The sequence below is a fragment of the Pseudoalteromonas agarivorans genome, assembly GCF_024518735.1.
Classification (GTDB): Bacteria; Pseudomonadota; Gammaproteobacteria; order Enterobacterales; family Alteromonadaceae; genus Pseudoalteromonas; species Pseudoalteromonas atlantica.
In genome coordinates, this window is sequence record NZ_JANIGJ010000005.1 from 115344 (window position 1) to 173014 (window position 57671).

General features: G+C 41.5%; 57 protein-coding genes and 1 tRNA gene (2 of these 58 cut by a window edge). 31 read left to right on the forward strand and 27 right to left on the reverse strand.

Annotated features, from left to right (window positions below; translation table 11 throughout):
• On the forward strand, positions 1-202 hold the 3' end of the coding sequence (phoR, locus tag NQT65_RS10655; RefSeq protein ID WP_004586084.1) for a phosphate regulon sensor histidine kinase PhoR. The gene continues 1106 nt to the left of window position 1, outside the view; 202 of the gene's 1308 nt are visible here — the last part of the coding sequence; its start codon lies beyond the left edge, outside the window; it ends in the stop codon at positions 200-202.
• A 115-nt stretch (positions 203-317) separates the two neighbouring features.
• A complete protein-coding gene (locus NQT65_RS10660) occupies positions 318-1283 on the forward strand; it encodes a PstS family phosphate ABC transporter substrate-binding protein (RefSeq protein WP_256845423.1) in 966 nt (321 codons plus the stop codon).
• A gap of 93 nt (positions 1284-1376) precedes the next feature.
• On the opposite strand, the gene NQT65_RS10665 is transcribed toward NQT65_RS10660, so the two are convergent.
• The 8 genes from NQT65_RS10665 to sfsA form a co-directional block, all read right to left on the reverse strand.
• Positions 1377-1613 carry a hypothetical protein gene (locus NQT65_RS10665; RefSeq protein WP_024033192.1) on the reverse strand — a complete coding sequence of 79 codons (237 nt, stop codon included), beginning with the start codon at positions 1611-1613 and terminating at the stop codon, positions 1377-1379.
• A 30-nt stretch (positions 1614-1643) separates the two neighbouring features.
• On the reverse strand, positions 1644-2492 hold the full coding sequence (gene panC, locus NQT65_RS10670; RefSeq protein WP_004586087.1) for a pantoate--beta-alanine ligase: 849 nt from the start codon (positions 2490-2492) through the stop codon (positions 1644-1646).
• Positions 2492-3286: a 3-methyl-2-oxobutanoate hydroxymethyltransferase gene (panB, locus tag NQT65_RS10675; RefSeq protein WP_055252800.1), complete on the reverse strand. Its 795-nt coding sequence runs from the start codon at positions 3284-3286 to the stop codon at positions 2492-2494. Before panB ends, panC begins: the two co-directional genes overlap by 1 nt.
• Before the next feature lie 30 nt (positions 3287-3316).
• The gene (gene folK, locus NQT65_RS10680) at positions 3317-3802 is read right to left on the reverse strand and encodes a 2-amino-4-hydroxy-6-hydroxymethyldihydropteridine diphosphokinase (protein WP_029773910.1); all 486 of its coding nucleotides are present in this window, start codon (positions 3800-3802) and stop codon (positions 3317-3319) included.
• Between the two features lie 4 nt (positions 3803-3806).
• On the reverse strand, positions 3807-5138 hold the full coding sequence (gene pcnB, locus NQT65_RS10685; RefSeq protein WP_004586090.1) for a polynucleotide adenylyltransferase PcnB: 1332 nt from the start codon (positions 5136-5138) through the stop codon (positions 3807-3809).
• Positions 5139-5372: 234 nt separating this feature from the next.
• A complete protein-coding gene (gene gluQRS, locus NQT65_RS10690; RefSeq protein WP_256851165.1) occupies positions 5373-6317 on the reverse strand; it encodes a tRNA glutamyl-Q(34) synthetase GluQRS in 945 nt (314 codons plus the stop codon).
• A 16-nt stretch (positions 6318-6333) separates the two neighbouring features.
• Positions 6334-6777, reverse strand: a complete 444-nt coding sequence (gene dksA, locus NQT65_RS10695; RefSeq protein WP_004586092.1) for an RNA polymerase-binding protein DksA — start codon at positions 6775-6777, stop codon at positions 6334-6336.
• Positions 6778-7003: 226 nt separating this feature from the next.
• Complete coding sequence (sfsA, locus tag NQT65_RS10700) at positions 7004-7720, reverse strand: DNA/RNA nuclease SfsA (protein ID WP_256851166.1); 717 nt, start codon at positions 7718-7720, stop codon at positions 7004-7006.
• 120 nt (positions 7721-7840) lie between these two features.
• On the opposite strand from sfsA, the gene pepB reads away from it, so the two are divergent.
• Entirely contained in the window at positions 7841-9136 is a 1296-nt protein-coding gene (pepB, locus tag NQT65_RS10705) for an aminopeptidase PepB (protein ID WP_054982768.1), read from the forward strand.
• A gap of 182 nt (positions 9137-9318) precedes the next feature.
• A complete protein-coding gene (locus NQT65_RS10710) occupies positions 9319-9885 on the forward strand; it encodes a phosphoribosyltransferase (protein WP_004586095.1) in 567 nt (188 codons plus the stop codon).
• Positions 9886-10032: 147 nt separating this feature from the next.
• Here the strand turns inward: NQT65_RS10710 and NQT65_RS10715 are convergent, their stop codons facing one another.
• Positions 10033-10689: a Crp/Fnr family transcriptional regulator gene (locus NQT65_RS10715; RefSeq protein ID WP_004586096.1), complete on the reverse strand. Its 657-nt coding sequence runs from the start codon at positions 10687-10689 to the stop codon at positions 10033-10035.
• 485 nt (positions 10690-11174) lie between these two features.
• Here NQT65_RS10715 and NQT65_RS10720 point away from each other — a divergent pair, with 485 nt between their 5' ends.
• A complete protein-coding gene (locus NQT65_RS10720) occupies positions 11175-11417 on the forward strand; it encodes a YgjV family protein (RefSeq protein WP_024033185.1) in 243 nt (80 codons plus the stop codon).
• Between the two features lie 18 nt (positions 11418-11435).
• Here the strand turns inward: NQT65_RS10720 and NQT65_RS10725 are convergent, their stop codons facing one another.
• The 5 genes from NQT65_RS10725 to NQT65_RS10745 form a co-directional block, all read right to left on the reverse strand.
• Positions 11436-13112 carry an amidohydrolase gene (locus tag NQT65_RS10725; RefSeq protein WP_256851167.1) on the reverse strand — a complete coding sequence of 559 codons (1677 nt, stop codon included), beginning with the start codon at positions 13110-13112 and terminating at the stop codon, positions 11436-11438.
• Between the two features lie 131 nt (positions 13113-13243).
• On the reverse strand, positions 13244-13480 hold the full coding sequence (locus tag NQT65_RS10730; RefSeq protein ID WP_004586100.1) for an EF-hand domain-containing protein: 237 nt from the start codon (positions 13478-13480) through the stop codon (positions 13244-13246).
• An 8-nt stretch (positions 13481-13488) separates the two neighbouring features.
• Positions 13489-13725 carry an EF-hand domain-containing protein gene (locus tag NQT65_RS10735; protein ID WP_024033183.1) on the reverse strand — a complete coding sequence of 79 codons (237 nt, stop codon included), beginning with the start codon at positions 13723-13725 and terminating at the stop codon, positions 13489-13491.
• A gap of 289 nt (positions 13726-14014) precedes the next feature.
• The gene (locus NQT65_RS10740) at positions 14015-14242 is read right to left on the reverse strand and encodes a hypothetical protein (RefSeq protein WP_256851168.1); all 228 of its coding nucleotides are present in this window, start codon (positions 14240-14242) and stop codon (positions 14015-14017) included.
• A gap of 25 nt (positions 14243-14267) precedes the next feature.
• Positions 14268-14501, reverse strand: a complete 234-nt coding sequence (locus NQT65_RS10745) for an EF-hand domain-containing protein (RefSeq protein ID WP_004586103.1) — start codon at positions 14499-14501, stop codon at positions 14268-14270.
• A gap of 301 nt (positions 14502-14802) precedes the next feature.
• On the opposite strand from NQT65_RS10745, the gene NQT65_RS10750 reads away from it, so the two are divergent.
• From NQT65_RS10750 to NQT65_RS10765, 4 genes are read left to right on the forward strand one after another with little or no spacing between them, the layout of a single operon-like run.
• On the forward strand, positions 14803-16254 hold the full coding sequence (locus tag NQT65_RS10750; RefSeq protein WP_256851169.1) for a sensor histidine kinase: 1452 nt from the start codon (positions 14803-14805) through the stop codon (positions 16252-16254).
• A gap of 4 nt (positions 16255-16258) precedes the next feature.
• On the forward strand, positions 16259-16780 hold the full coding sequence (locus NQT65_RS10755; RefSeq protein ID WP_256851170.1) for a hypothetical protein: 522 nt from the start codon (positions 16259-16261) through the stop codon (positions 16778-16780).
• 2 nt (positions 16781-16782) lie between these two features.
• Positions 16783-18132, forward strand: coding sequence for a sigma 54-interacting transcriptional regulator (locus NQT65_RS10760; protein WP_055252807.1), 1350 nt, complete (start codon positions 16783-16785; stop codon positions 18130-18132).
• A gap of 20 nt (positions 18133-18152) precedes the next feature.
• Entirely contained in the window at positions 18153-18653 is a 501-nt protein-coding gene (locus tag NQT65_RS10765; RefSeq protein WP_024033177.1) for a DUF1543 domain-containing protein, read from the forward strand.
• A gap of 8 nt (positions 18654-18661) precedes the next feature.
• Here NQT65_RS10765 and NQT65_RS10770 read toward each other — a convergent pair whose 3' ends face one another.
• Positions 18662-18889, reverse strand: a complete 228-nt coding sequence (locus NQT65_RS10770) for a hypothetical protein (protein WP_004586108.1) — start codon at positions 18887-18889, stop codon at positions 18662-18664.
• 125 nt (positions 18890-19014) lie between these two features.
• Here NQT65_RS10770 and NQT65_RS10775 point away from each other — a divergent pair, with 125 nt between their 5' ends.
• Positions 19015-20265 carry a multifunctional CCA addition/repair protein gene (locus NQT65_RS10775; protein WP_256851171.1) on the forward strand — a complete coding sequence of 417 codons (1251 nt, stop codon included), beginning with the start codon at positions 19015-19017 and terminating at the stop codon, positions 20263-20265.
• Between the two features lie 8 nt (positions 20266-20273).
• Here the strand turns inward: NQT65_RS10775 and NQT65_RS10780 are convergent, their stop codons facing one another.
• The 3 genes from NQT65_RS10780 to pdsR all read right to left on the reverse strand — a co-directional run bounded on the left by NQT65_RS10780 (position 20274) and on the right by pdsR (position 23404).
• Positions 20274-20438, reverse strand: coding sequence for a hypothetical protein (locus tag NQT65_RS10780; protein WP_024033174.1), 165 nt, complete (start codon positions 20436-20438; stop codon positions 20274-20276).
• A 141-nt stretch (positions 20439-20579) separates the two neighbouring features.
• On the reverse strand, positions 20580-22715 hold the full coding sequence (gene pdsS, locus NQT65_RS10785) for a proteobacterial dedicated sortase system histidine kinase (RefSeq protein ID WP_256851172.1): 2136 nt from the start codon (positions 22713-22715) through the stop codon (positions 20580-20582).
• Positions 22715-23404, reverse strand: coding sequence for a proteobacterial dedicated sortase system response regulator (gene pdsR, locus NQT65_RS10790; protein ID WP_004586111.1), 690 nt, complete (start codon positions 23402-23404; stop codon positions 22715-22717). Before pdsR ends, pdsS begins: the two co-directional genes overlap by 1 nt.
• A gap of 200 nt (positions 23405-23604) precedes the next feature.
• On the opposite strand from pdsR, the gene pdsO reads away from it, so the two are divergent.
• From pdsO to NQT65_RS10805, 3 genes are read left to right on the forward strand one after another with little or no spacing between them, the layout of a single operon-like run.
• Positions 23605-24336: a sortase-associated OmpA-like protein PdsO gene (gene pdsO / locus NQT65_RS10795; protein ID WP_256851173.1), complete on the forward strand. Its 732-nt coding sequence runs from the start codon at positions 23605-23607 to the stop codon at positions 24334-24336.
• A gap of 46 nt (positions 24337-24382) precedes the next feature.
• A complete protein-coding gene (locus NQT65_RS10800) occupies positions 24383-26365 on the forward strand; it encodes a marine proteobacterial sortase target protein (protein ID WP_256851174.1) in 1983 nt (660 codons plus the stop codon).
• Positions 26362-26961: a class GN sortase gene (locus NQT65_RS10805; RefSeq protein WP_138684480.1), complete on the forward strand. Its 600-nt coding sequence runs from the start codon at positions 26362-26364 to the stop codon at positions 26959-26961. Before NQT65_RS10800 ends, NQT65_RS10805 begins: the two co-directional genes overlap by 4 nt.
• Here NQT65_RS10805 and NQT65_RS10810 read toward each other — a convergent pair.
• Positions 26850-27815, reverse strand: a complete 966-nt coding sequence (locus NQT65_RS10810) for a DMT family transporter (RefSeq protein ID WP_256851175.1) — start codon at positions 27813-27815, stop codon at positions 26850-26852. The two genes, NQT65_RS10805 and NQT65_RS10810, sit on opposite strands and share 112 nt — an antisense overlap.
• Positions 27816-27931: 116 nt before the next feature.
• Between NQT65_RS10810 and proB the strand changes: the two genes are divergently transcribed.
• The 5 genes from proB (at position 27932) to NQT65_RS10835 (ending at position 32776) form a co-directional block, all read left to right on the forward strand.
• Positions 27932-29035 carry a glutamate 5-kinase gene (proB, locus tag NQT65_RS10815; RefSeq protein ID WP_024033166.1) on the forward strand — a complete coding sequence of 368 codons (1104 nt, stop codon included), beginning with the start codon at positions 27932-27934 and terminating at the stop codon, positions 29033-29035.
• A 360-nt stretch (positions 29036-29395) separates the two neighbouring features.
• Positions 29396-30370, forward strand: coding sequence for a GGDEF domain-containing protein (locus NQT65_RS10820; protein ID WP_024033165.1), 975 nt, complete (start codon positions 29396-29398; stop codon positions 30368-30370).
• Positions 30371-30425: 55 nt separating this feature from the next.
• On the forward strand, positions 30426-30785 hold the full coding sequence (locus tag NQT65_RS10825; protein ID WP_004586118.1) for a glutathione S-transferase N-terminal domain-containing protein: 360 nt from the start codon (positions 30426-30428) through the stop codon (positions 30783-30785).
• Between the two features lie 45 nt (positions 30786-30830).
• Positions 30831-32315 (forward strand): glutamate--tRNA ligase, encoded by a 1485-nt coding sequence (gene gltX / locus NQT65_RS10830; RefSeq protein ID WP_024033164.1) that lies wholly within the window; start codon positions 30831-30833, stop codon positions 32313-32315.
• Positions 32316-32476: 161 nt separating this feature from the next.
• Positions 32477-32776 (forward strand): hypothetical protein, encoded by a 300-nt coding sequence (locus NQT65_RS10835; protein WP_024033163.1) that lies wholly within the window; start codon positions 32477-32479, stop codon positions 32774-32776.
• 4 nt (positions 32777-32780) lie between these two features.
• Here the strand turns inward: NQT65_RS10835 and NQT65_RS10840 are convergent, their stop codons facing one another.
• Complete coding sequence (locus NQT65_RS10840; protein ID WP_256845413.1) at positions 32781-33173, reverse strand: hypothetical protein; 393 nt, start codon at positions 33171-33173, stop codon at positions 32781-32783.
• Positions 33174-33340: 167 nt separating this feature from the next.
• Here NQT65_RS10840 and NQT65_RS10845 point away from each other — a divergent pair, with 167 nt between their 5' ends.
• The 3 genes from NQT65_RS10845 to NQT65_RS10855 all read left to right on the forward strand — a co-directional run bounded on the left by NQT65_RS10845 (position 33341) and on the right by NQT65_RS10855 (position 36653).
• Entirely contained in the window at positions 33341-34042 is a 702-nt protein-coding gene (locus NQT65_RS10845; protein ID WP_126008014.1) for a DUF3581 domain-containing protein, read from the forward strand.
• A 327-nt stretch (positions 34043-34369) separates the two neighbouring features.
• Positions 34370-35620 carry a DEAD/DEAH box helicase gene (locus NQT65_RS10850; RefSeq protein ID WP_004586123.1) on the forward strand — a complete coding sequence of 417 codons (1251 nt, stop codon included), beginning with the start codon at positions 34370-34372 and terminating at the stop codon, positions 35618-35620.
• Between the two features lie 55 nt (positions 35621-35675).
• The gene (locus tag NQT65_RS10855; protein WP_138684477.1) at positions 35676-36653 is read left to right on the forward strand and encodes a sensor domain-containing diguanylate cyclase; all 978 of its coding nucleotides are present in this window, start codon (positions 35676-35678) and stop codon (positions 36651-36653) included.
• Positions 36654-36727: 74 nt separating this feature from the next.
• Here the strand turns inward: NQT65_RS10855 and NQT65_RS10860 are convergent, their stop codons facing one another.
• Positions 36728-37684, reverse strand: a complete 957-nt coding sequence (locus NQT65_RS10860; RefSeq protein ID WP_024033159.1) for a methylenetetrahydrofolate reductase — start codon at positions 37682-37684, stop codon at positions 36728-36730.
• A 259-nt stretch (positions 37685-37943) separates the two neighbouring features.
• On the opposite strand from NQT65_RS10860, the gene NQT65_RS10865 reads away from it, so the two are divergent.
• Positions 37944-40823: a M16 family metallopeptidase gene (locus NQT65_RS10865; RefSeq protein ID WP_256851176.1), complete on the forward strand. Its 2880-nt coding sequence runs from the start codon at positions 37944-37946 to the stop codon at positions 40821-40823.
• 87 nt (positions 40824-40910) lie between these two features.
• On the opposite strand, the gene NQT65_RS10870 is transcribed toward NQT65_RS10865, so the two are convergent.
• Positions 40911-41225 carry a helix-turn-helix transcriptional regulator gene (locus NQT65_RS10870; protein WP_054982750.1) on the reverse strand — a complete coding sequence of 105 codons (315 nt, stop codon included), beginning with the start codon at positions 41223-41225 and terminating at the stop codon, positions 40911-40913.
• A 1-nt stretch (position 41226) separates the two neighbouring features.
• Positions 41227-41631, reverse strand: a complete 405-nt coding sequence (locus NQT65_RS10875) for a hypothetical protein (protein WP_029773890.1) — start codon at positions 41629-41631, stop codon at positions 41227-41229.
• 299 nt (positions 41632-41930) lie between these two features.
• Here NQT65_RS10875 and NQT65_RS10880 point away from each other — a divergent pair, with 299 nt between their 5' ends.
• From NQT65_RS10880 to NQT65_RS10890, 3 genes are all read left to right on the forward strand, one after another.
• Positions 41931-42860, forward strand: a complete 930-nt coding sequence (locus NQT65_RS10880) for a diguanylate cyclase (protein WP_256851177.1) — start codon at positions 41931-41933, stop codon at positions 42858-42860.
• Between the two features lie 124 nt (positions 42861-42984).
• Positions 42985-43803, forward strand: coding sequence for a serine O-acetyltransferase (gene cysE / locus NQT65_RS10885; protein ID WP_004586131.1), 819 nt, complete (start codon positions 42985-42987; stop codon positions 43801-43803).
• Positions 43804-43845: 42 nt separating this feature from the next.
• On the forward strand, positions 43846-44526 hold the full coding sequence (locus NQT65_RS10890) for a hypothetical protein (protein WP_256851178.1): 681 nt from the start codon (positions 43846-43848) through the stop codon (positions 44524-44526).
• Between the two features lie 11 nt (positions 44527-44537).
• Here NQT65_RS10890 and xseA read toward each other — a convergent pair whose 3' ends face one another.
• On the reverse strand, positions 44538-45869 hold the full coding sequence (gene xseA, locus NQT65_RS10895) for an exodeoxyribonuclease VII large subunit (RefSeq protein ID WP_064385295.1): 1332 nt from the start codon (positions 45867-45869) through the stop codon (positions 44538-44540).
• Between the two features lie 146 nt (positions 45870-46015).
• Here xseA and guaB point away from each other — a divergent pair, with 146 nt between their 5' ends.
• Entirely contained in the window at positions 46016-47485 is a 1470-nt protein-coding gene (guaB, locus tag NQT65_RS10900; RefSeq protein WP_256851179.1) for an IMP dehydrogenase, read from the forward strand.
• Positions 47486-47581: 96 nt separating this feature from the next.
• Positions 47582-49159, forward strand: a complete 1578-nt coding sequence (gene guaA / locus NQT65_RS10905; protein WP_256851180.1) for a glutamine-hydrolyzing GMP synthase — start codon at positions 47582-47584, stop codon at positions 49157-49159.
• A gap of 153 nt (positions 49160-49312) precedes the next feature.
• Here guaA and NQT65_RS10910 read toward each other — a convergent pair whose 3' ends face one another.
• A complete protein-coding gene (locus tag NQT65_RS10910) occupies positions 49313-50911 on the reverse strand; it encodes a BCCT family transporter (RefSeq protein ID WP_256851181.1) in 1599 nt (532 codons plus the stop codon).
• Positions 50912-51454: 543 nt separating this feature from the next.
• Here NQT65_RS10910 and NQT65_RS10915 point away from each other — a divergent pair.
• The 3 genes from NQT65_RS10915 to rimI all read left to right on the forward strand — a co-directional run bounded on the left by NQT65_RS10915 (position 51455) and on the right by rimI (position 52355).
• Positions 51455-51531, forward strand: a tRNA-Trp gene (locus NQT65_RS10915).
• Between the two features lie 64 nt (positions 51532-51595).
• Entirely contained in the window at positions 51596-51901 is a 306-nt protein-coding gene (locus NQT65_RS10920) for a BRCT domain-containing protein (RefSeq protein ID WP_138684472.1), read from the forward strand.
• Positions 51888-52355 carry a ribosomal protein S18-alanine N-acetyltransferase gene (rimI, locus tag NQT65_RS10925; protein WP_256851182.1) on the forward strand — a complete coding sequence of 156 codons (468 nt, stop codon included), beginning with the start codon at positions 51888-51890 and terminating at the stop codon, positions 52353-52355. Before NQT65_RS10920 ends, rimI begins: the two co-directional genes overlap by 14 nt.
• Positions 52356-52403: 48 nt before the next feature.
• Here the strand turns inward: rimI and NQT65_RS10930 are convergent, their stop codons facing one another.
• Both NQT65_RS10930 and NQT65_RS10935 read right to left on the reverse strand, forming a co-directional pair.
• Entirely contained in the window at positions 52404-55076 is a 2673-nt protein-coding gene (locus NQT65_RS10930) for an ATP-binding protein (RefSeq protein WP_256851183.1), read from the reverse strand.
• A gap of 428 nt (positions 55077-55504) precedes the next feature.
• Positions 55505-56173, reverse strand: a complete 669-nt coding sequence (locus tag NQT65_RS10935) for a TetR/AcrR family transcriptional regulator (RefSeq protein WP_256851184.1) — start codon at positions 56171-56173, stop codon at positions 55505-55507.
• Between the two features lie 239 nt (positions 56174-56412).
• Here NQT65_RS10935 and NQT65_RS10940 point away from each other — a divergent pair, with 239 nt between their 5' ends.
• Positions 56413-57671, forward strand: the 5' portion of a protein-coding gene (locus tag NQT65_RS10940; RefSeq protein ID WP_256851185.1) for an efflux transporter outer membrane subunit. Its footprint extends 250 nt past the window's final position; the window shows 1259 of its 1509 coding nt (coding positions 1-1259); it begins with the start codon at positions 56413-56415; its stop codon lies beyond the right edge, outside the window.

The window sequence follows — 57671 nt, forward strand, 5'->3', positions numbered from 1 at the left end:
TATAAATCGTTTAACTGAGCGCTTTTACCGCGTAGATAAAGCAAGGAGTCGCACAACCGGTGGCTCAGGTTTAGGCTTAGCAATTACTAAACATGTGCTTACACGCCACGATAGTAAATTAAATATAAGCAGTGAGCTTGGTAAAGGCTCGTGTTTTTCTTTCGACTTTTCAAAGGATAAGCTTGTTAACTTAGCAAGTTAAGGGCAATAAAAAGCAAAGTCATAAAAGTGTCATTTAAGAGTAATGTAACTGTCATCTACTCACTTTACAGTAGACGGCAGTTAGGAAATGGGACGAACAAATCGGAGAACCCCGCATGAAATTTAAAAACTTAGTTGCCGCAATGGGTGTGGCTGTTACAACATTAGTATCTGCACAGGCTGTTGCTCTTGACGACGCAATTCCTGAATATCAAAAAATTAACGGCGTTTCAGGTAACTTTTCATCTGTAGGCTCTGATACTTTAGCTAACATGATGACTTTTTGGGCTGAAGAGTACAAACGTATTTACCCAAATGTAAATATTCAAATTCAAGCGGCAGGTTCGTCTACTGCTCCACCAGCGCTTACCGAAGGCACCTCTAACATGGGTCCTATGAGCCGTAAAATGAAATCAAAAGAAATCGAAGCGTTCGAAAAACGCTACGGTTACAAGCCTACAGAAGTGCGTGTAGCGATTGATGCATTAGCGGTATTTGTACACAAAGATAACCCAATTGAAGGCTTACGTATTGACCAAGTAGATGCTATTTTTTCATCTACTCGTAAATGTGGTGCGCCTGAGCAAGTAAACCGCTGGAGCGATGTTGGCCTAACAGGCGACTGGGCTGCAAAAGACATTCAATTATATGGACGTAACTCTGTATCAGGTACTTACGGTTACTTTAAAAAGAAAGCGCTGTGTAAAGGTGACTTCCGTAACAACGTAAATGAGCAACCAGGTTCAGCCTCTGTTGTACAATCAATCTCATCGTCATTAAACGCGATTGGTTACTCAGGCATTGGTTACAAAACGTCGGGTGTACGTACGGTTCCTTTATCTAAAAAAGGCACTAACTACGTAGATGCAACGCTTGATAATGTTGCTAAAGGTAAATACCCACTTTCTCGTTTCTTATACGTTTACGTGAACAAGCACCCTAATAAGCCGCTTTCTCCAATTGAAGCTGAGTTCTTAAAAATGGTACTTTCTAAAGACGGTCAAAAAATCGTTGAAAAAGATGGTTACGTACCACTATCTGCTAAGTTAGTAGAAGCAGAGCTTAAAAAGTTAGGTTTATAATTTAAACCCAACCAATAAAAAAACCGCTCAATGAGCGGTTTTTTTGTGTGTAAAATTTTAAAGCGTAAAACAGACTAAGTTACTAAAAAGCGATTACAGATCAGTCAGCTTTTGCGCTTGTGCTTTACACTGATTATAGCTCTCTACACATTTGGCAGAGCACACTTGCTGTTTTAAACCTTTGTCAATCGATTGCTGATCGCAACTATTTTCGCACTGATAGTTTTGTTGTGCGCATTGGTTTAACTCAGGGTTTTTCACTTGATTTTGGCAAGCTGCTAACAATGAAAATGAAAGGGCGAGGGCACTCGTTTTAATAAATGTTTGCATGCTTATCCTTAACGTTGAACTGCGCTTTTGTTAAATCTCAACTTGTAGGTTGTCGATTAATCTAACATTGCCTAAAAAGGCGGCAGCTAAAATAACAAGTTGTGTATCATCAAGTGTAGCAGCTTTTAATGTATCTCGTTGAGCTATCTCAAAATAATCAGGCTTTAAGCCGGCTTGCTCTAAACTAAGCTGTGCGCTTTGCTCAAGTGCTTTGTAATCGGTATTGCCTGCTTTGAGCTGCTCAGCGCAACTGTTTAGTGTTTTAAATAATGCGGTAGCCGTGGCTTTTTGCTCTGCAGATAAATAGCCATTTCGCGAGCTCATAGCTAAGCCTGAAACTTCACGCATGGTCGGTACACCAACAATTTCAACCGGAATTGATAAATCGCGTACCATGGTTTTAATCACTTGCAGCTGCTGAAAGTCTTTTTCGCCAAAGCATGCATAATCTGGTTGTACTAAATTAAATAACTTAGTCACTACCGTGGCAACGCCTCTAAAGTGTCCTGGGCGCGTGCCGCCACAATACCCCATAGATACGCCTGGTACATCTACAAAGCTTTGCTCACCAAGCCCATTTGGGTAAATGGTGTCTACGCTTGGGGTAAACACAATATCGGTGTTTAAGTCGGCTAAGCCTTGTTTGTCTTCGTTTAATGTACGCGGGTAGCTATCTAAGTCTTCGTTGGCACCAAATTGCATTGGGTTGACAAAAATACTCACAACCACCTTATCGGCCATTGTTTTTGCCTTTTCAACCAATGAAAAGTGGCCGCGGTGTAAGTTGCCCATGGTTGGCACTAAAGCCACGCTTAAACCTGCTTGGCGCCAAGCTTTAATTTGACTACGTAATGATTTAATTTCAGTAATTGACTGCATTATTTAAACTCATGTTCGGCGCTTGGAAATGCGCCACTTTTAACGTCTGTACAATATTTTTTAACTGCATCTGGCATGTTGCCAGTTTCCAGTAAAAAGTTTTTAGAAAATTTAGGAATGTATCCTGCCGAAATACCGACTAAGTCGTGCATTACCAGTATTTGGCCATCCGTTACATTACCTGCGCCAATACCTATGGTAGGAATGGTGACGGCATCGGTAATGCGTTTAGCGAGCGCACTTGGGATACACTCAAGCACTAATAATTGGGCACCTGCGGCTTCTAGCGCTTTTGCATCATCAATCATTTTTTGCGCTTTGTCGTCTTCGCGGCCTTGAATTTTAAAGCCACCAAATACGTGTACTGATTGCGGCGTTAATCCTAAATGGCCACAAACAGGAATCCCTTGCTGCGTTAAACTTTTAATGCTGTCGTAAAGCCATTCACCGCCTTCAAGTTTTACCATATTAGCGCCTGCACGCATTAACTCTGCTGCATTTTTACAGGTGTCGCTAACGTTTGAATAGCTCATAAAGGGCATATCGGCTATTACAAAAAGCTCACGGCTGCCACCGCGTACACAGCGGGTATGATAGGCTATATCTTGATTGGTTACGCCTAGGGTATCGTCGCCACCTTGCAGCACCATGCCCAAAGAGTCGCCAACTAAAATAACGTCCACACCGTTATCATGAAATAACTTAGCAAAACTGGCATCGTAAGCGGTTAATGCGGTGATTTTGTTATTTTCTGCTTTCATTTTATTTAAAGTAGAAACGGTTATTTTAGACATAATATCCTCGCAGGCATAAGCCTTGGTTAATTACAGAGGTAATTGTTGTAAGTCGTTGAGCGGTAAGTCTTGCGCAATGGTTTTTAATGCAATGCCGCTTGGTAAAATCAGTTCTGGGGCAAGCTCAAGTAAAGGGTAAACTACAAACTCACGTTCGCACAGGCCATAATGTGGCACAGTTAAGCGCTGGGTATTAATCACTTGCTGACCAAACAGTAAGGTATCTATATCGAGCGTACGCGGCCCCCAACGTTCGGCTTTTCTTACCCGCCCATGTTCAAGCTCTATGGCTTGAGTTAAATCAAGTAATTGCTCAGGTTCAAGCGCGGTTTTAATACACGCTACGGCATTTACATAGTCGGGTTGATCTTGTGGGCCCATTGGTTTGCTTGCATAGTAATGCGATACACTTATAAATTCACAATGAGGCAGCTTTTTAAGCGCACAAACGGCGTTATCAAGCTGCTCTTTGGGTGAGTTTAGGTTGGCACCTAAACCCAAATATACACACTGCATGCAATTACTCAGCTGGCTTTTTAGTGGTGCGACGGCGCGGACGTTTACGTGGTTTTGGTCCACCTTGGTGGCCTAGGTTTTTTACCATTTCTTTTTGGCCATTAATATCTAGGCTCAAGTATTGTGTCCACCACTGGGCAAGCTCACTATGTTGGTGCTCACCGGCATCCACTCGTAATAATAAAAAGTCATAAGCGGCTTTAAATCGTGGCTGCTGGGTAAGTCTGTAAGCGCGTTGGCCGGCACGTTTATCTAAACGTTGCTGTATATGCCAAATGTCGCGTGCGCCTAAGGTAAAGCGTTTAGGTACTGCTATATGCTGGGCATTTTCGCTCAGTACTTTATTCATGGCTTGAGCAAAGGCATCAAAGTAAGACAGCTGTTCTTGTTGTTTAATTTTAGTTGTGCGCTCAAGCAGCGGAAACCACATTAAAGCAGCAAATATAAACGCAGGCGTTACTTTTTTATCTGCATTAATGCGTTTATCGGTGTTTTGAAACATTTGCTGAATAAACGCAGCTTCTAAGCCGTCAGGGTTTTTATCTAAAATTTTATCAAGCACCGGAAATAACGACTTAAATAAGCCGTATTGGCGTAGCATTAAATAGTTAGCTTCGGCTTTACCGTTTAAAAACAGCTTTAGAACTTCTTCAAATAAACGCGCTGGCGGAATGTTATCAAGTAGGCTGGCAAGCGCAGTAATTGGCTTTTCGCTTTTTGGCGCTATGCTCATATCAAGCTTAGTTGCAAAGCGTACCGCACGTAGCATACGTACAGGGTCTTCGCGGTAGCGTGTTTCTGGGTCGCCAATTAACTCAATTTGTTTTGCTTGTATGGCCGCTAAGCCATTGGCGTAATCGTATATACAAAAATCGTTAATAGAGTAATACAGCGCGTTGATAGAAAAATCACGGCGCTCGGCGTCTTCTTCAATGCTACCAAACACGTTATCGCGCAGTAACTGCCCGTGCTCGCTTGATTGGCTAATTTGGTTTTTGTCTTCTTGCGCTTCGTGGTGCCCGCGCATGGTGGCTACTTCTATAATTTCGCGACCAAAAACAATATGTGCTAAGCGAAAACGACGGCCAATTAGGCGGCAATTTCTAAATAGTTTTTTAACTTGCTCTGGGGTGGCATTGGTAACAACGTCAAAGTCTTTTGGTTGTTGACCTAACAATATATCGCGAATACAACCACCTACAAGGTAAGCGTCGTAACCACCGTCTTTTAAACGGTAAAGTACTTTGATTGCATTTGGGCTAAATTGTTTACGTGAAATACCATGTTCGCCGCGTGTTACAACAACCGGTTCATCACTTGTTTGAGTGCTTTGCACATCGGCATTTGGGCCGATTATTTGCCTGCAAAATTGAAAAAGCTTGGAAATAATAATCTGTCTCCTACAGAAATGATGATTGGCTGGTCATCGCAATCAAAAAGCACATAAATTAGGTATTATAGTGCGGTGCTTTGTATTTATTGTAAATAGCCTCTATTTAGGCGGCTATCATATACCAGCGCGGTATAAAAATTAAGTTGATGGACTGAAATTAAGCCGTTTTTAAGTTTTTTATTTGCTTAAATGCGTAAATTTAGTGCTGTTTGGATGCTGACCTTGCGAAATTTGAATTTCGGGTATGTTTGGCACCGCTGTTAAGCTAAATTCGTTAATAGCCCACGCCATTAGTTGCTCTACAGACAAATCATTCAATTGGCTATGCACAGGTAAGTTTAAAAATTCAAACGCATCAATAAGCGCGGGCTTTGGATTGTTTGTGCTAATAGCGGGCGCATAATTTTGTTTAGAGAGTTTAAAACCAGGCTCGGCCACCACAAGGGGTAAATGTGCGTATTGGGGGATGGGCGCATTAAGCTGTTTAAATAAACTGATTTGCCGTGCTGTAGGCTCGATTAAATCGGCGCCACGTACCACACGATTAATACCTTGCTCAATGTCATCAATAACCACCACTAGTTGGTAGGCAAATAATCCGTCACTGCGCTTTATTATGTAATCTTCATGGGCTAATGCACTATTTACAGTAATATCGCCTTGAATCAAATCGTTAAAATGGCATGTTGGGTGCTGTTGGCTAAGACGAAGTGCGCCTTGCTCTGTTGATAAGTTAAGCGTTTTGCAGTGACCTTGGTAAATGCCACCCATGGCTTTTATTTGTTTGCGAGAACAGCGACAACCATATACACATTGTTGGTGGATCAGCTTATTTGTTACCTCTTGATAAAGAGGTAGGCGCTGAGTTTGATAAACAACGGATTCGTCCCAGTAAAGGCCGTAGGCTTGTAAGGTATTTAGAATATGGGTGTCGGCATTTTTAACCACGCGGGTGGTGTCTATATCTTCAATGCGCACTAACCATTTACCCTGATTTACTTTAGCATCAAGGTAGCTGCCCACAGCCGCCACAAGTGAGCCAAAGTGAAGTGGCCCAGAAGGAGACGGTGCAAATCGACCGCGATAGTCACGCTTTGGCGTGGTAACGGCTGTAGGAGGCATAGTTAACTAATTTTAATTAACCGCGCCCAGCTTGTTTTTCTTTAATTTCTGCAAGGGTTTTACAGTCTACGCATAAATCTGCAGTTGGACGCGCCTCTAAACGACGAATACCAATTTCGATTCCGCATGACTCACAAAAGCCAAAATCATCTTCTTTAATTAAGATAATTGTTTTTTCAATTTTTTTGATCAGTTTACGTTCGCGGTCGCGAGTACGAAGTTCTAAAGAGAACTCTTCTTCTTGCGCAGCGCGGTCAACTGGATCAGGAAAGTTGGCAGCTTCGTCTTGCATATGCGATTTCGTGCGGTCAACTTCATTACGTAAGTCGTTACGCCACGCTTCTAAAATCGCTTTAAAATGAGCACGTTGTGCTTCATTCATATACTCTTCGCCCGGCTTTTCTTGGTATGGTTCTAAACCGGCTTGAGCCAATAAACCATGTCTTTGTTGGTCTGGCATAACTCTCTCCTAAATCCTTAATTTAATGCCTCAGCATTAGCCGGCGGTATAAATAGCAGAATCTTATACCCTAGGCAAATTTATTTTTTAATTAATCGAATTAGCTTCAACCAGTGTGTTGACTAAAAAGGCTCATATTTTAATTTTGATGCTTTATTAATCGTTATTTCGGTATTTAAACTTGCCTAGTTATATGGGCATAAAGTTTAAAAGCAAGTTAAATTTTTTATTTAAAGGCCACTTTCTCACTAAGCGTTACTTCACTAGGTGAAATAGATGCCTTATAAGCGTATACCTCCACGCCTTTTTTAATCGCGTGGTTTAATAAGTCGCTGTATTTTTTATCTATGTGGCTTGCTGCACTCACCGTATTAATACCTTGGTGCAAAACAGCGAACAGTAATACTGCGCGGTGGCCTTGTTCGATCATTTCTATTAATTCGCGAATGTGTTTTTGCCCACGCACGGTTTGCGCATCCGGAAAGTAGCCTTGCCCACTTTGTGGTGCGGTTTCGCTTAACAAGGTGACTGACTTTACCTCTACATAGCAAGCGGGTTTATTGTCGCCGGTGAGTAAAAAGTCGATACGACTGTTTTCGCTGCCGTATTTTACTTCACTTTGAAGCTGCTCGTAGCCGTTAAGCTCTGTAATAACCTGGTTGTTGATAGCCTCTTCGACCACTTTATTTGCCACGGCGGTATTAACGCATATTAACTGCGAGAGGGAGTTTTGAGTGAGCTCTAACGACTGAGGGTATTTTCGTTTACTGTTATCGCTGGTTGAATAAAAAGCGCTAAAGCCAGGCTCTGCGCAACCTGTCATTTTACCGGTGTTGGCGCAGTGGGCGGTAAATTCAGTTCCATCGTTAAGTTGGAGATCGGCTAAAAAGCGTTTATAGCGTTTTAATAACGTGGCGGGCTGTAAAGCTGGGGTGTATTTCATTTAAATTCCAATGCTAAACGCTGCAGATGCGTTGGTTTATGTTATTTATCTCAAGCTGTTGGGAACTTGTACTCACTATAGTAAACTCGGTGGCACATTTAAGTGTAAGGGTATTCTAACATGAGTGAAAAATTTGTTGTTCAACTAAGCGAGCAAGCAGCACCAAGCCATTGGGGCGAAAACGCGGCGTTGTCTTTTAACGAGCAAGGCGCAACGGTTCATTTATCTGAGCAAGAAACATTAAAAAATGTTCAAAAAGCGGCGCGAACAATTGCAAGCCAAGGTGTTAAACAGGTTGAGCTTGCGGGCGATACATGGTGCACAGAAAGCCAATGGGCTTTTTACCAAGGGTTTGTAACACCTAAATCATTACATGGTGTTGAATTTGTTGATAACGCACAATCAGATCTAAACGAGCTGGCGCATTTAAAAGCCTCAGCTACGTGGGCACGAGAAATGGTAAACGGCACAGCCGATGACATTTACCCTGAAAGCCTTGCTGAAAAAGCCGCCGAATTTATTCAATCGTTAGCGCCTGAACATGTAAGCTATCAAATTATTAAAGGCGATGCGTTATTAGAGCAACAGTGGATTGGTATTCATGCTGTGGGCCGTGGCTCTGAGCGCCCACCTGTTTTACTTGAGCTTGATTACAACCCAACAGGCGATGAAAACGCGCCGGTAAGCGCAGCACTTGTAGGTAAAGGTATTACGTTTGACTCTGGCGGTTACTCAATTAAATCTAGCGAAGGTATGCTAGGAATGAAGTGCGACATGGGTGGCGCGGCAACGGTAACAGCGGGTTTAGCACTGGCTATTAATCGCGGTATAGAAAAACGCATTAAGCTATTTTTATGCTGTGCAGAGAACTTAATTTCGGGCCACGCTTACAAACTAGGTGATATTTTAACCTACAAAAATGGCACAACCGTTGAAATTGTAAACACCGATGCTGAAGGGCGTTTAGTGCTTGCCGATGGCCTAATGGCTGCAGGCGAAACTGGCGCAGAGCTAATTATCGATGCGGCAACACTAACCGGTGCTGCACTCGTTGCTGTAGGGCAAGAGTACAACGCATTATTTGCCCTGGATAAAGAGCTGGTACGCGAAGTAGAAGACTTTGCATCGCAAGAAATGGAAGCTGCATGGCCTCTTCCGCTTGAAAAATGGCACCAGCAAAACTGCCCATCTCCATATGCTGATACGGCAAATAGCCGCGCTCAAAAAGGTGGCGGTTACGGCGGCGCATCAAATGCAGCAGGCTTTTTATCTCGCTTTGTACCAAACGATGGTAAAGGTTGGGTACACATTGATTTAGCTGCAGCATTTAATATGGGTAGCACTAGCCAATGGGCTGCAGGTGCAACTACGCAAGGTATGCGCACAGTGGCACGTACATTGTTAGAAAAAGCTTAATAGTACGTAACTAGGCGTTTAATACATAAAATAGGCACCAATTGGTGTCTATTTTGCTATTTGCAGGCAAGCAATTTATTTTTATTTACGGTAAAATCCTTCGCCAATACCTGTTTGGGTGTTTAATTATTGGCTAAAGTGCCTACACTCAAATGTTATACTCACCACTGGGGTTCTAAACTATGTCAGATAAGTGCTACATCACAGCTCAACAGCTACTTGAAGATTCATTCCGCGTAGCGGCACAAGTTTATAAAGATGGCTTTCGTCCAGACTTTATAATTGGTATTTGGCGAGGTGGTGCACCTATTGGTATTGCTGTGCAAGAATACTACGATTACAAAGGTATTGAAACTGATCACATTGCGGTGCGTACGTCGTCTTATTACGGTATTGGCAAGCAATCTAAAGAAATAAAAGTACACGGCCTACACTACATTGTAGAAAACGCTAATGCAGGTGACTCACTGCTTATTGTTGATGATGTGTTTGATTCTGGCCGCAGTATATTTGCACTAAAAGAAAAGCTTTCTGAGCTTATGCGCTTAAACTTACCACGCGATATTCGTGTGGCATGTCCGTACTATAAGCCTAAAAACTCAAAAGTAGAGATGGTGCCAGATTACTTTATTCATGAGTCAGAAGAGTGGTTAGTGTTCCCGCATGAGTTATCGGGTTTAACGCCAGATGAAATAATTGAAGGTAAATCTGATTTAGTAAATATCCAAGATATTTTATTAGATAAGTAATTGCCTAAGCGTTAAGTAGGGGTTTATTTGCGCGGGGGCGTGTTTGAGTACTCGTTTTAAATAAATTGCTGCTATAGCGCAGTGCTAATATATACCACAAAAACTAAAAAAGGCCATTACGGCCTTTTTTTTGTGTCTCTGATTTTTTTACAGCTGCGCAAAACTGTCTACATAGTCACTTAAACTTTGCGTATCGACCGCTTTTAGCCCATGGGAGCTGCGCTGCACTAAGCCTTTTTCAACAAGTTCGGTAACTACGCGGCGATAAGCTCGCTCAGTGGTTGCAAAGCGCTCTGCTTCGGCGTTAACGGTTGGGTATGCGCGCAGTAGCGTTGGGTTATTGTTCTCGGCTCGTAGTAAGCAGTCTTTAGCTATGTTGTAGCTTAAAGGCAGCAGTAACTTATCTAAATTAATTTTTTGGTTTTCTTGAAACTTAGCCGCAATGGTTTGCGCGGTATATAAGCTCAGCTCTGGCTTTTCGAGTAGTAATGCTCGCCAGTGGCGAAGCTCTATTAAATTATAGGTTACATCGCTAAAACAGGTGACCGTATAAATACATGGGTTATTGTTTAGTGCTTCTATTTCACCAATTAGGGTGTTGTTGCAATCTAATTGGCCTAATAATAGGCGGCGTCCGTTACCTACATCATAACTAAATGAAATAGTACCGCTGCGCACCAGCACAAGTTTACTAAGTGGTTGATCTTGGTGGATCAGCACTTCTTTTTTTGATTGTTGATAGCTACTCCCTGCAAAAGTGAGTAATTGTTCAACAAGGTAACTAGAAAAATGGTATTGAAACATCAATATGCTCTTCGGACAATTGTCCTATTTATTACACCTTAATGACGATATTATTAAGGCTCTAAGAATTTACGCTAACTTGCTAGTGTATTTAGCCTTGCTAAGTACGTAATACCTTCATTTCCCGTGTAATGATTTAGGAAGCTATTGGCTACAACCAATATACTTTTTAAGGTTTTTTAAGCAAGTTAGTTTTTTTATTTTATACCAATCGCCTAATTAAGTGATCAATTTTAAGGCTAGGAAAACGGGTTGATAGCTAGGCAAAAAATCGCTATTTAGTCGTTCTCGGCAATTGCTCCTGCATTACTCTACCTTCTGCATTCATGCAGTCGTAAATGAGCATTTTTTAACGCAGGTAGCGACACGTTTAGCCCCACAAAATGATTGAGTATTATTGCGCATTGGTATTAAACGTTGTAACACTGACAAGTGCCACACGTTAGCATTAGCGTAATGCTAACCTAAAGGGTAGGAGAGAACAATTGAGTTGGGAATATTTAGGTTATATTGCATCAGCTTTCTTGGTTGCATCGTTAACAATGACCGATGTAGTAAAACTGCGTTGGTATAATATGTTTGGTTGTATTGTATTTACTATCTACGGTGTGGCTATTGGTGCAGTGCCTGTTGCGTTTACTAATGGCTTATTAGCGCTGGTAAATATGTACCATATTATAAAGCTCTACCGACAGCCTAAAGTTAATATTGAAAAAGGGAATGCATAAGCATTCCCTTTTTTAGGCTTAATCTATTTTCTCTTCTTCGATTTCTTTTTCATAGCGTAATTCTCCAGCTACCCAAGTTTGTAAAACCTGTGTTTTATAAATCTCATCGACAGGGGCTTTAAAATAGTCTTTGTCTATTAAAATAAAGTCTGCCCATTTTCCGTTTTCTAAGCTGCCTATTTTAAACTCTTGGTGTGCTGCATACGCGCCGCCGAGGGTAAACGCTCTTAGGGCTTGTTCGCGGCTTAGCACTTCGCTTGCGCGCCAGCCGTTCTCAGGCAGCATATTATGATCCATACGGGTAATGGCTGAATACAAGCCATCAAAAGGGTTTGCCAGCTCTACTGGGTAATCAGAGCCTGCTGCAATCACAGAGCCTTGCTTTAAAAATGTTTGCCATGCATATGCGCCTTGTAATTGGTTATCGGTTAAGCGCTGCTGAGCCATATGCATATCTGAGGTGGCATGCACAGGCTGCATAGATGGAATGATTTTAAGAGCTTTAAAACGTGGAATATCATCAGGGGTGACTATTTGCGCGTGTTCAATACGGTTACGCAGTAACATACCACCCGTTTGCTTAAACACGTTTTGATACGCATCAAGTACCACTTTATTTGCCTTATCACCAATTGCATGAGTGTTGGCGCTAAAGCCATTTTTAAAGCTTAAAGTAAATAATTCTTCAAGCTTAGCTTGGGTTTCTAGCATTAGGCCGTGGTGGTTTTTTCTATCTGCGTAGTCATCAATTAGCGCAGCCCCGCGCGAGCCTAATGCGCCATCGGCATATACTTTTACACTGCGGATAGACATAAACGATGCTGCATCTTGATAGCGCCCTGCCTTAAGCATGTGCTTTAAATCGGGGCTAGCAGCACTTAGCATGGCGACTATTCTTAGTGGCAAATTACCTTGCTCGCTGCGCTCTTTGTAAACTTCCCAGGTGGTTTTATCAATACCAGCATCGTGAGTAGAGGTAATGCCTAAGCTTAATAAGTGCGCGCCTGCGGCATCTAACGAGTCGCTTATAGCTTGTTTAGAAGGAGCGCTCATATGCTGGGTAATTAACGACTCGGCCTTATCAACAAAAATACCGGTTGGATTCCCAAATTCATCTTTAATAATCTCACCGCCGTCAGGGGCTTGAGTGGCTGCGGTAATACCGGCCAGCTCTAAGGCTTTGCTGTTAACCCAAATTGCATGGCTGTCAACGCGCGAAAGTACCACTGGGCGGTCATTGACTACTTTGTCTAAGTCTTTGGCGGTAGGAAAGCGTGTGTCGCTCCACAGCTCTTGGTTCCAGCCTCGACCTAATATCCAGCCTTGTTTATTTTTCGCAAATTGCTCTAACTTTGTGGTTATTTCATCGACCGATTTAGCGCCGCGTACATCAAGTTGCGATAAGTTATCGCCAAGGCCAATTACATGCCCGTGAGCGTCAATTAACCCTGGCAGTAACGTATTACCTTTGGCATCAATAAGTGTGGCATCAGGAAAAGTGCTTTTAAGCGTATCATCTCCAGTTTTAACAACTTTACCGTTTTTAATCACTAAAGTAGAAAAAGTTTGTATACCGCCTTGGTATAAGGGAGTGTAACCATTAGCGTTGTAAATGACCTGCGTTTGCGCAATCGCAGTGCTGCTTACAAATAAGCCGGCAAGCAGTAGTGGGTTAAATAGTTTTTTGAGTTGCATAAGTTGGTTATTTTTTATTGTTAGTAAAATAACACTAGCAAACTCACTTTTAGAATACCAATATGTTGAGGTAGATAGCTTAAAAGCGTAAGGGCTGTTAAAAATTTAGCGCTTACGCTTATACAAAAGAGTTACTTACTGGCGTATATGCCATATTCCGAAAGGGTAAGTCTGCCGTCTTTATCTTTATCATAACTTGAAAAACGCGACCAAAGGGCGGGGTCAATGGCGGTTTCTGAACGGGTTAAAAAGCCATCGTGGTTACGGTCAAACTTTTCAAATTTATCGGCAACTTCTGTACTTTGGCCAAGGCTTACATCGCTAAAAAGGCCCAGCGCAACAAGCGCTAAATAGCTTACAGTCTTCATACTTATACTCAGTAAAGGTTATTGGTTAAATAGTCTTTAAACTCAAGAAGCGAGATTTGTTTGTCTTGGTTTTTATCCCAGCGAGTAAAGGTGCTGAGTAGCTGAGGCTGTGGCTCTAATTCGTCTTCTGTTAAGAAGCCGCTTTTATTGGCATCAAGGTGATCAAAACGTTGTTTAACATCTAACGCAACAGCATTAAAGCTGATCATAGTAATAGCGATAACACTAAAAAAAACACACTTCATGGTTTTCCTTCCAACATACAGTGTTTGTAGATTAATAAAAAAAGCACTTGCCATAATTTAACTTCCCAACATTAAATCCGTTTACACATTCCCTCAGGGATTATGGCAAATGCTTTTGAAACCTACCTTACTAGGTAAAAGCTTAAGTAAAACTTAATTAACTTCAGCTGTGGATAATAAATCTATTTTAAGCAGCTCGTTTTAGCGCTAACGGCTTAAAATTTCTAGCCAGAGAAAAAGATTTAAACATCGTTACTATTGAGTTTGTAATTAAAGCGCTTAATCAAAATTAAGGTTTAAAATTTTGAAACTCTTCTTTAGAAATTTTCTTGTCTTGGTTTTCGTCTAAATCGGCAAATTGTCTCATTACTTCTTTATCTTGTTTGGCTTCTGCAAGCGATACTGCCCCATCCATATCTTTGTCTAAATGAGTAAAGCGAATGTTGACAGAAGAGGCTAAAGCCGTGGCGCTAATGGCTAAAAACATTAATGCAAATGCTGCGATAAGTTGTTTCATAATCATGTTCCCTAATTAAATGAATTTACTGAATAAACTTTTTGAATTCACTTAGCGACAACTGGCCATCTTGGTTAGTGTCTATTTGTGAAAAGTTTTCGTGTAATACGGCATCTTCACCTGCTTCTGATTCGCTAAGTGTGCCGTTACTGTCTTTATCTAGCTCATTAAATGTAGCTTGAACGTCCATAGCTATTGCATCTGTGCCCATAAACCCAAAAGCCAGCATGGGTAAAATTACTAAAAAGCGGTTGTTCATTTAATTTCCTTATCGATTAAAGTTGCACTCACTATTACAAAAATGGTGCCAATTTAAATAAGCATTTAAAATCAATGGTTTATATTGTTTGGGGGGCGCTGATCGGAATTTTTTACTTAAATGTGTGTTATTTTTGCAACAGGCGGTACGTGCTATTAGTCGTTAATATAGTTATCAATAGCTTAGTGTGTTGCTAAATGGCAACAGGAGGGTATATTGGGTTAAATATAGAAGTTGATTCAGCGAGAGTATAAGGTAAGTAACTAAAATAGGGCGCTTAAAATAATAAAAGGAAATGATAATGCCTGTAACGTTGGCTAAAAAGTATCGTGCAATGCTTAATTGGCGGCCTAACTTAATAGGTCAGTTTATAATTAGTATGCTGCTGTCGTTACTGCCGCTTAGTTTAGTGGTTATTGTTTTTTTAAATGCGTTAAACAAACAGCTCGCTGTTACCCAGCTTATTGTCAGTAATAATTACCAAGTTACTAAGTCGTTTAATTTTTTAAAGCAAGAGCTTAATAGCCTAGAGCGGGCAACGCGACAAAACTGGGTGTTAAAAAGCGAGTCGCTCGACACGTTAATAAACGAAAAATGGCAATCCTCCTTACAAACAATCGACACGCTCAGCCAAGCCAGTGCCACACAGCAATACACTATGCAGTGGCGCCGCTTAGCAAAAACATTGCGTAGTACTCATCAAGCTTTAATTGAAAATAACCAACAAGATGCTGCATTGTTTGTGCCTATTAGCGATTTAGTAGCAGAGCTTACTGTGTGGTTGCGCGATACGAATGCAGCGCAAATACAAAACAACCAAAGTGAATTAAGTACTTTACAAAGCTCGTTTATCAACTGGTTAGTGGCGCTTATTCCGCTTACTTTACTAGTGGGCGGGGGGTTTTTATGGCGCATAAGTAAGCGTTTAAAAGGGCTTACGTCGGTAATAGATAAACTAGGGCAAGGCCACTGGCAGCAAAAAATTGCAGTGCAAGGCTCAAGTGAGCTGGTGGAATTAGGCGAAAAACTACAATGGGTGCAAGAGCAGCTACATATGCTTGAGCAACAAAAAGATACCTTTTTACGCCATGTAACCCACGAGCTTAAAACGCCGTTGGCTTCAATGGTCGAGGGTACCGATTTACTTAGCGATGAAATAGTCGGCCCCATTACAAAAGAGCAGCAAGCCGTACTAGAGCTTATTAGCCAATCTATGGTGCGTTTGCGCACTATGATTGACAGTCTACTTAGTTATAACGCTATCAGAACCAGTAAAGACAGCGTTAGCGAAGTCGAATTTGGCAATTTAATAAATAAAATAAACAGCCATTTTGAGCACCGCTTAACGGCTAAGCAGCAACGCTTAAATTGGCACAACAGCATAACAAAACAGCCACTTGCATTACCCGCAGAGCTGATAGAAATGACCCTCATTCAGCTCATTTCTAATGCGTTAAAATTTTCAAATACAGGGCAAAGTGTTGATGTAACCTTAGCGCTTGAGCAAAAGCTATTAATAATGCAAGTGCGCGACGAAGGCTGTGGTATTAAAGAGCAAGAAAAAAACCAGATATTCAGCGCATTTTACCAAGGCAAGCATAATAAAGATGTTACGCTGCAAGGCAGTGGCTTAGGTTTAACCATAGTGAAAGAGTCGGTTGAGCAGTTACAAGGCCAGCTTAGTGTTGAGCATAACCAGCCCCAAGGCTGCTTATTTACAATAAAAATACCTTTAATTAATCAAGGAGTTTAATAGCATGCGTACGCGTTTAATAGCTATTTTATGTGTGCTCAGTAGTACGGTTGTTTTAGCTGGGTGTGAAACAAATAACACACAACCAGCAGCAGTGTCGCAGGAGGTTGAGCCTGCAAAAAATGCGGTGCCAAATCCTAAAAAGCGCCCTAAAAGTGACCCCGTTTACCCCAGCGCAGAACGTGTTGTTGCATGGCATGCTAATCAATGTGGCGGTTTTAAAGTAAAGCCAAGCCTACATACTTATTTAGGTGAAAAAGAGCTAAAACGTTTTTTTAAATTCATGTGTGTTAACACCTCAAGTGCACCAGAGGAGGTGATGACACGATTACAAAAACTCGATTTAGCCTACTTCTGGCCTGAGCCAATAAAACAATATTTATGGCTTCAAAAGCAGCATGTTACTCGGCAGATAAATGCCCTAAAAGAGCAGCAGGCGTTAAATGACAAAATGCAGCAAACGTTATCGTCTTTAGCCACCATAGAGCAGCAGCTGTTACTACGCGAAGACACTAAGGAGCAGTAATTATGGCAACACACACACCACAAGGTGCAAAAGTATTACTCGTTGATGACGATGCAAGTTTACTTAAATTACTCGCGCTAAGAATCGAGTCTAAAGGGTATGACGTAACAACCTGTGAAAGCGGCATACTTGCATTACAAATTCTTAAAAACCAAGTGTTTGATGCAGTTATAACAGATCTGCGTATGGACGAAATGGACGGCATGGCCTTACATCGCCAATTACAAAGCCGCTACCCAGCACTGCCGGTTATAATGATGACTGCGCATGGCTCTATACCCGATGCGGTGGAGGCGACAAAACAAGGTATTTTTGCGTTTATTACAAAACCGGTAGATAAAGACGAGCTGTTTGACAGCCTAGCCAAAGCCATTGAAATACATGGCGTAAACGCAGAAGAATCGCCCCAAAAAAGCAATATAGTAACGCGCAGTGGCGCTATGTTGCACCTCCTTGAGCAAGTAAAGTTACTGGGGCCAACCCAAGTAAATGTGCTTATTTCAGGCGCCAGCGGCACAGGTAAGGAGCTGCTGGCTCAGGCGATTCATCAACACAGCCATGTAAGCGAAGGACCTTTTGTGGCCATTAACTGTGGCGCAGTGCCTGGGGAGCTTTTAGAGTCAGAGTTATTTGGCCATAAAAAAGGCGCATTTACAGGGGCGGTGAAAGATCACCAAGGTTTATTTCAGCAAGCTCAAGGCGGCACCTTATTTTTAGATGAAATTGGCGATATGCCGCTTAATTTACAAGTTAAGTTACTGCGTGTACTACAAGAAAAAACCATACGCCCGGTGGGCTTTCAAGAAGAAATTCCTATTGATGTGCGCATTGTATCGGCCACTCACAAAAATTTACCCGATGCGATTAGCAATCAACAATTTAGGGAAGATTTATACTACCGCCTAAATGTTGTTAATTTAAAATTACCGCCGCTGTGTGAGCGCCGAGAAGACATAAGCCTGCTCGCTCAGCACTTTAGCGCAAGTATTGCTAAACGTATGAACCAAAAAGAAAAGCGCTTTGCAAACGATGCCATGCATGCGCTGGTACGTTACGACTGGCCTGGGAATATACGCCAGTTACAAAATGTTGTAGAGCAAGTGGTCGCATTGAGCGCCAGCGAGGTAATTTCTGCACACTTAGTGTTAAACGCACTTAACTCAAACCAAGCCAGTGCAGAGCCGCTTTCTCTAAATGATGCCAAAAAAGAGTTTGAGCGCGATTATGTAATAAACACCCTCAAAATGGCCGGCGGTAACGTAGCCGAAGGCGCAAAGCTTGCCAAACGTAATCGTTCGGATTTTTATAAGTTAATAAAAAAACACAATATTGATGTCGATAATTTAGTGTAATTTAAGAGTAAGGTTATTAAATGCAGTTATTTATGGTGTATCTGGGCGGGCGAATTCAAGGCTGCCACATAGAAATGCACGATATTCGCTTTGTCGTAGGGCAAAGCATTGAGCAAACTTATTCAAAGTTAAAAAGCCAATGGGTGGGCGATAAAAACAATGTGCATATGGACAGCTACATGGCAATTAACCATATCGACGGTTATAAAGTAGAAGTCGTTGATACCTACGTTGAGCAAAATAAGCAGCTGTATTTTGTTAATTTAGGCGCTTACAGAAGTGACTCTATGGCTGAGCAACACGACTTTGCATTGTATGTTGCCAGTAGCGCAGCAGAGGCCAAGCAGCGCGCTAAAAGCGATTTGCTTGCAGGCCTTAGCCATATTCATAAAGATGATTTACATGATGTAGATGACTGTTTTGCTATAGACCTGCTAGACAGCCAACTAAATATTAAGCTTACACCAAGTGGGCATGCTCAACCAATAAAACCAGATTGGTTTGGGTATTATATTCTTTAACAGTAAAATTAAGAGTCTTGCTCGCTTTGCTCATTGGCTTCGCTTTTAGCTGCCATTTTAAATGCCACAATAACTAGGCCAAACATCGCAAAGGGCAGCGCTGCCAACATGTATTCAACCATGTTGCTATCTTGAAAGTTAGCCTGTAGTAAAAAGTGACCCGCCACGCACATTACAATAACCACAAGTAATATAGGCAGTAGCATAAGTTCTTTTTTTGATGAATGATTTTTCATTGAGTATAAGGCTATTGCTTAAAATAAAGCGCTATTGTAATGAGCTTACTTAAGCTTGGCAAACTATGGTGATTTTAATGGTATGATCGACATCAAATAACCACCCAGTGTGATTAGGATAAACAGTGAAACACAACCTTAAGCAAGTTTACCTTGTTGGTGGCGCGGTACGCGACCAGCTACTTAATATAGCATCAAAAGATAACGACTATGTTGTTATAGGCGAAACACCCCAAACTATGGAGTCGCTTGGTTTTGTGCCTATAGGAAGTGATTTTCCGGTTTATTTACACCCAAAAACAAAAGAAGAATACGCCTTGGGCCGCACCGAGCGAAAAAGCGGTAAAGGCTATACCGGCTTTGTGGTAGATGCCAGCCCTAATGTCACCCTTGAAGAAGATTTAGCACGGCGCGATTTAACCATCAACTCAATGGCACTTGATGAAAACGGTACCGTTATTGACCCTTTCAATGGCCAAAGCGATTTGCACAATAAAATACTGCGCCACACCACAGAAGCCTTTGTAGAAGACCCGGTAAGGGTATTACGCATAGCGCGTTTTTTAGCACGCTACGGAAGTGAATGGCGTATTCACCCAAGTACTTATGCATTAATACGTGAGCTTAAAAACAAAGGTGAGCTTAATCATTTAGTGCCCGAGCGCGTCTGGCTCGAAACCGAAAAAGCGCTGGGTGAAAAACACCCTGAACTGTATTTTCAAGCACTACATGGCTTAGGTATTTTCCCAGAAATAGAGAGTATGCAAGGGGTGCCGCAACCTGCAAACCACCACCCTGAAGGTGATGTGTTTGTTCATACTATGTTGGTACTTAGGCGTGCTGCCGATTTAAATTTTAATTTAGAAACACGATTTGCGGCACTCACTCATGATTTTGGTAAGGCCCTGAGCTTTAAAAAACGCGGTAATTTACGCGGCCATGAACGCGAAGGGGTAGCCGTAGTAGAAAAGTTTTGTGAGCGTTTAAAAGTGCCTAATCGTTTTCGCGATATTGGCGTACTCACCAGCGATAATCACACCTTATGCCATACGCTGGAGCAATTAAGACCACAAACGATTCATAAATTAATTGTCACTAATTTAAATGCTTTAGTGCACCCAGAGCGGTTTATTGCGTTTACCCAAGCATGCCAATGTGATGCGCAAGGGCGCGGAGAAACACTTGTAAATAAGCCCTATCCGCAAGGGGCTAAGCTGCGTGCAATTTTTAATGAATTACAAAAAATGGATAAAAAGCAGGTAGTACAAACTGCACTTAAAAATGGCAAAAAAGGCCCAGAAATAGGCGAAGAGGTAAAACTGGCAGAAATAAACTGCATTAAAGCGTTTTTACAAAACGAGCAAGCAACGCAATAGGTAATACCCTAGCTGAGGTATTCAGACACGCCTTCGTTTTTAACTTGTTCTGGCTGTCGTAAGTTTTTATATGTAGAGGTGGCAGGCTCTGAAGGCAAGCTAGGTGCTTGCTCTTGGGGCCTGTATAGATCAAAAATAAATTCGATCTCTTCACGCTCAAGTGGGTTGTTCATGATCTATTCTCCTTAATTAGCGTTCAGGGTATGGCTGTCTGACTGAATTAAAAGTGAATAGTTACATTTTAAGTTGTAGTAATTTGTAATCGATGTGCAAAAAATAAGGGCGGCTCAGCAGGGCGCCACTTTATGCACAGCCTAGCTTTGTAAAGGCAGGGTTACTTTAAACACCACGCCATTACCGCGGTCATTATTCTGCGCAGTGACACTGCCTTTATGGTAGTCACACACCAGCCTTACAATATAAAGCCCTAAACCTAAGTGCGGTTGTTGCTGCATCTGCTGGCTGCGTACCGACACCATAGAATCAAAAATATGCTCAGTTAGCCCTTCAGGCAGGGCGGGGCCTGTATTACTCACTGTTAATATTGCTTTATTTTCGCTCTGCTTAAGACCTACATTAATAGCCGTATTTGCTTCACTAAATTCCAGCGCATTATTAATAAGCTTATCAAGTAGCTGAGCTATAAATTCGGGGGCACCTTGCATAGGTAAAGCGCTTTGGCATACATCAAGCTCAAATAACTGCTCTGGGTAAGTAAGCTGGTAGCCTTGCATACAGCCATTAATTACTTTTTGTAAATCAAACGGCTCGCTCTCGTTGCTATGAATGCTTTGTTCAAGGCGCGTGGCTTCGCTCATGGTGGTTATTATTTTACCTAAGCGCTCAACCCCTTCACTTGCTCGCTCTAGGTATTTTTGGCTAAGCTCATTTTGCTCCAAGCTTTGTAGGTTTTCTAAAGAAGAGCGAACCACAGCCACCGGTGTACGTAGCTCATGAGATAACCGCGATGACATATTTTCTAAATAATTAGTGTACCCGCCTAAGCGGCCAACAATATTGGCAAAACTTCGCGAAAGATCGCCAATTTCATCGTTTGAGTCGCTGTAATTAATACTGCCGGTAATGCGCCCTTGGGCATCAATAGCTTGCTCTGCGGTGTCGCGCAGTCGCCTAATGCGGCTCGAAATACGCGAGGCAAAAAAGAACAACGTAACGGTGCCAATTAGCATCACCGCTAAAATAACGTTAAAAAGCTTTTCCAGCGATTTATTACGCAGGGTGCGAACACCGTTAGTGGTTTCCTCGGCGATTACTGCGCCAATCACTTTATCTTCTATCCAAATAGGGTATGCCGCCGATAAAATAACGGCTTTACTGTCGGGGGTTAACCGCCAAGACGACGCTGGTTGCCCCTTTAGTGCCTTAGCTAAATGCGTGCCCTGCATTGAGGCAACATCGTGCAGGGTATCTAAAAATTCGTTTTCGGGGCGAGTTAAAATTTTATAATAAAGTGGGTGCAAATACGTTTGCTCAAAGCGTTGCCAGGCATTTTTAGGCGGCTGGTTTTTAAGGCCGTCGGCCCATACGCCATCGGCATTTTGAATTGTGCCCGACTGCGCTAATACGCGATGATGGTTATCAACCACCCAAATACGGCTACCACTGTGACCCATACCTTTTAAAATTCGGTTAATTTCTGGTGAGGGCACCAATACCGAGCCTAAATCGCTTGGGTTATTTAAATTAGAGGTCGACATTGTTTTAAAATCGAGCGGCGCTTTTTTTATGTCAATATCGACCACGGCAAAGCCTAGCTTGTTACCAAGCATATTTATAGGAAAGCGCAGTTCTACGTTATATCCCGATTCAGTGCGTATAAAATAGCCCTGAATTTTTGTAAACGGTGTTTTGGTATTAGCATCAAACGCATTTACCCAGCCATCTTGGCGTGGGGCAATAATGTACGTATTAAAATCTCCGGCTGGGCTTTTTAGGCCAATTATTAAATGGTCGTTATTAGTAATGCTTAAACTATTTTTGGCACGATATACAAGGTGATCGTCAGTTACTTTAAACACGGCATATAAATAGTTATCAAACTTGCCAACCATATGATCAAACGATAAATCCTCAGCTTTATGCTCCTTGTCTGCTTTTTGTAAATAGCGTTTATCGTAATGCCAAAAGAGTGGTTGATAGCTTTGCCAGTCGCTCAGTTTGCCATCGAGTTGAATAGCGTTTTTAAGATTGTACGCATATAAGTCGCGCCCTTTTACTACCTGGTCTAAAAAGTTGGTTTGCTCATCAAAAAGTGCTGGGCGCTCATGCAGGGCGGTGGCGAGCGCGCGAGTGGTGCCTACGAGGGTTTTTTCTTGGCCTTGGCGTAAAAACTTTTCCATTTCCCACACGTACTCGTAGCCAAGCCAAGGCAGTAAAAACAAAAAACACGACAGTAATATAAATTTACTGCGCAGGCCAAATCGTAACATTAGCGTTGTTCCCACCTGTAGCCCATGCCGTACACCGTATCTATGCAATCAAAGTTGTTATCAAGGGCGATAAACTTTTTACGAATGCGTTTTACATGCGAAGTGATAGTGCTGTCGTCTACGTAAATTTTTGCATCGCTCATTAAATCGTTACGGCTTTTTACATGGCCTGGGCGCTGCGCAAGTGAGTGCAACATCCAAAATTCGGTCACGGTTAAATCAACTAGTTGTTGCTGCCAAAATACTTGCATGCGCTGGGTGTCGAGCGTTAACTGGCCACGTGTAATTAATGCATTGGCATCGGCGGGTTGCTCAAGCGCTTCCATGCGTCTAAATAGCGCGCCTATTCTGGCAGCCAAGTGGGCTAAGCTAATATCTTTTGTTAGGTAGTCATCGGCGCCCATACGCAGGCCACACACAGTATCTATTTCGCTATCGCGGGCGGTTAAAAAAATAATAGGCAGAGTTTTAGAAAGCGTACGCAAGGTTTGGCAAAGCAAAAAACCGCCGTCTATTTCGTGGCCTAAACCAATATCAACAATGGCTAAATCGGGTAGGGCGTCTTTAAATGCAATCTCTGCGCTGACGCGGTTAGCAAAACCACTTACTTGGTAACCTTGGGCGCTAAGCATTTCAATATAGTTTTCGCGGATGGCGGTTTCATCTTCAATGATGGCTATTTTTTTCATTCTACTCACCCTTATTTATTCTAAAACGCACTATATCGAAGTTTTTCAGTTATGTACGGTTAAAAAGGCAATTGCCATTTTTTTGCCACAATTGCTCAGCGGTTTGCCATTTTTGCTCCCCTTTGTTGCCACTTGCAGCTGTTTTAATACAACCATCAAAACAAAACATCACAAATTAAAACAAGTTTAAGGATTACATTATGAAGAAGACATTAATCGCATTAACGCTAGTAGCTACAGTGTGTACACCTGCATTTGCAGCAGCCGCCAACACCCCTTCTAAAGAAGCTCATAAAGAAACCGCCATTGGCTTAGGTACTGGCGCCATTATTGGTGGTGTCGTTGGTGGGCCAATTGGTGCTTTTATTGGCGCATTTGCCGGGGGCTTAATTGGTGATTCAAAAGTAGCTGATGACAAAATTGCCCAGCAGCAGAGAGCAATAACAGTGATGCAGCAAAAAACCAGTGACTACCAACAGGTACTTAATCAAAACAATAGGCTAGAGCAGCAGTTAGATGTACTAACTAATCAAAATGAGCAGTTAACACAATCGCAAATAAATAACTTACTTGCCATGACAGTACAATTTAAAACCGGCTCAAGTGCTATTGCCCCGCACTTTGCTACGCAGTTAGACCAGCTTGTGGTGCTGTTAAAAACTCAGCCGCAACTAGCATTAGATTTAAGTGGCTTTGCCGATCAGCGTGGTGATGAGCAAGCGAATCTTTTATTGTCTAAAAAACGTGTAAACGCAGTGCAAAGTTACCTTATAAAGCACGGTATTAGCCATACACGTTTAAGTGCGCACGCTTTTGGCGAGCAACAAACATTAGCGCGCAGCAATACCGTAGAAGATAACTTTTTTGATCGACGCGTAACACTTACTACCCGCTCAATAAACCCAGTAAATGGCCAAACGGCAAGTAACTAAAGCCACTTTTATTTGAGTAAAGTTAAGCGTTCGATGGAGTGATTTTATGTTGAGTAACCCAACCAAAATGCTTACTAAAGTAAGCATTTTTATTTTCTTAGTGGCTGTGCTTCTACTTAGTTTTAATAGCCGTGCACAGTCGCCCAAGCTTGAACTTTTTGACAGCAGCGGCGCATCTGTCGCGCCGGCAATTATATTAAAAAGCGATGCTAACATGACCCTAACCGGGCTGATAAATCACGTGGTCGTTAAGCAAACTTATCAAAACGATAATCCGTTTGCGGTAAATGCGCGTTATGTGTTTCCGCTACCTGATGAAAGCGCCGTACATGCGATGACGATGCGCATAGGTGAGCGAGTCATAAAAGGCCAAATAGATAAAAAAGTAGAGGCCGAAAAAAAGTATCAGGCAGCTAAAAATGCTGGCAAGCAAGCCGCACTTGTACGCCAGCAGCGCGCTAATATATTTATTACTAACGTGGCAAATATAGGCCCTGGCGAGCAAATTGTGATAGAGCTTGAATATCAAGAGATCATTGATTATAGCAATGGCACATTTGCTATTCGCTTCCCAAGTACTATTACGCCGCGCTATCACACAATAAGCGCAAATATTGAAGCTGAGCAAACTAGCCTAACCCATGCTCCTCAGGGGTGGTTAAGCCCTGTGTATAGCAAAACGCAGCACAGTGAGGCGCCAAGCAGCCAATTTAGTTTAAATATTGATATAGATGTAGGCTTAGAGCTTGTAAATATAACGTCTAAATTTCATCGTGTAGAAGTACAAAATCCGGCCTTTGGGCAATATACGGTTGCTTTAAATGAGCAAACGGGGGCCAATCGCGACTTTGTACTTGAGTTTAAACCGCTGCAAAAAGAAAGCGCACAAGCAGCATTTTTTACCCAGCAGTTTGAAAACGGCGACCGATACGGGCTTGCTATGCTTATGCCGCCAGCAGATCACTTTACACAAACGCAGCGCCTACCACGCGAAATGGTGTTTGTTGTAGATACCTCAGGCTCTATGCACGGGCAATCTATGGAGCAAGCTAAAAAGGCTCTGTTTTATGCGCTGTCTTTGCTTGATAGCAACGACAGTTTTAACATTATTGGCTTTGATAATGTGGTTACCCCCATGAGCGATAAACCCCTTATTGCTAGTGACTTTAACTTACGCCGCGCTGAGCGCTTTATTTATAGCCTAGAGGCCGATGGCGGTACCGAAATACAAGGTGCACTTGATGCGGTACTTGATGGCAGCAGCTTTGAAGGCTTTGTACGTCAAGTGGTGTTTTTAACGGATGGCAGTGTAAGTAACGAAGATGCCTTATTTAAAAATATTCAGCGTAAATTGGGTGATAGCCGTTTGTTTACTGTAGGCATTGGCAGTGCACCCAATAGCTTTTTTATGCGCCGCGCAGCTGATATAGGTAAAGGGTCATTTACGTTTATTGGCAGCACAAATGAGGTTCAGCCTAAAATGCAGCAGTTATTTGATAAGCTTGCTCATCCCGCTATCACTAATTTAGCACTTCGCGATGAAAGCACTCACAATTTAGATTTTTGGCCATCACCTTTGCCTGATTTATATTTTGGCGAGCCAATAATGGTGGCTATAAAACTAAATGATACGAATCAAATTACGCTTAGTGGGCAAACCGCTCAAGGCCCTTTAAATATAAAGCTAAGCGCACAAAATAGCGCCAACGCAAAAGGGATTGATAAGCTGTGGGCGCGCCAAAAAATTAAATCGTTGCTTTTGTATAATGACCGACAGTCAGTTAAAAATGAGGTGCAAGGGCTTGCGCTCACACATCAACTACTGAGTCCGTTTACTGCTTTTATAGCTATTGAACACACTCAAATTAACGAGCCTGCAAAGCAAACGGCACTGGCTAAGAACGCAGCGCCACAAGGACTGGCTATGCGTTTACCACAAACCGATGGGCAAAGCCGACTGTACATATTGCTGGGCTGCATTTTATTACTTGGCTATGGCGCGTTTAAAATAAACCGAGGGCTTAAATGAAAAAGTGGCTAAGTGCGGGCTTATTAATCGCCGGGCTGGGGCTGTTTTCTCATGGTGCTTATATGCAAGCCAAGGCATGGCTTGCCCAAGTATTAATAGAGCAGGCCTGGCAAGAGGCGCTTATTACGCCACACGCTCGTGTTAAACCGTGGTTTTACGCCGACAGCTTTGTAACCGCGCAGCTTAACTGGCCTGTGCATAATAAAGTGCTTAGCGTTTTAGCTGGGGCAAGTGGTCGTAATTTAGCATTTGCACCAAGCCATTTTTTACCAGGGGCAAAGCTTGGAGATAAGCATGGCGGTGCGTTAATAGCGGGTCACAACGATACCCACTTTGCATTTTTAAAACACACCAAAGTGGGTGAAACGTTTACGCTGCAGCTGCAAAGTGGCGTAATACAGCATTATAAAGTGAAGGGGATTGAGGTAATTCATCAATCCCAGCAGGCGTTTTTACAAACCCCAGGGCTTTATTTATTAACCTGTTACCCTTTTGACTCGCTGGCATCGGGTACTGATTTAAGATGGCTTGTATCGGCTGAGTTGATAGGGTCATCGCCAGCTTCATTAAGCGGTATATCTACCACCAACTCTTGATGTCGTTGGCTTATCATCACCCCTGCAAAAACAACTAATATACTCACCCACTGCCAAAAATCGAGTACTTCACCCAAAATAATGGCCGATAAAATAAGCGTAAAAATAGGGATTAAATTTGAATAAGCTGCAGCCGTTAATACCGACACTTTGCCAATTGCATAGTTATACATACCATAGCCACCTAAGGTGACAAACGAGCCTAAATACAAAATGCTCATAAGGGCGGTTAGGTCATGCTGGTTTTCGCTTGGTAAGTCGATAAAAAATAAAAACGGTGCAAAAAACACACTGCCGCTTATGCCTTGTAAAGCAATTAGCGTTAACGGCGAGTAGCGATTGGCTAAGTGCTTAATGCTAATGGTGTAAAACGCCGCGCATACCATGGCCATAAGTTCTAAAAAGTTACCCAATAATGGATTAGGGGCCTGATCGGTATTTGGTGAAAGCAAAGTAAGTAAAATACTGCCGCCAATACACAGGGTAAACCCAATCACAATGGCTTTACTTATATACTCTTTAAGCATAAAAAACGCCATCAACGCCACAATAATAGGCAAACACGAAACAATAACTCCCGCCTGAGAGGCCGAGGTGTATTCCATTGCGTGGCCTTCAAATAAAAAGTACAAGCATGGCTCTGCGAGCGACATACCTAATAAGTACTTCCAATCGCCTTTTAAATACTCAAACCTAATTACATAACGCCATAAACACAGCGATAAAACTAAGGTGGTTAGCATGCGTAAAAAGATAACTAATGCAGGGTCGTAAACGGCAATAGCATACTTAAGTGCAATAAAGGAGCTACCCCATAAAAAGGTGGCAATAATTAGGCATAAACTGGCTGGCATAAATGAAATTTTATCAAATTAAATTAACGCCGATCCTAGCATGAATAATTTTAACTTGTTCAAAAATACCGAGCTGGTATAAGTTTATTTATCTTTCATTTTAATAGTAAATAATAATGCGTAGGGAACAGGTAATTGTTGTTAAGCTTGGTACAAGTGTACTAACCGGCGGCACCGATAAGTTAGATAAAGCCCATATGGTTGAGCTGGTTCGCCAATGTAGCGAACTTAAAAAGCAAGGCCACCAAGTTATATTAGTATCAAGTGGCGCGGTTGCTGCGGGGCGCGAACAACTTATTAAACCCTGTGGCCGCGGCCTAATAGATAAACAAATGTTGGCAGCCGTTGGGCAAGGTCAACTTATACATATTTGGCAAAGCTTATTTGCCTTGTATGGCATAAACGTAGGGCAAATGCTGCTTACCCGTGCAGACGTAGATGACCGCGAACGCTATTTAAATGCGCGCGACACCTTAAATGCGTTATTAAGCCACGATGTGGTGCCTATTATTAATGAAAACGACGCGGTAGCAACCGCCGAAATAAAAGTAGGCGATAACGATAATTTATCGGCGCTGGTGGCTATTTTAGCTAATGCCAACAAGCTATTACTGCTTACCGATCAAGAAGGTTTATTTACCAGCGATCCGCGCACAAATACCGATGCAAAACTGATTGACGAAGTCACTCATATAAACGATGAGTTACGCCAACTGGCTGGTGGTAGCGGTACAAGTTTAGGCACCGGCGGTATGGCCACAAAACTACAAGCCGCCGACGTAGCAAGGCGCGCAGGGGTAGAGGTAATTATTGCAAAAGGCGCTGGCAACAACGTTATTTTAAAATGCATGAGTGAGCAATTACCCGGCACGCGGTTTTTAAAACTCACTGCGCCAAAAGATGGCCGTAAAAAATGGCTAATGGCCGGGCCTAAAAGTACCGGCCAAATTATGATTGATAAAGGGGCTATTTCGGCGCTACAAAACAAAGGGGCAAGCCTGCTGGCAAAAGGCATAACCAATGCGTTTGGCCGTTTTGAGCGTGGCGACTTAATAGATTTAATAGACGCCAACAACCAAGTTATTGCACGAGGGTTAACACGTTTTAACCAGGTTGAAGTAAATAAAATTAAAGGCGCTCACTCAGAGCAAATAGGCGAACTACTCGACTTTGATAGTGGCGCTGTGGTGCTACACAGAGACGACTTAGTTTTGCTTTAGTTTTATTTAGCTTTTTTAAATAGCGCGTGTTGCGTATTGGTTATTAGTATTGCGGCTGGATTTAGGTATTTAAGCAAGGCAGAGCCTATGTTGTGTTTAGAATAACGGGTTGTACAAAAACATAAATACAAAGCATAGGCTGTTTTAGGCTCTGCTGTATGTAAGTTATTAAATAATACCGCAGTAGTTATTGAGCTCACCAAGTTACTAAGCTCGCGCTACGATTTAATAGTGCTTAGCTAAAACAAACTTTAATCCACATAGCTCAATGCGACCTAATTCAAAAGTATTGGTTAATTAATTAGCAAAGTTGATGATTTTGTCTAAACTGATTGAAGTTAAAACAGTTTAGGCAAACTAATGAAGGCAAACAATTGCGGGCACGAATGGATAATCAGTCTAACTCAGCAAGAAGAAGAAAGTGATTTAGATGCATCATTAGTGCAGATTATTGGCGACCTACTCGAAGTTGAAAATTTTGCTATTTATATTAATAAGCACTTTAGTGCGCAATTACCGCCTACGCTTATAAACACCCACACCCGCCTTGAAGTATTAGAGTCTAACGAAGCCTTAGCGCTGCTTAATAAAGTAACCCAAAACAAAATAAGAGTAAGCCGTGCCTTAGGTGTAGTAACTACGTATGTGCCAGTGTATTACTTTGGTAAAGTAATTGGCATATTACTCATAGAAACCACAAAAGAGTTAGCGCAAACCACCACAATGCTCGCCGTGCATATTTTAAATATTTATGCCAACCAGTTAGGGCTATTACATAAATCGCGGTTAGACCCTTTAACCGAGCTTTTAAACAGACAAACCTTTGATAAAAAAGTGATCGAAATTGTCTCAGGCAAAGGCTTTTTATTACCCCGTGATGATACAAACGAAAAGCGACGATGGTATTTAGCCATTGCAGATATCGATCACTTTAAACGCGTAAACGACAGCTACGGCCATGTAATAGGCGATGAAGTTATTTTACTTGTGGCGCGGCTGTTAAAAAATAACTTTAGGCTAGAAGACTACGTATTTAGGTATGGTGGCGAAGAGTTTGCGGTGTTATTTCAAACCAAGACCGAGGCACAAGCACATATAGCACTTAACCGTTTGCGCTCAAATATTGCTGAGTATCCTTTTCCGCAAGTTGGGCAGCTTACAATTAGTATTGGCTTTTTAGAGCTGGCAAGTATTGATACTGTATCTAGTATCGTAAACCAAGCCGATATGGCGCTGTATCATTCTAAAAATAGCGGCCGTAATAAAGTGACCGCTTATAGCGAGCTTGAGGTAAATGAAGAAGTGACCACCGATAATAGTATTGAGCTTTTTTGATTGTAAATTTGTGCTAAAATCTGGCTCCTTAAATTGTTGTAGGCAGGCACAAAACATGAAATTCGTTCGTTGGTTTTTAGGTTGTATAATTTTATTCTTTAATTTTGTATTTACTCCTCGCAGTAAAAAGCGTGCAAGCGATGTGCAAGCGCAGCTTGATCAGCAAACCTCACAATTTAAACTTTATCAATTTAAAGCATGCCCGTTTTGCGTAAAAGTACGCCGTGCAATTAAGCGCGAAGGCTTAAAAATAGAAACGCGTGATGCAAAAAATAATCAACAATTTCGTCAAGAGCTGTTAGAGCAAGGCGGCAAAATTAAAGTGCCATGCCTTCGTATAGAAAAAAATGGCCAAGTAGAGTGGCTATACGAATCTAACGATATTATTGCTTACTTAAACAAAGTAGCGGCTTAAACGACCCCCTTAATTTTTATCTCACTTATTAAAAGAGACATTATCATGACAATCCGTACTCGTGTTGCCCCATCTCCAACAGGTGACCCGCATCTTGGCACCGCTTATATTGCTTTATTTAACTACTGTTTTGCTAAACAACAAGGTGGCGAGTTTGTGCTTCGTATTGAAGATACAGACCAAGTTCGTAGCACGCCAGAGTCAGAACAAGCGATTATGGATAGCTTACGTTGGTTAGGTCTTGAGTGGGATCATGGCCCTGACGTAGGTGGCGAATTTGGCCCTTACCGTCAATCAGAGCGTAGCGATTTATACAAAAAATACGCACACCAATTAGTTGAGCAAGGTAAAGCATTTTACTGTTTTGCAACCAGCGAAGAGCTTGACCAAATGCGTGAAGAGCAAATGGCAGAAGGTCTGCGCCCTAAATACGACGGCCGTGGTTTAAACCTCACCGAAGATGAAATTAAAGCAAACCTAGCTGCAGGCAAGCCTTACGTTATTCGTATGAAAATACCAAGCGAAGGCACTTTTAAATTTAACGACTACCTACGCGACGAAATTGAGATCCCGTGGGAAAACGTAGACATGCAAGTGCTATTAAAAGCCGATGGTTTCCCTACGTACTTTTTAGCAAACGTAGTGGATGACCACCACATGCAAATAAGCCATATTTTCCGTGGCGAAGAGTGGATTAACTCAGCACCTAAACTATTAAAACTTTATGAAGATTTAGGTTGGGAAGCACCCGTACTAGGGCATTTACCACTACTGCGTAATCCTGATAAATCAAAGCTTTCTAAGCGTAAAAACCCCACTTCTATTAATTACTATAAAGAAATGGGTTACCTACCAGAGGCCGTGCTTAACTACTTAGGCCGTATGGGTTGGTCAATGCCAGATGAGCGTGAAAAATTCACTCTTAACGAGATGATTGAACACTTCGATATGAAGCGTGTATCACTTGGTGGCCCTGTATTTGATGTTGATAAGCTAAGCTGGTTAAACGGCATGTGGATCCGCGAAAACCTAACAGATGAAGAGCTTGTACAGCGCTTTGTTGATTGGAAGTTTAATGGCGAAATGCTAGCTAAAGTATTACCAGAAGCTAAAACGCGCATTAATACGCTTTCGGACATGGTTGATTTAGCAGGGCATTTTGTAGGCGGCATTCCAACTTACGACCCAGCACTGTTAACGGCGGGCAAAGCTGACGAAAACGTAATACGCCAAGCGCTACAGTTTTTTGTATGGCAGCTTGAAGGTTTGCGTAGTTTTGATAAGCCAGCTATTTTTGCCATTGCAAAAGAAGTTGCTACATTCCACGAGCTTAAAATTAAAGACTTTTTAGAGCCAATATTTGTAGCAATCACTGGTAAAACATCATCTACCTCAGTACTTGATGCAATGGAAATTTTAGGCTCAGACTTATCACGTGCGCGTTTACGTGTAGCGCTTGCTCATTTAGGCATTTCTAAAAAGCAGGCTAAAAATATTGAGCGTGCGTACCGCACATACCCAAGTGCATAATCTTTAGTCATACTTTATAAAAAGCCGAGCTTATTAATTAAGCTCGGCTTTTTTATTTCAGGCTGTTTGGCTATATGTCATCGCGTTTTGATATTGTTTAGCGCAAGCCGTGGCGCTTTAGCAAATGCTATAATGCTGCATGTAAATTTAAAGGAGGCAGCATGATTGCACCTGTAAAAAACAAAGCTTTATTTAGCAGTAATGCCTTTTCAATAAACCTAGTTACTTACCCTACACATCACAGTGTGATGAACCATATAGATCCAGTACAGCAAGGGCGCTACTACAAACTTAATTTTGTACTAGTAAAACCTAAAGCTGGTGGGGTTTTTAAATGCTCAAAATGCATTATTAATTGGTTTAACCGCGTATATTTATTTAGACCCGACAAATACGAGCATAGCGTTTCTAAAATTGAGTCGGGAAAGCGCGTACTACTAAGCTTTGCGCTTAATATATAATTTATTAATAGTCGTAGGCCTGTCCGCTGCATAAAACAGACAGGTCACAATACGATACAGAGATTTCGCTACAAGAATTTATAGTAAAGGCGTTACCGCCTCTGCGCATTGCATCTGCTTTAAGTAAATCTATAGCATTTGATTTTAAGCGATTGTAGCTTATATTATTGTCGCCTCTACCGTCGCCATTGCAGCTTTCGCCTTCTATTCGCCCTAAAAGTTTGGCGCCACTTTCGTGTGCTTCTTGGTCGCTATAAAACTGTTGTAAATCTCGTTTTTTAACGTACGTACCAATTTCCTCAGATAAAACATCGTTATCTATATCGGTATGAAAAGTCACGCTAGAACATCCAGCCAAAGTAGTGAGTACGGTTATTGCTGCAAAAACACGTAACATAATAATTAGTCCCTTATTTAGTTTGGTACCTAAATTACTAACTAGAACAGGTGTGTGCAACATTTACTCTTAAGTTAATTGTATGAATTTGTAAGTGATTCGACCTCTCTTTAAATTTTTTCTGGTAGTATGGGCAGGTTATAAGCAGTTTAAGCAGTGAACAATCTATGTTAAGTCCTTACTTTCAGCAGCATGCTGATTATGTTTCTATCTCTCGTGAGCAAGGGTGTCGTTTCGCAAAGTGCGTTGCCGATGATTACAACCCACTTCATGATAAAGATGCCAAAAAGTTTTGCGCGCCAGGAGACTTACTTTTTTCTTTAGTGTTAGACCGCTACGGTATAAGTGAGCGAATGGAATTTACCTTTGCCGGTATGGTTGACGAAAACACCAAACTTAACTTCCCAGAAGGGGATGATGAGTTTAATGTAACCAACGGCGACAAAGTAATTTTAAAAGTAAAACGCGAAGGTAAAACCAGCAAATGCCCAACACTTACAAATAGCTTAATAAAAAACTATGTTGAGTTTTCTGGTGCTGCATTTCCGCACGTAATTATTCCGCTAATGGGTAAGCAAGATGTAATGATTAACCCAGCGCGCCCTATGGTTATTTACGAGTCGATGATCATTAACCTTGATAATATTAATATTCAAGCACCAACCCTTGAGTTTGCTGAGCCAAGTTTTGAGTACACGGGTAAGCGCGGCAAAATTACCTTGCGCTTTAATTTACTAGAAAACGGCGAAAAAGTGGGTTTTGGTGAAAAGCACATGGTGGTGTCGGGTATTCGTGAATACTGCCAAGCAACGGTTGATGACTTAATCGCGTTTTATAATGAGCGAAAAGCCACCTTAAAACCGGTTTAAAACGTTATTAAATTATAATACCAATCCGCAATAATACTTAATCATTTTTAGGGGCTAAAAGTGTTGCTGTCTGCGTTAAAAAATTCTCATTTAGAACAACTAAATAGCGAATTTTTTGCCTAGCTATCAACACGTTTATCTGTCCTCAAAATAGATCACTTAATTAAGCGGATTGGTATAAAAAAGGCGCTAAATACATTGTTATTTAGCGCCTTTTTTATTGGTGTAGGAAATACAACTAAGCTCAATACTTTTCTGAGCTGGTTAATTTACGCAGTACCGTAATATGCGTACAATAGCGCTCTTTGTTATTTTAAAGCTAAGCCTATGTCTGCCACATCGTTCTCATCTCTTAAACTCGATTCGTTATTACTAACCGCAATTGAGCAAAATAATTACACCACGCCTACCGCAATTCAGGTTAAAACTATTCCGCACATATTAGCGGGCAGCGATGTAATGGGCAGCGCGCAAACAGGCACAGGTAAAACAGCCGCCTTTGTATTACCACTACTACATAAGCTTTTAAATACACCAAAAAAAGATGAGCCAGGCATAGCCCGAGTGGTTATTTTAACGCCCACGCGTGAGCTTGCTCAGCAAGTGTTCGCAAGCTTTGAAAAATACGCCCAAGGCACAAATATTCAAGGCGCTTTAGCGTATGGCGGTGCAAGTATTGGCCCGCAAATTAAAGCGCTTAAAACGGCGCAAGTGATAGTCGCAACGCCTGGGCGTTTACTTGATCATATTGTTAAAGGCAGTGTGGTGCTTTCAAGTGTTGATTCGTTAGTATTTGATGAAGCCGACCGCATGCTGGATATGGGCTTTATTGATGAAATAAAACGTATTTTGCGCCACATTCCGGGCGATCGCCAAACCTTATTGTTCTCAGCCACATTCGATGACAGCGTGTTTGAACTGAGTAAAAAACTACTTAAAAATCCTGAGCTAATTGAGGTTGATAAACGTAACTCAGCCGCCGTTGAAGTAGAACAAGTTATTTACGCAGTAGATGAAGAGCGAAAGCGCGAGCTTGTATCACACATGATTGGCATGAAAAATTGGCGCCAAGTACTTATATTTACACGCACAAAACAAATGGCCGATAAACTTGCCAAAGAAATGTGTAAAGACGGCTTAAAAACTGAGTCTATCCATGGCGATAAATCTCAAGGTGCACGCGACCGTGCATTACAAAACTTTAAAGAAGGCACAACGCGGGTTTTAGTTGCTACCGATGTAGCTGCCCGCGGTTTAGATATTCCAGCGCTTAAATACGTAATAAACTTTGAGCTACCTTACATAGCAGAAGATTACGTACACCGAATTGGCCGTACGGGGCGCGCTGGCGAGCAAGGCCTTGCCATGTCGCTGGTAAGTATTGACGAGCAGTGGTTACTGGAAGAAATTGAAGTACTACTGGATACCCGCTTAGCACCACAATGGCTAGAAGGTTACGAGCCTGATTTAAACAAGCCCCCTAAAGATAACCGTAAAAACACCAACAAAGCGCGTAAAGATCGCGATAAAAAGCGCATTACCGGGCAAAGAGCACCAAGTAAACGCCGCAGAAAGTAGCCTTAAACATATTTATTTGGCTATACTAAGGCCACTAAATAGCTGAGGTATAGTTATGTTTGAAACAGATCAATGGGCGTTTTCTGGTGTCGATGGCCAAATATCATTACATAAATGGCAAAAAACCATTGATCTTATTACGGGGCTTTTTTCGGCCCCCTCTGGTTATATAGTTCAGGCTACTAGTAAAGGTTATCGTGTAGTTATTAGAGCTAATGAAGGTGGCTCACACTTTGAAACCAACCCTATACTCCCTCCCGAAACTCCCTTATTTTGTAAATATGTAGCCGAAAACAACAACACTTTGTATGTTAGCGATACCCGCAGCAATACGCAGTGGAATACCATGCCCGAGGTTATTGAAGATGGCGTTGAATCCTACCTTGGCTTGCCAATTCACTGGCCTGAAGGTGAAGTATTTGGCACCTTGTGTTTAAAAGATTCAAAAAAAACCAGTTACACCGATGAATATTTTGAGCTAATAGAGCAGCTTCGTGATTTAATTGAAGACGATTTAGCGCTTATTTATAGCTTTGAGCAAATGCGTGAAATAGCCATGCTTGACCCGCTTACCAATATTTATAATCGCCGTGCACTTAGCTTACTTGCCCAACACAAACTTAATTTAGCGCTGCGTTTAGGTTTTGATGTGTGTTGCTTGTTTATTGATATAAATGACTTTAAAAAACTAAACGACACTTATGGCCATGAAATAGGCGACCAAGCGTTAATCCTCTTAGCAAATACCTTAAAAATACACTTAAGAGAGGCTGATATAGTAGGGCGTTTAGGCGGCGATGAATTTGTAGCAGTGATGCAAATTAGTGATAGAAGTAAGCTTAGCCATATTATTGATAAAATAAAAATTGAGTATACAAACGCACTATTAGAAAACAACGTATGCGCGCTGACACTCAGCATAGGCGAAAGTTTTACTAATAAACAAAAGCAACCTTTTGATACGTTATTAAATTTGGCCGATCACCAAATGTATAAAAATAAACAAGCGTACAAATTGGCTAAAAAAGCATAATAAAAGCAATACACTTAAATATAGCAACAAAAAAGCAAGCCATTAGGCTTGCTATAAACAGGGAGAATTAGGCTCTAAGCGATTTGTTTTTCGGCTAGGTTTAATTCCATAATGGCTTTTAATAAACGGTATAAGTTTATTGATGCGTCAATTTCTTCTTTACGGTTTGTTAAGCTTTCAATATTTAAGCCTAGTGGCACATCAAGGTGCGCACAGCTTTTGAGTATTAGGTCGAGGTTTTCTCGGCAAATACGTACAGATTCACTTAAGGTATTGTCTGCATCAAGCATGCGCCATTTAGTGGCCTCTGGCACTGAGATACCCAACCATTGCATAAACTCTAAGGTTTTATCGCCACCGCACGGCGTAAACGTTAAAATAATCCGTTTTGGTGTAATACCTTGTGCTTTACAGGTGCGCGCGTAACTTGTTATTAGCTCTATAGTTGCTTGCGCGTCGTAAACCGCTTGCGATATAAAAAACTGACAACCTTGTGCTGTTTTTTCTATAAGGCGCTCGTGTTCATTTCGCTTACTTGAATGTCGCTCAGCAATGGTAACGCCCCCTAAAAAGAAGTCATCACTTTGCTCTGCCAATGTTTTATAGGCATCGGGCAAGCTTAGTTTTATATCACCTACCGATGAGGGGCTACCCACTAAAACGACATTTTTTAAATCGTAGTCGTTTTTAGTTTCATCCAACCAGCCTTTAAACTCCTCTACACCACGTTGTGCTACACTTTTGTAAGTAATGACATCTGGGGCAGATAAATTACGTAGTAAGTGACTGTATTCACGTGGGTCTACAGTTTGTTTAAACGGAAATGGGCGTGCTTTATCTGTACGGCTACTTTCATCTTGAATGTCGTAAATTATTACGCCGTCGTATTCAATTTCGTGTAAGCGAGCAAGTAGTTTTTCTGCAATGATTTTTAGTTGCGCTTTATCAGTACCAATTTTAGGCGGGGTAGTACCAATAAGATAAACACCTTGATTGGTGTCTTCTATTTTTTCTTGTAGTGATAAAGCCATAATCCTCATTCCAGCTTAGTTCAATGTATGTAATTTAATATAGCAGCCATTTAGACGTCTAGATAGATTTATTTAGTGAAAGTTTTTCAATCAACTTGAGCTTTTTTCATACATAAATGTTTTTAAAATAGGGAATTGACACAGTTGTTTACATTATAAATAGCCGTTGGGCTCTTATATTTAGTGGCTTTGGGACATAATCTAAGCGAGTTAGTATTAAACCTAATAACAAATTTGCTCAATTTAAAAAGGGACAACAATGAAATTTAAATTACTAGCAACAAGCTTAGCGGTATCGCTGGCACTAACAGGCTGCGCAACACAGCAAAGCGAAAACACCCAAACGGCACAACAACAGCAAACAACAAAAGCTGACGAACGTGTATTTTCGCAAGAGTACTTAATCGAAGAGCTTGATAACGGCTTACGCGTAATGGTTGTTAAAACTGATTACCCCGATGTAGTCTCGCTGCAAATTCCGGTATCGGTTGGCTCGCGTAATGAAGTAAAAGCAGGTAAAACCGGTTTTGCTCACTTTTTTGAGCACATGATGTTTAAAGGCTCTAAAAAATTTCCGCAAGACGAATACACTGCCATATTTAAAAATGCAGGGGTCGATAACCGTGCTTATACCACTAACGATTACACAAACTACCATTTAAACTTTTCAAAGCAGCATCTTGATAAAGTACTTGAAATTGAAGCCGATATTTTTCAAAACTTAACCTACACCGAAGAGCAATTTAGAACCGAAGCGCTAACGGTTAAAGGGGAATATTTAAAAAATAACGCCAGCCCAATTCGTAAGTTATTGAGCGCAGTACGCGAAGAAGCGTTTGATACGCACACTTATAAACATACCACCATGGGCTTTTTTGAAGATATAGAAGCCATGCCAGATCAAATGGCGTACGGTAAAGAATTTTTTGATAAGTTTTATAAGCCTGAATATGTATCGCTTGTAATTGTGGGCGATGTAGAGCCAGAAGAAACAATGGCTATGGTTAAAAAGCATTGGGGTGGTTGGGAAAAAGGCGATTACGTTGCCGATATTAAAGCTGAGCCAAAGCAGCAAGCACCTAAATATGTACATGAGAAAAACGAAGGTTTGCCTGGTCATTGGTTGCTTGTATCTTACAAAGGGGCTGCATGGGAGCCTGCTAAAAAAGACAGAGCCGCACTTGATTTAATTTCACAGCTTTATTTTTCTAATAACTCCGATTTATACCAAGAGCTAGTTGTTGATAAACAAATAGCGAGTCAAATGTTTACCTACAATCCAGAGACAAAAGATCCTGGCTTACTGCATGTGTTTGTAAAAGTAGAAAACGAAGATGATTTAGCAAAAGCACGCGATGCTATTAACCGCACTTATGCAAAAGCACGTACCGAACTTGTTGATGAGCAAAAACTAAGTGATTTAAAGTCTAACCTTAAATACAGCTTTATTAACGGCTTAGACTCATCGCAAGCGATTGCATCAACCCTTGCAAGTTATATGCATTTTGAGCGCGACCCAGAGGTTATTAACCAGCTTTATAAATCGGCCGACAACATCACAGCACAAGATATTAAAGCTGTGGCTAATAAGTATTTTGTAGATGACGCGCGTACTACCGTAACTATGTCTGCACTTGATAAAGCGCCAGGGTTTGAGCAAGAAACAAGCTTAAACGCATTAGTCGCTAAGCGTGATAAAGCGCCAGAGGCACCCGTATTTAAAGTGCTTGATAAAACGAATAGCTCGCCGCTGATTGATGTAAACTTTTTATTCAATACAGGGGCTGCTGCAGACCCGCAAGGTAAAAAAGGGGTTGCTGCGCTCACAGCCGCTATGCTTGCTCAAGGTGGCTCGCAAAGTACGAGTTACAAAGACATACAAAAAGCGCTTTATCCGCTTGCTGGCAGCTTTGGTTATCAAATAGATAAAGAAATGCTGTCATTCCAAGGGCGTATTCATAAAGATAACGCTGATACATGGTATGCGCTTGTAAGCGATCAGTTACTTAACCCAGGTTTTAGAGATGATGACTTTAAGCGCCTTAAAAAAGAAATGATCGACGGTATTAAGTCGGGATTAAAAGCCTCTAACGATGAAGAGCTAGGTAAAGAAGTGCTTTACAGCGCACTTTACAAAGGCCACCCATACGAAAGCTACAATTACGGGGATATTTCGGATTTAGAAGCACTAACGCTTGATGATGTAAAAGCATTTTACAACACAGAGCTTACCCAATCTAAACTAACACTGGGTTTAATTGGCGCTGTGCCAAAAGCGCTTAAAACCGAAATCATGAGCGATTTAGCAACCTTACCTAAAGGCGAGCAAAGCCGTTTAAGTATTCCTGATGCGCCAGAGCTTAAAGGTCACCATGCCACGATTGTAGAAAAGTCGGCGCAATCTACTGCGGTATCGTTTGGTTTCCCAATTGATACTATTCGTAGTAGTGAAGATTGGACAGCCCTTTGGCTGGTGCGTTCGTACTTTGGTGAGCACCGTAGTTCTAACTCATACTTGTATGAGCGAATTCGTCAAACACGTGGTATGAACTACGGCGATTACGCCTACATTGAGTACTTCCCACGTGGCATGTTTCAAACTAAGCCTGATGCAAACTTAGGACGCTCTGAGCAAATATTCCAAATTTGGTTACGCCCGCTGCGCTCTAATAACGATGCACACTTTGCAACACGTACCGCTTTGTTTGAGCTGGATAAGCTTATTAAAAATGGCTTAACCGAAAAAGACTTTGAAGCAACACGTAACTTTTTAATTAACTACGTACCGCAGCTTGTCGCAAGTCAAAACCGCCAATTAGGTTATGCACTTGATAGTGAATTTTATAACACAGAGTCGTTTGTAAAATACGTGACAAGTAAACTTGAAAAGCTAACGCTTGCTGATGTTAATCGCGTGATTAAAGATAATCTGCAAACAGATAACGTACAGTACGTGTTTATTACCGGTGACGGCGAAGACATGAAAAAACGTTTAGTGTCAGAGCAAACATCGCCAATGGTTTACAACACAGAAAAACCAGCAGCGCTTGTTGCTGAGGATAAAGTCATTGCCGATTATAAATTAGCTATTCCAGCTAAGAACATTGAAGTAATGGCTGTTGAAAAAGTGTTTCAGTAATTAATCTCTTTTTCTAACATATAAAAAATGCCCCAGTGCTTATAGCTTGGGGCATTTTTATTTAATTAGTGCTATTAAAACGTAATATTAGTTAGTCGCTAAAAGCACTGAGCCTGCGCCTAGAGCAAAGCTTATTAAGGAGCTAATAACCACTCCCGCTAAAAAGCTTTTAGTTGGCGTACTTTTAACGTCATTATTTATAGGCTCATCAAGTTTAATTAGCTCGCCTTGGCGTACTTCAAGTACCGCGCAAAGCGCCATAGTGGTTTCTTTAGAAGCGGCGCCTTCTTTTTCTACCCGTTGAATGGTCCGCAAACTTACATCGCAGGCATCTGCGAGTTGTTGCTGCGTCCAATCTAACTTACTTCTAAGCGATTTAACTGTTGTAGGATTTAATTGCACGTTAAAGCTTCCCTACAAATAGCTCAACAATAGTTGCCGTTGTATAGCCAAACACCGCCCCACCTAATGTACAGCCAGCAAGAAAAAATGCTGCCTTTTTAGGATCGTCTGAAAGACTACTTTGAACTTGTTTGGCTATCACACTGCTATTTTTATAAAGAGTGCACTCCAGACGTCCTGTAAGTATATTAAGCATGTCAAATTTTACTTGGTACTGTGAGCCCTCAAAAGCAAAAGAGTGTGTGCTTGCACAGTAGATATTTCGTTTTTTACTGAATAGGTCATCGTTTACAAATACTTCTTCTTTACCAGTGAAGTAGCTTCCAAAACAGGCTATTTGATTGTCACCATCTTGAAAGTAAAATTTATAACCAAGCTTTTTTGTATTCAATATATCGTTTTTCATCACCGTTATCCTTGTTGAGTTGATGATGCTAATTTAGCGTTTGTTTTTATTTTTTACGCCGTCAGTAGTATGCCAGTAGCTAGTTTGGCATATGACAGTAACCCTGTCATGCTGCTTTAGTATCTGATTTTTAATGTAAAAGTAAAATTTTTATATTTTTTATAGACTATTTAGCTGTCATACGGAGTATTACTTCACATTAATAAATTATGCAAATAGCGTGAAGTAAAGTAACAATATTGTGTTAGAGAATTGTTATTGATTATACTGATTAACAACAAAGCTAAAATGGAAAGCTCGTGATTGACGATAAAGCGTTTTTTAAGTTGGTACTAGATACCACGCCCGACCAAGTAGTGGTTATTAATTCTAACGGCGACATAGTTTATATAAACCGAAGCTGGCAAAACTTTGGTGAGCAAAACGACTGTGTTTGCTGTGATATGTGGGAGCAGCAAAATTACTTAGCAGAGTGTGAAAAAGCTGCTAAAAAAGGAGATAGCTTTGGTTTAAAGGCATTTAACGGCATTAAATCAGTTATTTCGGGGGCTAATGACGACTTCTATTTAGAATATCCATGCCATAGTGAAGATGAAAAACGTTGGTTTATGATGCGAGTAGTGTCGTTTAGCCATACAGATAAAGCGTATTACGCTATTAGCCATCAAAATATTACCGAGCGTAAACTGGCTGAAGAGCAAGTACAAAAACTTGCCGCTATTGATGGCTTAACTGATATTGCTAACCGAGGCTTTTTTGATACCTTTTTAGAGCAAGAATGGAATCGTTGTCAGCGTTTAGGTATGCCGCTTTCGTTGGCTATTATTGATATAGATGATTTTAAATTACTCAATGATACTTACGGCCACCAACAAGGCGATACATGCTTAAAAAGGGTGGCTAAAGTACTCAATGAATTTACTAAACGCCCAGGTGATTTATGTGCCCGTTTTGGTGGTGAAGAGTTTGTATTAGTGTATGGAAATACAAACTCAGATCAGGCCTTGTTAGTATTGAACGATATTTTAGAAAAATTAAAACAGTTAAACATTGAAAATAAACACTCATTACCCAGCCAAACCCTTACAGTGAGTGTAGGCCTCACTACTATTACACCCAGTAGTGACTTTACCTGTGCGTATTTAATCAAAGAAGCAGACGATTTACTTTATAAAGCAAAAGATAAAGGAAAAGATGCTTTGTGTGTGAGTGATTTAGCACTCATATAATTTTTTTACTCTTAGTTATACCTAATAACCAGAACAAATAACTAAGGCGTTAACACCTTAGGCTTTAAATCCGTTAAACTTAGGAAAAGGCTCTTTTTATATCAATTTAAGGCAGTGTAGTATTATGCGTCATGAAATTTGGCAACAGCTTCGTAGTGAAGCTAATGAAGTTGTAACTCGCGAACCCCTTTTAGCAAGTCATGTGTATTCATGCATTTTAAATCATGAGTGTTTAGGTTCGGCGTTAAGCTTTATTGTTGCTAATAAGTTGGCGGATGCTGTTGTATCGGCTTTTACAATACGTGAGTTATTCGACCAAGCGTTTGTAAAGTGCGACCGTATGCTTACTTATGTGGCCGAAGATATTAAAGCCGTTAAAGACAGAGACCCAGCAGCCGAAACCTACCTTACGGTTATTTTAAACTTAAAAGGGTTTCATGCTATTCAAGCGCATCGTTTAGCTAACTGCTTGTGGCAGCAAAACCGTAAAGAGCTTGCTCGTTTTATTCAAAGCCGAACCTCAGAAGTGTTTGGGGTTGATATTCACCCTGCGTGTCAGGTTGGTAAAGGGATAATGTTTGACCACGCCACCGGTATTGTTATTGGTGAAACGGCGGTAATTGAAGATAACGTATCAATACTGCAATCGGTCACGCTTGGTGGTACGGGTAACGAGCAGGGCGACCGTCATCCTAAAATTAGAGCCGGTGTGCTTATTGGTGCAGGCGCTAAAGTGCTGGGTAATATTGAAGTAGGCGAGGGCGCACGTATTGGCGCAGGTTCAGTTGTTTTAACCGCAGTACCGCCACATACCACCGCTGTAGGCGTACCGGCTAAAATTATTGGCAGACCGGATTGTCCGTGTCCGGCGCAAAGTATGAACCAAAACTTTTTAACCACACCAGAGCCTGAAAACGAATCACACACCAGCGCCATGCTGTAATAGCAGCCTGTATAAATAAAAATAATTTTAAAAGGAATTAAAATGAACAAAAATAGCTTATTAACACTAGGGATAGGATTTATTGCGGGTGTAGGTTTAACGTGGAGCTACTTTAATTTATCTTCAAGTGACGCAAACCCCGCAAAGTTACAACATGCTGATACAAAGCAGCAGGCACCTTTTGTTCAGCCAGTTAAAAGCAGTGAAGCAACAGCAAAGCGTGTTGTACCCGCTGCCCCTGAACAAAGCGCTCGTATAGAGCAAAAAGATAATCCCCCTAAACCAGATCAACAACCGCTAGATGAGCTTCCTTTAGAAGAGCAAGTATCGCACCTTAAACAGCAATTAGCAGCGCAAAAAGCCTTGATGAAAAACGCGGCGCAGCAGCTGCGTGACCCCTCTGATGCGCAAGCCGTTTTGCAAGCGCAATTTGATGAGCAAATACGTAATGAAGAGTGGGCTTATCAAACAGAAATAGCTTTACAAGATTTTTTACTTACCTCTGATCTAAGCTCTATCCCAGAGATTGTTAGTGCAGCGTGTAAAACCACCGTATGTAAATTTGAACTTGCTGCACCTACTGATAACGACTCGTTTGATCATACCCAATGGCGAGAGCTAAACGATAAGTTAATGAAGCAAGAGTTTTGGTTGCAATTTAAAAGAACAACCTCAACGTCAAGCGACACCGAACTAACCTTACTAATGGCCACAGAACTTTAACTGAAAGAGCTTTACAACACCGTTGATTTTATAGCGCCATCGGCCAGCTCTGTAATTAGCACGTCACCCGTTTTAATGTGATCTACCGATTTAACCACTTTGCCTTGTTGGGTTTTGGTTATGCTGTAACCGCGCGCTAAAACATTAAGTGGGCTTACCGAGTCGAGCCTACTCGCTTGCAGCGCTAAGCTATTTTGCGCGTGTTGCAACTTGTGCTGCATTGCTTGCTCAAGCCGAGTTTGTATCTGCATAAGCTGATGGCTGGCCTGTGATAGCTTTTTATCAGGCGATTGACGCATTAAACGCGGGGTTAAATTATTAAGCGTGCGCTCTTGTTGGTAAAGGCGATTGCGCATGCCTTGTTGTAAGGCAATAGTTAACTCATCTAATCGCTGCGCTTTTTGATTAAGTTGATTGCGCGGATGACACAAGTTAAGCCGATGCTGTAACTGTGTTGCTAGTGCGCGCTTATCGGCCATATCGTGTTTAAAGGCATTATTTAACCGGTTAATGAGCTCAATAACCTTACTATGTAGCTCTTGCGTGTTAGGGCTGACAAGCTCAGCGGCTGCTGAAGGCGTTGCTGCGCGTACATCGGCTACGTAGTCACTGATGGTTGTGTCTATTTCGTGGCCTACCGCACTGACTATGGGTAATTCACTTTGATAAATAGCACGCGCAAGCTGCTCATGGTTAAAGCACCATAAATCTTCTAACGAGCCACCGCCTCGCCCTACAATAAGTACGTCGACCTCATTGCGTGCATTGGCTAACTGTATTTGGTTAATTAAGTGCACATGGGCTTCTTTGCCTTGCACCATGGCTGGGTAAATAATGACTTCTAATTGCGGTGCGCGGCGTTTAAGTACGGTTAATATATCTTTTATAGCAGCGCCCGTTGCTGAGGTTATTACACCTACACGGTTTATATTTTGCGGCAGTGGTTTTTTATAGGCCGAACTAAACAACCCCTCAGCGGCTAGGCGCATTTTTAATGCATCAAACTCTTGTTTAAGCTGGCCTTCACCGGCAGGTTCCATATGCTCAACAATAAGCTGATAATCACCGCGTGGTTCGTAAAGTGAAACACGGGCTCTTACTGTTACTTGTGCGCCGTTTTCGGGGCGGTAACTTTGAGAGCGGTTATTGCCGCGCCACATAGCCGCTTTAATTTGTGCTTTTTCATCTTTTAACGAGAAGTACCAGTGCCCAGAAGCAGGGGTAATAAAGTTAGAAATTTCGCCTGTTAAAATTAGCGATGCAAAGCCCTGCTCAAGAACTGTACGAATCTCTCTGTTAAGGCGCGATACGGTGTAAACCGTTTGCGAAGGCTTCGAAAACATAAAAAACAACCTAAAACTATTATGAGGCAAGTTATAAGGCAAGTTTATCATAAATATTTGCGAAATATTATTTACGAATGCCCACAACGCTGTTAAAATTTGGCCGCAATTCCTTATCTTAGATCCACATGTGAGAAGTTGCCAAAATGCTTAGAATCGCTAAAGAAGCTCTTACCTTTGATGACGTACTTTTAGTACCTGGTCATTCTACTGTTTTGCCACACATGGCAAATATTTCAACTCGCTTAACGCGTGGTATCAAACTTAACTTGCCGCTTATTTCAGCATCTATGGATACTGTTACAGAAGCTCGTTTAGCTATTGCCCTCGCGCAGGAAGGTGGTCTTGGTTTTATCCATAAAAACATGACCATTGAAGAACAAGCGAGAAACGTACGTAAAGTTAAAACCTACGAAGCAGGTATTGTGTCATTCCCTGTTACTGTGTCTGCCGATTTAACCATTGCAGATGCGACGCTTCTTTCGCAAGAAAAAGGGTTCTCGGGATTCCCGGTTACTGATAGCGAAAATAACCTACTAGGTATTGTTACTGGTCGTGACATGCGTTTTGAAACGAAGCTTGAACAGCCTGTTTCTAGCGTTATGACTAAAAAAGACAAACTGGTAACGGTTCAAGAAGGCGCATCGCGCGAAGAAATTTTAGGTTTAATGCACGAACACCGCATTGAAAAAATCTTAGTGGTTGATGATGCGTTTAAACTAAAAGGCATGATCACCGTAAAAGATTACCAAAAAGCGCAAGACAAACCACATGCATGTAAAGACGAGTTAGGTCGTTTACGTGTAGGTGCTGCAGTTGGTGTTGGCGCAGGTACTGATGAGCGAATTGCTGCATTAGTAGAGGCGGGTGTTGATGTTTTACTTATCGATACTTCACACGGCCACTCACAAGGCGTTATTGACCGTGTTTCTCAAACTCGTGAAACTTACCCAGATTTACAAATTATTGCCGGTAACGTGGCTACAGCCGAAGGCGCAATTGCCCTTGCTGATGCAGGTGTGGATGCGGTTAAAGTAGGTATTGGCCCAGGTTCCATTTGTACTACGCGTATTGTTACAGGTTGTGGTGTGCCACAAATTACGGCTATTTCTGATGCGGTAGATGGCTTACAAGGGCGTGACATTCCAGTTATTGCTGATGGCGGTATTCGTTTTTCTGGCGATATTGTTAAAGCATTGGTTGCGGGTGCATCGTGTGTAATGGTGGGCTCAATGCTTGCTGGTACAGAAGAAGCGCCAGGCGAAGTTGAACTTTACCAAGGCCGTTACTACAAATCTTACCGTGGTATGGGCTCATTAGGTGCGATGGATCAAAAAGAAGGTTCGTCGGATCGTTACTTCCAAAAATCTAACCAAGCTGACAAATTAGTACCTGAAGGTATTGAAGGTCGCGTCGCTTATAAAGGCCCAATTGCAACGATTATTCATCAGCAAGTGGGTGGCCTTCGTAGCGCAATGGGATTAACGGGTTGTGCCACCATTGAAGAGCTAAATACTAAACCGCAGTTTGTACGTGTTACATCTGCAGGTATGGGTGAGTCGCACGTTCACGATGTGCAAATTACCAAAGAAGCGCCTAACTACCGCTTAGGTTAAACAACACGTTTAAATTACGGGGCTGGAATTACCAGCCCTCTTTTATAGCCACTAAGCAAATTAGTGGAATCTAGCATCTACTTTACGAGATCCTTCATGAGCAAAGATATTCACGATTCACGAATTCTAATTTTAGATTTTGGTTCGCAATACACTCAATTAATCGCGCGTCGTATCCGCGAAATTGGCGTTTACTGTGAGCTGTGGGCATGGGATGTGACCGAAGAGCAAATTCGCGAATTTAATCCACAAGGTATTATTTTATCTGGTGGCCCTGAGTCAACCACACTAGAGAACAGCCCGCGTGCACCTGAATACGTGTTTAACGCTGGCGTGCCAGTGCTGGGTATTTGTTACGGCATGCAAACCATGGCAGCTCAACTTGGCGGCAGTGTACACAGCTCAGATAAAAAAGAGTTTGGTTATGCACAAGTAGAAAAAGTGGGTAACTGTGCATTATTCGATGCAATTGAAGATCATATTACCGATGGCGGCAATGGCGTTTTAGACGTGTGGATGAGCCACGGCGACAAAGTAATGGAAGTGCCGGCAAGCTTTAGCACCACAGCTAAAACACCAACGTGTCCGCATGCTGCTATGTCTAACGAAGAAAAACGTTTTTACGGTGTACAATTTCACCCAGAAGTAACGCACACTCATCAAGGGCAACGTTTATTAGAGCGTTTTGCAACTGATATTTGTGGATGTGAAAAGCTATGGACACCTGCCAAAATTATTGATGATGCTATTGAGCGCATTAAAGAAACCGTTGGCGATGATGAAGTTATTTTAGGCTTATCAGGAGGTGTTGATTCATCTGTTGTAGCAATGCTGATTCACCGTGCAATTGGCGAAAACCTAACATGTGTATTTGTTGATAATGGCTTACTTCGCTTAAACGAAGGTCAGCAAGTTATGGACATGTTTGGCAATAAATTTGGCTTAAACATTGTTAAAGTAGATGCTGAGGAGCAATTTTTAGCTGACCTTGCGGGCAAATCAGATCCAGAAGAAAAACGTAAAGCCATTGGCCATACGTTTATTAATGTATTTGATGAGCAAGCTAAAAAGCTTAAAAATGCGAAGTGGTTAGGTCAAGGGACTATTTACCCAGACGTAATAGAATCAGCCGCTTCAGCGACAGGTAAAGCACACGTAATTAAATCTCACCACAACGTGGGCGGCTTACCAGATGACATGAAAATGGGCTTAGTTGAGCCATTACGTGAATTATTTAAAGATGAAGTACGTAAAATTGGCTTAGAGCTTGGTTTACCGTACGACATGCTTTACCGCCACCCATTCCCAGGGCCTGGTTTAGGTGTACGTGTACTTGGCGAAATTAAAAAAGAGTACTGTGATTTACTACGCCGTGCTGATGCTATCTTTATTGAAGAGCTACACAAAGCTGAGCTTTATCATAAAGTAAGCCAAGCGTTTACTGTATTCTTACCTGTTAAGTCGGTAGGGGTTATGGGCGATGCTCGTAAATATGATTGGGTTGTATCACTGCGTTGTGTTGAAACTATCGACTTTATGACGGCGCGTTGGTCACATTTACCGTATGAGTTTTTAGGTGTGGTTTCTAACCGTATCATTAACGAAATTGACGGTATCTCACGTGTTGTTTACGATATTTCTGGTAAACCACCGGCCACTATTGAGTGGGAATAACACCCGTTTTTACTAATGGTTAATGCCTTTTAGATAGCAAACATAGTTTTGTTATCTAAATAATAAAAAGTCCGCTTACACGGACTTTTTTTATGCCTAAAAACCGTTAGTTCTTGCCCACTAAACTCATTAAGTGAAGTGGGCTAAGTGGGTTTATTTTGCAGGGATTGGTGTAGGTTGATCGGTTTCTGTAAGTAGCCCTTTAACTAGGCTAATACAGCCTAAAATTAAAATAATAGTAAAGGGCAGGGCGGCAATAATAGTAATGTATTGCAATGCTTGAATTGAATCGGTGCCACCAATCCACAGCATTAACATAGCAATAATACTGGCAATAACGGCCCATACTAGCTTTTGCTTTATAGGTACTTCTAGTTTTCCGCCTGATGTAAGGCTATCTATTACAATAGAGCCGGAGTCGAGGGTGGTGACAAAAAAGATAATTATTAACGCTACAGCTAAAAGTGAAAGCAGCGTACCAAATGCATAAGCATCTAGCATATAAAACAAGCTAAGCGTTACATCTGTAATGCCTTGGTTTGCGCCAAGTACCCCAACTTCATTTATAATTTGATCAATCGCAACACCACCAAAAACCGACATCCAAGCAGTGGTTACAAGGGTAGGAATGAGTAATACATACACTAAAAACTCGCGTATGGTGCGCCCTTTTGAAATACGCGCTACAAACATACCAAAGCAAGGTGCGTATGCAACCCACCACGCCCAATAAAACACAGTCCAGCCATGTAGCCACTGCGTATCTTCTCGGCCGGTGCTTGAGCTTAGAGGAATGATATTTTTAACATAACCTATTACGGCTGTGTATGCAGAATCAAGTACCGTGGTAAAGTTTAAAATAAATACCAGCGCTAAAAACACAAAGGCTATGCCCATATTTATATTACTTAGGAGTTTAACGCCACCATCCATACCGCGCACAATAGAGAGGATAGCCAAGCTCATAATTAATAAAATAATGCCTTGTTGTAATAATAAAGAGCTTTTAAAGCCGAGTACGTGGCTAATACCACTGGCAGCTTGTGCCCCGCCTAAGCCTAACGACGTAGCAAGACCAAAAAGGGTTACTAATACCGCCATTACATCGATAACATCACCTAACTTGCCCCATACTCTATCTCCTAAAAGCGGATAAAATATTGAGCGCATAGAAAGCGGTAAGCCTTTGTTGTAAACAAAATAGGCTAGGCATAAAGCGGTCATACCGTAAATTGCCCACGCGTGCAGACCCCAATGGAAAACAGTAGCCCCTAAAGCCATTTCTCGGCCTTGTTCGGTAAAGGCTTCGGCATTGAGAGGCGTGCCAAACCAGTCGGTGTAAAAGGCGGTAGGCTCTGCCACGCCCCAAAAAATAAGGCCAATACCCATGCCTGCAGCAAAGAGCATAGATACCCACGATAAGGTTGAATAGTCTGTAGTTGCTTTATCGCCGCCAAGGCGAATTTTACCCAGCGGTGAAGCGGCAATACCCACTGCAAACAGCAGTAATATATTGGCGCCCCACATAAATACGTAATCAAAATTAGTTAGTGCGGCATTTTTTATTGAGTTAATCGCCTCTTTAGCTTCGTTAGGCGAGAGGGCAAGTAGAGTAATTATAAAAAGTAGAGATAGGCCAATAGAAACAGAAAATACATTAGTATGAATATCCATGCCCCATTTGCTAACGTTATCTTGTCCTACTTGGTAATCGGTTGAATCGATACTGTATTTTTTTGATTTAAACTTCATATAACACGGCGTGAACTACCAGCAACTGCTAATAGTAAAGCTCCTCCATATTTGCATTGTGAATGACCCGCGTAAGTAAGATACATGATGAAATATGCAATTAGGTGGTAAGGCGCGGATCCCCTAGACGCTAAATTGTATCATAAATGCTGCCAATGTTATTGACTTGTTTATGTATACAGCAACTCAACCAAGCTAAACCGGTATAAAAAATAACTAGCAGCAAGTGTAAATACACCATGCTAGCTAAAGTATTTAACACTTAAGAAAGAATTTACAGCATAGCGTTTGGGCTAAGCGAAGGCAGAAACAGTACCGCGGTTATTAAGCTCGCACGTTTTTAAAGCACATACTGCAGTTTTAATTACGCTAAGCTGAGCAGCATTTATTTTTTAAAGGTAAGGGCTGTTAAAGCTAAAGTGGCTTTACAGCGCTATTTAGCTTGCTAATTCAGCGTTTTGTATAATTAAAAAGCAGTTAAACTAAAAAGTTAATTTTTTACTTTACCTTTTCTAAAAGGTCTCTATAATTCGTCGACATTGCAGGGGCGTAGTTCCAATTGGTAGAACAGCGGTCTCCAAAACCGACGGTTGGGAGTTCGAATCTCTCCGCCCCTGCCATTTCTTCTTTACATCGTTTTTATTACTTCATATATTGTTCTAGTGTTTAATCTACTGAGTTGTTATGCATCCACGTTACGCAGCTATTTTTGGTATAGAAAACCTTGAACTAAATCAGCATTATCGTCCTAAAAATACTGACCCTACTTTAGCCGTTTCACAAAGCACTCCAGCTGAGCCTTTAGTGCTGAGCAAGCAGTTATTAAGTGATATACGTTTAAGTGCACCTTCTTTAACAATTAATCATGTTTTAAAAGGGGCTGACATACAGTTAACCGGCGATAAGCTTACACTACCAACCTCACAGCTCAGTGCTTCTGATAAGCGCGCTTTATGGGCTTTAATGAGCACACACCTTGATAAACTTTAAACCTGTAAACGAAAGCGCAATAGCACAATTAATGGCTATTGAAACTGCCTGCCACTCTCATCCTTGGTCTCTTAAAACAATGAGCTCTTGCATGGGTGGCCGTTATTTTAATTTAGCGGCGTTTGATGAAAACACCCTAGTAGGTTTTTATATAGGTGAAAAGGCAGGGCCTGACTTTACCCTTATGGATATATGTGTAACGCCCAGTGAGCAAGGTAAAGGCATTGCAAGGCAGTTACTTAGCCAGTTTATTGAATATGGCGAGCAGCAAAATGCTGAAAACCTTTTTTTAGAAGTACGCGAATCAAACGCGCGTGCAATAAAGCTTTACGAACATGCTGGCTTTACGCAAATGTCGGTACGTAAAAACTATTACCCAAGCGATAAGCCCTCTAAAAATGGCTATGAAGACGCCATACTAATGGGTATGGCGCTTAACTTAGGGTTTAGTTGAAGGGTTAAATTAAGCGCTAAATAAACGTTTAAAGTAAAACACGCGCTTTTAGGCTGTTTCTTTACTTTTAGCTATGGTTTGCTCAATAGCATTAATTAAATTTACAATTAATGTGGGGCGCTGCGCTTGGTCATTACTAAGCAGGTTTTCTTCTAGCAGCGCTGCACTGTGGTAAATATCGTCAAAATTAAAACAACCAGCACTGCCTTTTAAGCTATGGGCTACGCTTCGAAGTGCTTCTGCATCGTTACTGGCTTTTAAGCTGTTTACCTTTTGCAGGTAACTTGGCAGGTTAGCCACATAGTTATCGTTAATTTGCTGAAACTTTTCACTTTTTAGTAAACTATCCCACTTGTTTTGATTATCTTTTTCAAGGTTTAAGTAACTAACTAGCACGTTTTCAAGCGCGTCTTTATCAATGGGTTTTGCCAGTGCTTTATCGCAACCTGCCTCAATGTATGTGTCTATATCATGGTTCATTACATTGGCAGTAAGCGCGATAATGGGCCCATCGTAGGCTGCATGACGTAGCATTTTAGTTGCCTCAAGGCCGCCCATTACAGGCATTTGCATATCCATAATAATTAACTGGTAGTCGTTTACTAACGCCATTTCTACTGCTTGTGCACCATTGTTAGCCATATCTGGCTCTAGGCCCCAGGTTTGTAATAGCAGTTTTATAAGTAGCTGGTTATCGGGGTTATCTTCGGCAACTAATATGTTGGCATCAAAACTAGAAGTGGCAAACGACAAGAAAGGGTCTTTTTCTGGAATAAGCTGTGCTTGCTCAGTTAAAAGCTCAAGTGACTGTTTAGGCTCGTTAATATGGCAATCAACGGTAATAGCAAAGCGACTGCCTATGCCAATTTCGCTTTTTAAAGTAACATCGCCACCCAATAACTGCGCTAAGTTTTTAGAAATACATAAACCTAATCCTGTGCCTCCAAAGCGGCGCGTGGTGGTGGCATCGGCTTGTTCAAAAGGTTTAAATATACGCTCTATTTGGTGCTCAGACATACCAATACCGGTGTCTTTAACCACAAATTCAAGCTGCTGCTTACTTTGCAAATAATGCACACAAATTGACACATTGCCTTGCTCGGTAAATTTTACGGCATTGCTGGCTATGTTTATCAAAATTTGTTTTAAGCGCGTCATATCACTATAAATGGTGCGCGGTAATGGCAGCTCGTAATGAATGCTAAACGCCAGTTGTTTTTCGTGTGCTAGCGGTTCAATAATTGATTCGATATCGTGAACCAGCTGTACTACATTAAGGGGGGCTTGCTCTACAGCGAGCTTTTCTGCTTCTATTTTAGATAAATCGAGTATGTTGTTTATTAGCTCTAGTAAGTGTTTAGAATTTCGTAAAATGGTATTTAAATGCTGTTTGTCGTTAACCACTTTATCGTTAATTAATAACTGCTCGGTAAAGCCCATAATGGCCGTTAGTGGGGTGCGAATCTCGTGACTCATATTTGCTAAAAAACGGCTTTTAAGCTGGTTAGCTTGCTCTGCTTGAGCTATGGCAAGTTCAAGCTGGCTGTTCATCGCTTCGAGCGCTTTAGTACGGCTTTCTACTTTGTCTTCTAGGTGGTGCTTATATTCTTCTAGCTGCTCTTGGTAGTGTCTAATTTGGTTAATCATGTGATTAAAATCGTTAAACAACACGCCAACTTCATCATTTGTATGAGCAGGTAAATTTACTGATAAATCACCATCACCTACACGGTGGCTGGCGGCCCCTAAAAGCTCAATTGGGTTTAGCAGTAAATTGCGCACAACCACAAAAATAAGGATAGGCAGGGTGATCACCGAAATTATCACAATTAAGCCTGTGATTAAGCTAATTGCCTTACCCGATTGATAAAGCACACCTTTTGGAATGGTTGATACAAAGTAATAACCGCCACTCATTTGTACGGCAAATATCATTCTTTCTATTTTATCTATGCTCGAAAGCTCAATCGTCGAAAGGGTGCCTACATCGGCTAAATCGTGAACCTGTTCAAGTTCGTGCTCGGTAATATATTGCCCGCGTAAGCTGTAGTCTGAGCTAAATAAAATTTGCCCGTCGTTGGTTAGCAGTAAATTAAGGGTGTTGTTATAAGGCGCCTCTAAAATACTGGTGTTTAATATAGAGGGCTCAACTTGCAATACTATAAAGCCAAGTTGTTGTGGGCGTTTTAAATAGTAATCAACACTTTGTACGCGCTGTACAAAAAATAAGTTGGTGGTGCCGTCGTTGTTTTGCACCATAAATTGTTGTTGGCGCAAATTACTTTGCAGTACTTGCTTAAAAAATGGGTATGACTGCGGTGCGGTTGTTAAATTATTAGAATAATACGCGTCACTTTTACCACTGGCCGAGACTAAGTTAATACTAATTATATCTGGGTAGGCTTCGCTATAACTGGCAAAAACATCCATTAGTGCCCCTAAGCGGCGGGTATAGCTGCCATCAGCATGAATGTCGTTTGATAAAAAATCGTTTAAAACAGGCGAGGTAGACAGTAGTTTTGCTGTTGAATGAAACGCGTCTATGTAGTTGAAAACCTTTTGCTGTTGCTGCTCAACAAAGCGACTCATTATAAGATCAGCCTGTTTTTGTGTTGAGTTGGTTACGTTAGTTAATGTAAAACCACCTAAAAACAACAAGGGTAATATAACAAGCGGGGTTATATACCATAATAATCGAATACTTAACTTACTGGTTTTCATGACCAAACTACTTATCCTCCGTGCAATCTAGCAATGATATGCGTTACGACTTTATTACACAAGAAGCGTAAGCTGATTTGGGTTAATTTAGCGTAAAAAAAGTGTGTATATAATTGGTTTAAATACGGCTAGTGAGCACCTTAAGCGAGATTATCTTTAAGGCGCTATATTTAGCTTTGTTTTAAACAAGTTAGCGCCTGCGCTGCTTGGTTTTTTAATAATATAGCTAACAGTGCAGTATCAATACCTGTCATAAATTGAGCGCAAGGGGCTAACCCGTAGCGCTATTTTTATTATTTATTAGTGTTTAGCATAATGCATTAAAATATGCGTTGTTAGGGCATTGGCATTAAGGGTAATTTAGCCACGTTTAAAATTGATACGTGGCTTTAAAATGCTATTTATTTAAAGTATTACACATTTAAAAATTAGTTCTTTTGAGTGTGTGCCGTACCGTAAGAGCGCACTAAAAAGTTTATTGCTACTTCTACCCAGCGGTCTATATCTTTTTTAAGCACCGGCTGATCGGGGTGAGTTAAGTACATTAAATGTAGCTCACTGCGCATTAAGGCAACAAATAGGTTAGTGGCTTCTTCAATGTTTAATTCTTCAAAATCCAGCTCTTTAGATTCCACTGCCGCTTTTAAATAATTAGAGACCTTGTCTTTTACCACCCGCGGGCCAGAGTTATAAAACATATGACCTAGGGCGGGTAAGCGGGGGGCTTCAGCAACAACAATTCGGTATAGAGCCATGGCCGACGCTGATAGAGCGATTTGTAAATAAGCATGCCCAAGGCGGCGTAAGTTTTCTGTTAAGTTGCCTGGCTTAAACGTTATATTATCGATTGATGCTGTAAATATTTCGCATTCACTTTTAATGACCGCTAAAAATAAAATTTCTTTATTTGCAAAGTGAGCGTAAACCGTCGATTTTGATACGCCTGCCTCACGTTGGATCATGTCGGTGGTTGCACCATTAAAACCATGAATTAAAAATATTTTTCGTGCAGCGTGTAATACCGTTCGTGCTTTTGCACCAAGCTCTAATTCACTTGGAGGCAGAGTGTTTTGGGCATTAGTAAGCGTTTTTGTCATTACATTTCACCTTGACATAATGTTAAATTACGCCTAGTATATCAAACCGAGCGGTACAGTTCAATTTGAGCTTTAAGTTAAGGGTGTTTTTAGCAGCTGTTAACTATCGGTATTACCCTGTTTAAATGTATTTAAGGTGTGACTAGGCAGCAATTAGCGTGCTTAGCTTTTTTTTGTCTATCACTCGAACCGAGCGGTACAGTACATAAATAATTGTGTTATTAATTTAGGATTTAAAAATGGCTAATCAGTGTCTTAATAAAAGACTTTTTAATTATTCGCGGCATTCAGCTATTGCGCTTACATTAGCTGCGGCTTTGTCGGGTTGTGTAGTGGGTCCTAACTTTGAAGAGCCTAATACAAATATAAACAACGATGCTATAAAGCCAACTCCCGAATTTACTCAGCTACAACGTGGTAATGCTGAATTGGCGTGGAATTGGTGGACAATTTTAAACGATCCTATTTTAACGGAGCTAGAGCGCAAAGCACAGTTAGGTAATCTTGACTTACAGCTAGCATCAAGCCGAATTGCCCAAAGCCGCGCGGCATTGGGTATTGCATCGGCAGACCGCTTACCCAGTGTATCTGCTGGGTTTGACTACAAGCGCGAAGGGCTGAGCGAAAATGGTAAGTTTGTTGCACTCGGTGCGCCCTCAGACCCTGATAACTTTTGGCAGCTTGGTTTTGATGCCAGCTGGGAACTTGATTTATGGGGCCGTAATAAACGTGTTGAAGAAGGGGCCGTCGCTATGCTGCAGGCCTCTTTGTATGCGCGTGAAGCCGCCCGTGTTAGCTTAGCTGGCGAGGTGGCTAAAACGTATTTGTTACTGCGCAGTGCGCAAACGCAGCTCAACATAACACACGAAAACAAAACCATTGCAGAGCGTGTGTTAAAGCTTGCACAAAGCCGCGAAAAAAACGGTGTAAGTACACGTTTTGAAACAATTAGTGCAAAAGCAGAGCTGGCAACAATTAATGCTGCGCTACCAGAGCAAACGCAGCGCCGTAATGTGTTAATGAACGCGCTTGCGTTGCTAGTAGGTGAAAAACCACGTGCCTTAAATACTTTGTTAGCCGAGCGTATTGCTGCGCCCGTTATGCCAAGCGAAATCCCTTCGGCTATTCCATCAGAGTTTGTGAAACGCCGCCCAGATATTTTACAAGCGCAAGCAAACTTACACAGTGCTGTTGCCGCTATTGGCGCAGCTAAAGCGAATTTTTACCCACGCATTACTTTAACGGGCTCATTAGGGGTTGAGGGGTATGCGCAGAGTGATTTATCAACCTGGGATTCACGTGTTTTTTCAGTGGGACCAAATGTTTATTTGCCTATTTTTCAGGGTGGGCGCTTAAAATCACAGCTTAAGCTGACTAAAGAGCGCGAGAAAAACGCGGCATTAACGTATCGTCAAACTGTACTAAAAGCGTGGCACGAAGTTGATAACGCAGTAGATGGTTGGGCTGCGCAGCAAAATCACCATCACAAAGTTGAAAT

Coding starts and splice junctions, on each gene's coding strand:
- NQT65_RS10855 (WP_138684477.1), top strand. CDS start 35,676: ATGTTTGAAACAGATCAATGGGCGTTTTCTGGTGTCGATGGCCAAATA.
- NQT65_RS10710 (WP_004586095.1), top strand. CDS start 9,319: ATGTCAGATAAGTGCTACATCACAGCTCAACAGCTACTTGAAGATTCA.
- panC (WP_004586087.1), bottom strand. CDS start 2,492: ATGCAGTCAATTACTGAAATTAAATCATTACGTAGTCAAATTAAAGCT.
- NQT65_RS10765 (WP_024033177.1), top strand. CDS start 18,153: ATGCAGTTATTTATGGTGTATCTGGGCGGGCGAATTCAAGGCTGCCAC.
- NQT65_RS10780 (WP_024033174.1), bottom strand. CDS start 20,438: ATGAACAACCCACTTGAGCGTGAAGAGATCGAATTTATTTTTGATCTA.
- NQT65_RS10835 (WP_024033163.1), top strand. CDS start 32,477: ATGATTGCACCTGTAAAAAACAAAGCTTTATTTAGCAGTAATGCCTTT.
- dksA (WP_004586092.1), bottom strand. CDS start 6,777: ATGCCAGACCAACAAAGACATGGTTTATTGGCTCAAGCCGGTTTAGAA.
- NQT65_RS10730 (WP_004586100.1), bottom strand. CDS start 13,480: ATGAAGACTGTAAGCTATTTAGCGCTTGTTGCGCTGGGCCTTTTTAGC.
- xseA (WP_064385295.1), bottom strand. CDS start 45,869: ATGTTTTCGAAGCCTTCGCAAACGGTTTACACCGTATCGCGCCTTAAC.
- NQT65_RS10920 (WP_138684472.1), top strand. CDS start 51,596: ATGCATCCACGTTACGCAGCTATTTTTGGTATAGAAAACCTTGAACTA.
- NQT65_RS10930 (WP_256851183.1), bottom strand. CDS start 55,076: ATGAAAACCAGTAAGTTAAGTATTCGATTATTATGGTATATAACCCCG.
- NQT65_RS10725 (WP_256851167.1), bottom strand. CDS start 13,112: ATGCAACTCAAAAAACTATTTAACCCACTACTGCTTGCCGGCTTATTT.
- NQT65_RS10825 (WP_004586118.1), top strand. CDS start 30,426: ATGAAATTCGTTCGTTGGTTTTTAGGTTGTATAATTTTATTCTTTAAT.
- NQT65_RS10865 (WP_256851176.1), top strand. CDS start 37,944: ATGAAATTTAAATTACTAGCAACAAGCTTAGCGGTATCGCTGGCACTA.
- gluQRS (WP_256851165.1), bottom strand. CDS start 6,317: ATGCCTCCTACAGCCGTTACCACGCCAAAGCGTGACTATCGCGGTCGA.
- NQT65_RS10660 (WP_256845423.1), top strand. CDS start 318: ATGAAATTTAAAAACTTAGTTGCCGCAATGGGTGTGGCTGTTACAACA.
- NQT65_RS10890 (WP_256851178.1), top strand. CDS start 43,846: ATGAACAAAAATAGCTTATTAACACTAGGGATAGGATTTATTGCGGGT.
- NQT65_RS10755 (WP_256851170.1), top strand. CDS start 16,259: ATGCGTACGCGTTTAATAGCTATTTTATGTGTGCTCAGTAGTACGGTT.
- NQT65_RS10860 (WP_024033159.1), bottom strand. CDS start 37,684: ATGGCTTTATCACTACAAGAAAAAATAGAAGACACCAATCAAGGTGTT.
- NQT65_RS10800 (WP_256851174.1), top strand. CDS start 24,383: ATGTTGAGTAACCCAACCAAAATGCTTACTAAAGTAAGCATTTTTATT.
- NQT65_RS10745 (WP_004586103.1), bottom strand. CDS start 14,501: ATGAACAACCGCTTTTTAGTAATTTTACCCATGCTGGCTTTTGGGTTT.
- pdsS (WP_256851172.1), bottom strand. CDS start 22,715: ATGTTACGATTTGGCCTGCGCAGTAAATTTATATTACTGTCGTGTTTT.
- pdsO (WP_256851173.1), top strand. CDS start 23,605: ATGAAGAAGACATTAATCGCATTAACGCTAGTAGCTACAGTGTGTACA.
- gltX (WP_024033164.1), top strand. CDS start 30,831: ATGACAATCCGTACTCGTGTTGCCCCATCTCCAACAGGTGACCCGCAT.
- NQT65_RS10805 (WP_138684480.1), top strand. CDS start 26,362: ATGAAAAAGTGGCTAAGTGCGGGCTTATTAATCGCCGGGCTGGGGCTG.
- pdsR (WP_004586111.1), bottom strand. CDS start 23,404: ATGAAAAAAATAGCCATCATTGAAGATGAAACCGCCATCCGCGAAAAC.
- NQT65_RS10850 (WP_004586123.1), top strand. CDS start 34,370: ATGTCTGCCACATCGTTCTCATCTCTTAAACTCGATTCGTTATTACTA.
- NQT65_RS10750 (WP_256851169.1), top strand. CDS start 14,803: ATGCCTGTAACGTTGGCTAAAAAGTATCGTGCAATGCTTAATTGGCGG.
- NQT65_RS10935 (WP_256851184.1), bottom strand. CDS start 56,173: ATGACAAAAACGCTTACTAATGCCCAAAACACTCTGCCTCCAAGTGAA.
- NQT65_RS10810 (WP_256851175.1), bottom strand. CDS start 27,815: ATGCCAGCCAGTTTATGCCTAATTATTGCCACCTTTTTATGGGGTAGC.
- NQT65_RS10665 (WP_024033192.1), bottom strand. CDS start 1,613: ATGCAAACATTTATTAAAACGAGTGCCCTCGCCCTTTCATTTTCATTG.
- NQT65_RS10845 (WP_126008014.1), top strand. CDS start 33,341: ATGTTAAGTCCTTACTTTCAGCAGCATGCTGATTATGTTTCTATCTCT.
- NQT65_RS10735 (WP_024033183.1), bottom strand. CDS start 13,725: ATGAAGTGTGTTTTTTTTAGTGTTATCGCTATTACTATGATCAGCTTT.
- sfsA (WP_256851166.1), bottom strand. CDS start 7,720: ATGAAATACACCCCAGCTTTACAGCCCGCCACGTTATTAAAACGCTAT.
- NQT65_RS10840 (WP_256845413.1), bottom strand. CDS start 33,173: ATGTTACGTGTTTTTGCAGCAATAACCGTACTCACTACTTTGGCTGGA.
- proB (WP_024033166.1), top strand. CDS start 27,932: ATGCGTAGGGAACAGGTAATTGTTGTTAAGCTTGGTACAAGTGTACTA.
- NQT65_RS10875 (WP_029773890.1), bottom strand. CDS start 41,631: ATGAAAAACGATATATTGAATACAAAAAAGCTTGGTTATAAATTTTAC.
- NQT65_RS10770 (WP_004586108.1), bottom strand. CDS start 18,889: ATGAAAAATCATTCATCAAAAAAAGAACTTATGCTACTGCCTATATTA.
- NQT65_RS10910 (WP_256851181.1), bottom strand. CDS start 50,911: ATGAAGTTTAAATCAAAAAAATACAGTATCGATTCAACCGATTACCAA.
- guaB (WP_256851179.1), top strand. CDS start 46,016: ATGCTTAGAATCGCTAAAGAAGCTCTTACCTTTGATGACGTACTTTTA.
- pepB (WP_054982768.1), top strand. CDS start 7,841: ATGAGTGAAAAATTTGTTGTTCAACTAAGCGAGCAAGCAGCACCAAGC.
- NQT65_RS10715 (WP_004586096.1), bottom strand. CDS start 10,689: ATGTTTCAATACCATTTTTCTAGTTACCTTGTTGAACAATTACTCACT.
- NQT65_RS10820 (WP_024033165.1), top strand. CDS start 29,396: ATGAAGGCAAACAATTGCGGGCACGAATGGATAATCAGTCTAACTCAG.
- NQT65_RS10740 (WP_256851168.1), bottom strand. CDS start 14,242: ATGAAACAACTTATCGCAGCATTTGCATTAATGTTTTTAGCCATTAGC.
- cysE (WP_004586131.1), top strand. CDS start 42,985: ATGCGTCATGAAATTTGGCAACAGCTTCGTAGTGAAGCTAATGAAGTT.
- folK (WP_029773910.1), bottom strand. CDS start 3,802: ATGCAGTGTGTATATTTGGGTTTAGGTGCCAACCTAAACTCACCCAAA.
- NQT65_RS10760 (WP_055252807.1), top strand. CDS start 16,783: ATGGCAACACACACACCACAAGGTGCAAAAGTATTACTCGTTGATGAC.
- guaA (WP_256851180.1), top strand. CDS start 47,582: ATGAGCAAAGATATTCACGATTCACGAATTCTAATTTTAGATTTTGGT.
- panB (WP_055252800.1), bottom strand. CDS start 3,286: ATGTCTAAAATAACCGTTTCTACTTTAAATAAAATGAAAGCAGAAAAT.